Source organism: Micromonospora sp. NPDC049081, from assembly GCF_040648835.1.
GTDB classification, from domain to species: domain Bacteria; phylum Actinomycetota; class Actinomycetes; order Mycobacteriales; family Micromonosporaceae; genus Micromonospora; species Micromonospora antibiotica.
The window spans coordinates 16,295-73,239 of record NZ_JBEZEK010000016.1 but is presented as its reverse complement, the minus strand read 5'-3'; the positions used below and the strand labels follow the sequence as shown (position 1 = coordinate 73,239).

The 56,945-nt window shown below is 72.5% G+C and carries 51 protein-coding genes (1 of these 51 cut by a window edge); 19 read left to right on the top strand and 32 right to left on the bottom strand.

From position 1 onward, the window contains the following. The 4 genes from AB0B63_RS22085 to AB0B63_RS22070 form a co-directional block, all read left to right on the top strand. A protein-coding gene (locus AB0B63_RS22085; protein WP_357021623.1) for a C40 family peptidase crosses the window boundary here: on the top strand, window positions 1-1,336 show its 3' portion. 239 nt of this gene lie to the left of the window's left edge; only the last 1,336 of its 1,575 coding nucleotides appear in the window; its start codon lies beyond the left edge, outside the window; the stop codon is at window positions 1,334-1,336. Between the two features lie 130 nt (window positions 1,337-1,466). Continuing rightward, complete coding sequence (locus tag AB0B63_RS22080; protein WP_357021620.1) at window positions 1,467-3,239, top strand: hypothetical protein; 1,773 nt, start codon at window positions 1,467-1,469, stop codon at window positions 3,237-3,239. A 300-nt stretch (window positions 3,240-3,539) separates the two neighbouring features. After that, window positions 3,540-5,360 (top strand): DEAD/DEAH box helicase, encoded by a 1,821-nt coding sequence (locus AB0B63_RS22075; protein WP_357021748.1) that lies wholly within the window; start codon window positions 3,540-3,542, stop codon window positions 5,358-5,360. Window positions 5,361-5,454: 94 nt separating this feature from the next. Next, entirely contained in the window at window positions 5,455-6,075 is a 621-nt protein-coding gene (locus tag AB0B63_RS22070) for a putative glycolipid-binding domain-containing protein (protein ID WP_208565478.1), read from the top strand. A gap of 115 nt (window positions 6,076-6,190) precedes the next feature. Here AB0B63_RS22070 and AB0B63_RS22065 read toward each other — a convergent pair whose 3' ends face one another. Next, a complete protein-coding gene (locus AB0B63_RS22065; RefSeq protein WP_208565477.1) occupies window positions 6,191-7,282 on the bottom strand; it encodes a PLP-dependent cysteine synthase family protein in 1,092 nt (363 codons plus the stop codon). Between the two features lie 127 nt (window positions 7,283-7,409). Then, complete coding sequence (locus tag AB0B63_RS22060; RefSeq protein ID WP_208565476.1) at window positions 7,410-7,868, bottom strand: Lrp/AsnC family transcriptional regulator; 459 nt, start codon at window positions 7,866-7,868, stop codon at window positions 7,410-7,412. Window positions 7,869-8,136: 268 nt separating this feature from the next. Between AB0B63_RS22060 and AB0B63_RS22055 the strand changes: the two genes are divergently transcribed. Continuing rightward, window positions 8,137-8,403 carry a BldC family transcriptional regulator gene (locus AB0B63_RS22055; RefSeq protein WP_084261470.1) on the top strand — a complete coding sequence of 89 codons (267 nt, stop codon included), beginning with the start codon at window positions 8,137-8,139 and terminating at the stop codon, window positions 8,401-8,403. 279 nt (window positions 8,404-8,682) lie between these two features. On the opposite strand, the gene AB0B63_RS22050 is transcribed toward AB0B63_RS22055, so the two are convergent. Continuing rightward, complete coding sequence (locus tag AB0B63_RS22050; RefSeq protein ID WP_208565475.1) at window positions 8,683-9,309, bottom strand: UbiX family flavin prenyltransferase; 627 nt, start codon at window positions 9,307-9,309, stop codon at window positions 8,683-8,685. A gap of 246 nt (window positions 9,310-9,555) precedes the next feature. Between AB0B63_RS22050 and AB0B63_RS22045 the strand changes: the two genes are divergently transcribed. Continuing rightward, complete coding sequence (locus AB0B63_RS22045; RefSeq protein ID WP_357021613.1) at window positions 9,556-10,515, top strand: terpene synthase; 960 nt, start codon at window positions 9,556-9,558, stop codon at window positions 10,513-10,515. Window positions 10,516-10,724: 209 nt separating this feature from the next. Here AB0B63_RS22045 and mqnP read toward each other — a convergent pair whose 3' ends face one another. Both mqnP and AB0B63_RS22035 read right to left on the bottom strand, forming a co-directional pair. After that, window positions 10,725-11,636 (bottom strand): menaquinone biosynthesis prenyltransferase MqnP, encoded by a 912-nt coding sequence (gene mqnP, locus AB0B63_RS22040; RefSeq protein ID WP_208565473.1) that lies wholly within the window; start codon window positions 11,634-11,636, stop codon window positions 10,725-10,727. Next, window positions 11,636-13,096, bottom strand: a complete 1,461-nt coding sequence (locus AB0B63_RS22035; protein WP_208565472.1) for a menaquinone biosynthesis decarboxylase — start codon at window positions 13,094-13,096, stop codon at window positions 11,636-11,638. The genes mqnP and AB0B63_RS22035 overlap by 1 nt, the downstream gene beginning before the upstream one ends. A gap of 388 nt (window positions 13,097-13,484) precedes the next feature. On the opposite strand from AB0B63_RS22035, the gene AB0B63_RS22030 reads away from it, so the two are divergent. After that, window positions 13,485-14,357 carry an alpha/beta hydrolase gene (locus AB0B63_RS22030; protein WP_357021609.1) on the top strand — a complete coding sequence of 291 codons (873 nt, stop codon included), beginning with the start codon at window positions 13,485-13,487 and terminating at the stop codon, window positions 14,355-14,357. A 77-nt stretch (window positions 14,358-14,434) separates the two neighbouring features. Here the strand turns inward: AB0B63_RS22030 and AB0B63_RS22025 are convergent, their stop codons facing one another. The 3 genes from AB0B63_RS22025 to AB0B63_RS22015 all read right to left on the bottom strand — a co-directional run bounded on the left by AB0B63_RS22025 (window position 14,435) and on the right by AB0B63_RS22015 (window position 16,590). Next, window positions 14,435-15,316 (bottom strand): nucleotidyl transferase AbiEii/AbiGii toxin family protein, encoded by an 882-nt coding sequence (locus AB0B63_RS22025; RefSeq protein ID WP_357021606.1) that lies wholly within the window; start codon window positions 15,314-15,316, stop codon window positions 14,435-14,437. After that, window positions 15,313-15,909, bottom strand: a complete 597-nt coding sequence (locus AB0B63_RS22020) for a type IV toxin-antitoxin system AbiEi family antitoxin domain-containing protein (RefSeq protein ID WP_357021603.1) — start codon at window positions 15,907-15,909, stop codon at window positions 15,313-15,315. The genes AB0B63_RS22025 and AB0B63_RS22020 overlap by 4 nt, the downstream gene beginning before the upstream one ends. A 120-nt stretch (window positions 15,910-16,029) precedes the next feature. Next, window positions 16,030-16,590 (bottom strand): carboxymuconolactone decarboxylase family protein, encoded by a 561-nt coding sequence (locus tag AB0B63_RS22015; protein WP_357021599.1) that lies wholly within the window; start codon window positions 16,588-16,590, stop codon window positions 16,030-16,032. Between the two features lie 63 nt (window positions 16,591-16,653). Between AB0B63_RS22015 and AB0B63_RS22010 the strand changes: the two genes are divergently transcribed. Next, window positions 16,654-17,130 (top strand): MarR family winged helix-turn-helix transcriptional regulator, encoded by a 477-nt coding sequence (locus AB0B63_RS22010; protein WP_357021596.1) that lies wholly within the window; start codon window positions 16,654-16,656, stop codon window positions 17,128-17,130. A 50-nt stretch (window positions 17,131-17,180) separates the two neighbouring features. Here the strand turns inward: AB0B63_RS22010 and AB0B63_RS22005 are convergent, their stop codons facing one another. Continuing rightward, complete coding sequence (locus tag AB0B63_RS22005) at window positions 17,181-18,170, bottom strand: LacI family DNA-binding transcriptional regulator (RefSeq protein WP_208565462.1); 990 nt, start codon at window positions 18,168-18,170, stop codon at window positions 17,181-17,183. A 220-nt stretch (window positions 18,171-18,390) separates the two neighbouring features. Further along, on the bottom strand, window positions 18,391-19,968 hold the full coding sequence (locus AB0B63_RS22000; RefSeq protein WP_357021591.1) for a ricin-type beta-trefoil lectin domain protein: 1,578 nt from the start codon (window positions 19,966-19,968) through the stop codon (window positions 18,391-18,393). 482 nt (window positions 19,969-20,450) lie between these two features. On the opposite strand from AB0B63_RS22000, the gene AB0B63_RS21995 reads away from it, so the two are divergent. Next, complete coding sequence (locus tag AB0B63_RS21995) at window positions 20,451-20,672, top strand: hypothetical protein (RefSeq protein WP_208565461.1); 222 nt, start codon at window positions 20,451-20,453, stop codon at window positions 20,670-20,672. Here AB0B63_RS21995 and ccsB read toward each other — a convergent pair. The 6 genes from ccsB to hemL all read right to left on the bottom strand — a co-directional run bounded on the left by ccsB (window position 20,638) and on the right by hemL (window position 26,783). Then, entirely contained in the window at window positions 20,638-21,633 is a 996-nt protein-coding gene (gene ccsB / locus AB0B63_RS21990) for a c-type cytochrome biogenesis protein CcsB (protein ID WP_357021588.1), read from the bottom strand. The two genes, AB0B63_RS21995 and ccsB, sit on opposite strands and share 35 nt — an antisense overlap. After that, window positions 21,633-23,255 (bottom strand): cytochrome c biogenesis protein ResB, encoded by a 1,623-nt coding sequence (locus tag AB0B63_RS21985; protein WP_357021584.1) that lies wholly within the window; start codon window positions 23,253-23,255, stop codon window positions 21,633-21,635. The genes ccsB and AB0B63_RS21985 overlap by 1 nt, the downstream gene beginning before the upstream one ends. After that, a complete protein-coding gene (locus tag AB0B63_RS21980; protein WP_357021582.1) occupies window positions 23,255-24,157 on the bottom strand; it encodes a cytochrome c biogenesis protein CcdA in 903 nt (300 codons plus the stop codon). Before AB0B63_RS21980 ends, AB0B63_RS21985 begins: the two co-directional genes overlap by 1 nt. After that, on the bottom strand, window positions 24,157-24,732 hold the full coding sequence (locus AB0B63_RS21975; RefSeq protein WP_357021579.1) for a TlpA disulfide reductase family protein: 576 nt from the start codon (window positions 24,730-24,732) through the stop codon (window positions 24,157-24,159). Before AB0B63_RS21975 ends, AB0B63_RS21980 begins: the two co-directional genes overlap by 1 nt. 1 nt (window position 24,733) lies before the next feature. Then, window positions 24,734-25,381 carry a histidine phosphatase family protein gene (locus AB0B63_RS21970; protein ID WP_208565456.1) on the bottom strand — a complete coding sequence of 216 codons (648 nt, stop codon included), beginning with the start codon at window positions 25,379-25,381 and terminating at the stop codon, window positions 24,734-24,736. Between the two features lie 64 nt (window positions 25,382-25,445). Continuing rightward, window positions 25,446-26,783, bottom strand: a complete 1,338-nt coding sequence (hemL, locus tag AB0B63_RS21965; protein WP_208565455.1) for a glutamate-1-semialdehyde 2,1-aminomutase — start codon at window positions 26,781-26,783, stop codon at window positions 25,446-25,448. A 169-nt stretch (window positions 26,784-26,952) separates the two neighbouring features. Here hemL and AB0B63_RS21960 point away from each other — a divergent pair, with 169 nt between their 5' ends. Beyond that, window positions 26,953-27,288, top strand: coding sequence for an STAS domain-containing protein (locus tag AB0B63_RS21960; protein ID WP_208565454.1), 336 nt, complete (start codon window positions 26,953-26,955; stop codon window positions 27,286-27,288). 77 nt (window positions 27,289-27,365) lie between these two features. Here the strand turns inward: AB0B63_RS21960 and AB0B63_RS21955 are convergent, their stop codons facing one another. Together AB0B63_RS21955 and AB0B63_RS21950 are read right to left on the bottom strand one after the other, a co-directional pair. Beyond that, entirely contained in the window at window positions 27,366-28,958 is a 1,593-nt protein-coding gene (locus AB0B63_RS21955; protein WP_357021574.1) for an ABC transporter permease, read from the bottom strand. Further along, complete coding sequence (locus tag AB0B63_RS21950; RefSeq protein WP_357021571.1) at window positions 28,955-29,944, bottom strand: ABC transporter ATP-binding protein; 990 nt, start codon at window positions 29,942-29,944, stop codon at window positions 28,955-28,957. Before AB0B63_RS21950 ends, AB0B63_RS21955 begins: the two co-directional genes overlap by 4 nt. 95 nt (window positions 29,945-30,039) lie before the next feature. On the opposite strand from AB0B63_RS21950, the gene AB0B63_RS21945 reads away from it, so the two are divergent. Beyond that, window positions 30,040-30,546 carry a helix-turn-helix domain-containing protein gene (locus AB0B63_RS21945; RefSeq protein ID WP_208565451.1) on the top strand — a complete coding sequence of 169 codons (507 nt, stop codon included), beginning with the start codon at window positions 30,040-30,042 and terminating at the stop codon, window positions 30,544-30,546. 108 nt (window positions 30,547-30,654) lie between these two features. Here the strand turns inward: AB0B63_RS21945 and AB0B63_RS21940 are convergent, their stop codons facing one another. Beyond that, on the bottom strand, window positions 30,655-31,212 hold the full coding sequence (locus AB0B63_RS21940) for a response regulator (RefSeq protein WP_208565450.1): 558 nt from the start codon (window positions 31,210-31,212) through the stop codon (window positions 30,655-30,657). Next, the gene (locus AB0B63_RS21935; protein ID WP_357021567.1) at window positions 31,209-35,573 is read right to left on the bottom strand and encodes a HAMP domain-containing protein; all 4,365 of its coding nucleotides are present in this window, start codon (window positions 35,571-35,573) and stop codon (window positions 31,209-31,211) included. Before AB0B63_RS21935 ends, AB0B63_RS21940 begins: the two co-directional genes overlap by 4 nt. A gap of 322 nt (window positions 35,574-35,895) precedes the next feature. Between AB0B63_RS21935 and AB0B63_RS21930 the strand changes: the two genes are divergently transcribed. Next, complete coding sequence (locus AB0B63_RS21930) at window positions 35,896-37,962, top strand: SpoIIE family protein phosphatase (RefSeq protein WP_357021564.1); 2,067 nt, start codon at window positions 35,896-35,898, stop codon at window positions 37,960-37,962. Between the two features lie 64 nt (window positions 37,963-38,026). On the opposite strand, the gene AB0B63_RS21925 is transcribed toward AB0B63_RS21930, so the two are convergent. Then, a complete protein-coding gene (locus AB0B63_RS21925) occupies window positions 38,027-39,454 on the bottom strand; it encodes an FAD-binding oxidoreductase (RefSeq protein WP_244251568.1) in 1,428 nt (475 codons plus the stop codon). Between the two features lie 83 nt (window positions 39,455-39,537). Here AB0B63_RS21925 and AB0B63_RS21920 point away from each other — a divergent pair, with 83 nt between their 5' ends. After that, complete coding sequence (locus AB0B63_RS21920; RefSeq protein ID WP_357021561.1) at window positions 39,538-41,634, top strand: S9 family peptidase; 2,097 nt, start codon at window positions 39,538-39,540, stop codon at window positions 41,632-41,634. Window positions 41,635-41,790: 156 nt separating this feature from the next. On the opposite strand, the gene AB0B63_RS21915 is transcribed toward AB0B63_RS21920, so the two are convergent. The 4 genes from AB0B63_RS21915 to AB0B63_RS21900 form a co-directional block, all read right to left on the bottom strand. Beyond that, entirely contained in the window at window positions 41,791-43,302 is a 1,512-nt protein-coding gene (locus tag AB0B63_RS21915; protein ID WP_357021558.1) for an ABC transporter permease, read from the bottom strand. Beyond that, window positions 43,299-44,024: an ABC transporter ATP-binding protein gene (locus AB0B63_RS21910; protein ID WP_204958605.1), complete on the bottom strand. Its 726-nt coding sequence runs from the start codon at window positions 44,022-44,024 to the stop codon at window positions 43,299-43,301. The genes AB0B63_RS21915 and AB0B63_RS21910 overlap by 4 nt, the downstream gene beginning before the upstream one ends. Next, window positions 44,021-44,557, bottom strand: coding sequence for a PadR family transcriptional regulator (locus AB0B63_RS21905; protein WP_204958604.1), 537 nt, complete (start codon window positions 44,555-44,557; stop codon window positions 44,021-44,023). The genes AB0B63_RS21910 and AB0B63_RS21905 overlap by 4 nt, the downstream gene beginning before the upstream one ends. A gap of 124 nt (window positions 44,558-44,681) precedes the next feature. Next, entirely contained in the window at window positions 44,682-45,251 is a 570-nt protein-coding gene (locus tag AB0B63_RS21900; RefSeq protein ID WP_357021554.1) for a TIGR03086 family metal-binding protein, read from the bottom strand. A 31-nt stretch (window positions 45,252-45,282) separates the two neighbouring features. Between AB0B63_RS21900 and AB0B63_RS21895 the strand changes: the two genes are divergently transcribed. After that, on the top strand, window positions 45,283-46,158 hold the full coding sequence (locus AB0B63_RS21895) for a helix-turn-helix domain-containing protein (RefSeq protein ID WP_357021551.1): 876 nt from the start codon (window positions 45,283-45,285) through the stop codon (window positions 46,156-46,158). Between the two features lie 749 nt (window positions 46,159-46,907). Here the strand turns inward: AB0B63_RS21895 and AB0B63_RS21890 are convergent. From AB0B63_RS21890 to AB0B63_RS21865, 6 genes are read right to left on the bottom strand one after another with little or no spacing between them, the layout of a single operon-like run. After that, window positions 46,908-48,446, bottom strand: a complete 1,539-nt coding sequence (locus tag AB0B63_RS21890) for a SpoIIE family protein phosphatase (RefSeq protein WP_357021548.1) — start codon at window positions 48,444-48,446, stop codon at window positions 46,908-46,910. A 1-nt stretch (window position 48,447) separates the two neighbouring features. Further along, a complete protein-coding gene (locus AB0B63_RS21885) occupies window positions 48,448-49,773 on the bottom strand; it encodes a sensor histidine kinase (protein ID WP_208565830.1) in 1,326 nt (441 codons plus the stop codon). A 23-nt stretch (window positions 49,774-49,796) separates the two neighbouring features. Further along, window positions 49,797-50,813, bottom strand: a complete 1,017-nt coding sequence (locus tag AB0B63_RS21880; protein WP_357021545.1) for a SpoIIE family protein phosphatase — start codon at window positions 50,811-50,813, stop codon at window positions 49,797-49,799. Beyond that, on the bottom strand, window positions 50,810-51,226 hold the full coding sequence (locus tag AB0B63_RS21875; RefSeq protein WP_357021542.1) for an ATP-binding protein: 417 nt from the start codon (window positions 51,224-51,226) through the stop codon (window positions 50,810-50,812). Before AB0B63_RS21875 ends, AB0B63_RS21880 begins: the two co-directional genes overlap by 4 nt. Further along, window positions 51,223-51,639 (bottom strand): STAS domain-containing protein, encoded by a 417-nt coding sequence (locus AB0B63_RS21870; protein WP_208565440.1) that lies wholly within the window; start codon window positions 51,637-51,639, stop codon window positions 51,223-51,225. Before AB0B63_RS21870 ends, AB0B63_RS21875 begins: the two co-directional genes overlap by 4 nt. Then, window positions 51,639-52,499 (bottom strand): STAS domain-containing protein, encoded by an 861-nt coding sequence (locus AB0B63_RS21865; RefSeq protein WP_357021538.1) that lies wholly within the window; start codon window positions 52,497-52,499, stop codon window positions 51,639-51,641. Before AB0B63_RS21865 ends, AB0B63_RS21870 begins: the two co-directional genes overlap by 1 nt. Window positions 52,500-52,657: 158 nt before the next feature. Here AB0B63_RS21865 and AB0B63_RS21860 point away from each other — a divergent pair, with 158 nt between their 5' ends. After that, window positions 52,658-53,014 (top strand): STAS domain-containing protein, encoded by a 357-nt coding sequence (locus AB0B63_RS21860; RefSeq protein WP_067310147.1) that lies wholly within the window; start codon window positions 52,658-52,660, stop codon window positions 53,012-53,014. A 9-nt stretch (window positions 53,015-53,023) separates the two neighbouring features. Here AB0B63_RS21860 and AB0B63_RS21855 read toward each other — a convergent pair whose 3' ends face one another. Further along, window positions 53,024-54,178, bottom strand: a complete 1,155-nt coding sequence (locus tag AB0B63_RS21855) for an MFS transporter (protein WP_244251724.1) — start codon at window positions 54,176-54,178, stop codon at window positions 53,024-53,026. Between the two features lie 160 nt (window positions 54,179-54,338). Between AB0B63_RS21855 and AB0B63_RS21850 the strand changes: the two genes are divergently transcribed. The 4 genes from AB0B63_RS21850 (at window position 54,339) to AB0B63_RS21835 (ending at window position 56,382) form a co-directional block, all read left to right on the top strand. Beyond that, window positions 54,339-55,022: an FCD domain-containing protein gene (locus tag AB0B63_RS21850; RefSeq protein WP_208565437.1), complete on the top strand. Its 684-nt coding sequence runs from the start codon at window positions 54,339-54,341 to the stop codon at window positions 55,020-55,022. Window positions 55,023-55,064: 42 nt separating this feature from the next. Further along, window positions 55,065-55,535: a large conductance mechanosensitive channel protein MscL gene (gene mscL, locus AB0B63_RS21845; protein WP_208565436.1), complete on the top strand. Its 471-nt coding sequence runs from the start codon at window positions 55,065-55,067 to the stop codon at window positions 55,533-55,535. Window positions 55,536-55,614: 79 nt separating this feature from the next. Further along, window positions 55,615-55,863, top strand: a complete 249-nt coding sequence (locus AB0B63_RS21840; protein WP_208565435.1) for a hypothetical protein — start codon at window positions 55,615-55,617, stop codon at window positions 55,861-55,863. Between the two features lie 159 nt (window positions 55,864-56,022). Beyond that, window positions 56,023-56,382, top strand: a complete 360-nt coding sequence (locus AB0B63_RS21835; RefSeq protein ID WP_357021532.1) for a hypothetical protein — start codon at window positions 56,023-56,025, stop codon at window positions 56,380-56,382. Window positions 56,383-56,945: the final 563 nt, after the last annotated feature.

Below are 56,945 nucleotides of genomic sequence, written 5' to 3'. Positions count from 1 at the left end.
CCAGCCCAGCTACCCGACCCTGCCGGTCGGCGGGCTACCGACCAGCCCGCTGCTGTCCCAGATCGACACCCTGACCGCGCAGAACGGTCAGCTCGCCGACCAGCTCCTGCAGTTGCAGAAGCAACGCGACGACGCACGGGTCCAGCTCACCGGCGTCCAGGGTGAGCTGACCCGGGCCCGGGGTGCGCTGACCGTGGCGGAGCAGCAGGCCAACGCCGTCGCCGCGAACGCCTTCAAGGCCGCCGCCGCCCTGCCGCCCGGTGAACTGGCCCGCGACCTGCACGGACTGAGCGTCCTGCAGCGGGTCTCCCGGGGGCAGCAGGCCGACGACGAGACCACCGCGGCGGCCGGCGAACTGTCCCGGGCCCGGACGGCCGAGCAGGTCGCCGCCCAGGCGGTCACCGCCGCCACCGACCGGGTCCGGCGGGCGGAGGAACAGTTCGCCGCGGTGCAGAAGGCGCTGCGCGACAACGACGCCAAGATCGCCAAGCTGCGTGCGGACAACCAGGCCCAGCTCATCGCGCTGGAAAAGCAGCAGGAGGCCGCCGAGCAGAAGCTGGGTGCGGCGTACGTCGAGGGGCAGAGCAGCACCGGGCTGAACGCCAGCCCGCAGGCGCTCGCCGCCGTGCGGTACGCGCTCGCGCAGCTCGGCGACCCCTACCTGTGGGCGGCCGAAGGCCCGGACCGCTTCGACTGCTCGGGGCTGATGTGGGCCGCCTACCGGTCCGCCGGCTACTACGACCTGCCCCGGGTCGCCCGCGACCAGTACTACGCCACGCGGAGCCGGACGGTCTCCCAGGCGGCCCTGCTCCCCGGCGACCTGCTCTTCTTCGCTTCGGGCAGCAGCTGGACGACCATCCACCACGTCGCCATGTACATCGGCGGGGGGCGGATGGTGCAGGCGCCACGCAGCGGCGACGTGGTCAAGATCTCCCAGGTCCGGTGGTCCGGTCTCTACGCCGCCACCCGGGTCGTCGGCGCGGTGAACACCCCCGGCTCCCCGATCACCCAGGTCCCGACGCCGTCCCCGACGCCGAAGCCCACCACCGCGTCGCCGAAGCCCACCACGCCCTCCCCGAAGCCCACCACCGCGTCGCCGAAGCCGACCACGCCCACGCCCCGGCCGACGGCGACCACCGCACCGACGAAGCCACCGACGCCGAAGCCCACGCCCACCCCGAGCAAGAGCCCCGACCCGACGCCGAGCGTCTCCGGCACCGGCACGCCGGACAGCAGCACCAACCCGACCACGGCCGGCAGCACCGGCGCCCCGGAGAGCAGCCGGTCGGCGTCTACCTCCACCTCGGCGACCGCCTCGGCGAGCACCGGGAGCTGACCGACCGCCACCGTTGCGACCACCCTCGGCACTCCGACTGTGCCGACGGGGCGAGATGTGGCACGGTGACACGAGGCACATCCGGTCGCCGTTCACAGGGCACGGGTGCGAGGGTGCGCGGAGGGCGATCATGGCTGAGCAAGAGGTTCCGGTGCGACACGTCGACCAGGGATCCGTGCCCGACCCGGCCACCGGCAGCCCGGACCGACCCGTCGTATCCGCCGACGCCCCCGACCGGTCCGGTGCCGCGACCTCCGACACCCCAGGCCGACCCACCGAGGTCTCCGGCCGGCCCACCGGAACCGCCGACACCCCGGCCCGGCCTGGTCCGGCCGCCGACACCCCGGCCCGGCCTGGTCCGGCCGCCGACGGGTCGGCCCGCGCCACGGCCAGCGTGCACACCATGACCGTGCCGCCCGAGGGTGACGAACTGCCCTCCGGGGTGGCCACCGCGACCACCTACCGGGCGGGCAGCCCCACCGCCGCCGGCCCGTCCACCGTCCCCGCCTCGCGAACACCCGAACCGGGTGACCCGGCTCCCGGCGGTTCGGGCCCGGTCGGCCCGGCCACTCCGGGCGGTGTTCCCGGACAACGCGGCGGATCGGACGGCGGGACGGCCCGGGCCAGCGTTTCGGTCCCCGGGCTGAGTCGCATCTCCGCCGCCGAGGCCGAAGGCGCGGCAGCGGGCGCGGGGACCCGGCCGGGTGACGCGGCCCCCGGGGTGTACCGGTCGGCACCGGTCAGCCCGGAGCCGCCCGAGCCGGCGCAGCCCCCGACCCCGGCCCAGCCGCCCGCCCCGCCGACCCCGGGGCAGCCCTCCACCCCACCGACCCCGGTCCAGCCGCCCACCCCGCCGACCCCGGACCCGGAGCCCGCCCCCGAGCCGTCGCCGGCCCCACGGCCGTCGCCCGTTCCCGAGCCGTCGCCGGCCCCCACCCCCGAGCCGCCCGCGCCCGGCCCGTTCCCCGCGCCGGTCCCGCCGCTGCCCGGCCCTCCGCCGGGTCCCACCCCGGTCCCGCCCGGTCCGGTCCCACCCGTACCGGGGCCGCCGGTGCCGCCCCCGGGTCCGGTGGTGCCGCCGTCGCCGGCACCGCCCGGCCCGATGCCGGCACCCCCGTTCCCGCCGCCACCGGCCATGCCCGGCCGCGCGACCCCGACCGTCCGGGCCAGCGCCTCCGCGGTCGTCCGCACCGCCGCCGGCCCGCCCCCCGCCGGAACCGCCAACCCGCCCGCCACCGGCACCGCCAGCCCGCCCGCCGCGACACCGTCAGCCCCGGCACCCGTCGCCTTCACCGCGCCCACCTCGGCGCCGCCGTCCGTGTCCGCGCCCCCGCTCCCGCCGGCCGCTGCCGTCACCCCACCCGCATCTCCGCCCCCACCCACCTTCACCCCACCGGCGTCCGCGCCCCCGGCACCGGTGGCGAGCACCGGCTCGGGTGCCGTCGGCGCGACCACCCCGACGTTCCGGGCCCCGGTCGTGCCCGACCCGGCCGCTGACGGGGCGACGTCGGCGCTGCCGGTGGTGCCGGCACCCGCACCGCCCGAACCACCCCGCTTCGCCCCCGCCCCGGTCGGGACGACCGACGGCGTGACCCGCCCCGCCACCGGCACCTCGTACCGGGGCGGTCCGGACCTGGCGAGCATCGGCTACGGCGGCACCGACGGCCCGGGGCACTCCACGATCGCGTTCCCGGCAGCCAACCCGGTGGAGAACTCCGGCTCGCTGACCGGGCACATCCTGGCCCAGGGGTGGTCCGACACGCCGGCCCCGCGATCCCGGACCACCCGGGTGGTGATCGTGCTCGCCGCTTCGCTCGGGCTGCTGGTCGCGATCAGCGTGCTGGTCGTCCTGCTCGCCAACGACGTGATGGACGGGCTGGTCGGCAACATGCTGTCCGAGTGAGGCCGGGCCGACCGGGGCGGCACGCAGGTGCTGGTGGGCGTATCCGTCGGGCGGATAAGGCCCACCGGATCGGGGTGAGTCCGCCCACTACCGGCTCGGGGTTCACTGGCGGCACCGCCGGATCGCCGTACACTGGTCGGGATCACTGACCTGGCGCGCGTGGCGTGCCCCTGGGCGATCTTGCGGGCGATTCGGCGGCGTACCTCATGCTGCGGCGGGCCATCGCGAAGATGCGCCCCGCTCGAAAGGCCTTTCTTGACCACCTCTGTTGACTCCGGCACCATTCCGTCCGCCCACGACCTGCCGACCGGTGACGCCACCGGCAACGAACCCGCTCCGGCCGCCCCCGTCGTGGGCTTCGCCGACCTGGGACTGCCCCGGCAGCTGGTCGACACCCTCGCCCGGCAGGGCATCACCACCCCGTTCGAGATCCAGCGGGCCACCCTGCCCGACGCCCTCGCCGGCCGGGACGTGCTCGGTCGGGGCCAGACCGGCTCCGGCAAGACCCTCGCCTTCGGCCTGCCGATCATCGCCCGGCTGGCCGAACGCAACCGGGCCCGGCCGCTGCACCCGCGCGCCCTGGTCCTGGTCCCCACCCGCGAGCTGGCGATGCAGGTCAACGACGCGCTGCTGCCGCTCGGCAAGGCCGTCGGGATCTTCCTCAAGACCGCCGTCGGCGGCGTCCCGTACGACCGGCAGGTCGACGCGCTGCGCCGGGGTGTCGAGATCGTCGTGGCCACCCCCGGCCGGCTCGGCGACCTGATCAACCGGGGCGTCTGCGTCCTGGACGACGTCGAGGTGACCGTGCTGGACGAGGCCGACCAGATGGCCGACATGGGCTTCCTCCCCGAGGTCACCGAGTTGCTCGCTAAGACCCCGGCGAACGCCCAGCGGCTGCTCTTCTCGGCCACCCTGGACGGTGACGTCGACACCCTGGTCAGGCGGTTCATGACCGACCCGGTGACCCACTCCACCGCCCCGTCGACCGCGTCGGTGTCCACCATGGACCACCACCTGCTGCTGATCCCGCCGCACGACAAGTTCGCCGTGGCGGCGTCGATCGCGGCCCGCCCCGGCCGGACCATGCTCTTCGCCCGTACCCAGCTCGGGGTCGACCGGCTGGTGGAGCAGCTCGGCGCGGTCGGCGTACGGGCCGGTGGGTTGCACGGCGGCAAGACCCAGCGGATGCGTACCAAGACCCTCGCCGAGTTCAAGGAGGGGCGGATGGACGTGCTGGTCGCCACCGACGTGGCGGCCCGGGGCATCCACGTCGACGGCGTCTCCCTGGTGCTGCACATCGACCCGCCGAAGGACCCGAAGGACTACCTGCACCGGGCGGGTCGTACCGCTCGGGCCGGCGAGTCGGGCGCGGTGGCCACGCTGGTGCTGCCCAAGCAGCGGCGGACCACGCTGGCGATGATGGAGAAGGCCGGCGTGTCCCCGGCGGAGACCCGGGTCCGGGTCGGTGACGCGGTGCTGACCGAGCTGACCGGGGCCCGTGAGCCGAGCGGCGTCCCCGTCGTGGTCCGCGAGGAGCCCGAGCCCCGCCGGCACGGTGACCGCCCGCGCCGCTTCGGCGACCGGGACTCCCGCAGCTACGGCGGCAACCGTGACAGCCGGGGCTACTCCGGCAGTCGCGACAGCCGGGGTCACGGCGGCGACCAGGGCTACGGCGCCCGGCCGACCGGCGAACGCGGCTACGGCGACCGGCCCACCGGCGACCGGGGTTACAGCGCCCGGCCCAGCGGCGAGCGCGGCTACGGCGGCGACCGGGGCTACGGCACCCGCCCCACCGGCGACCGGAGTTACAGCGCCCGACCCACCGGCGAACGCGGCTACGGCGACCGGCCCACCGGCGACCGGAGTTACGGGGATCGCGCACCGGCCGACCGGGGTTACGGCGACCGCAGCGACAGGCGTTTCGGTGACCGGGGCGAGCAGCGTTTCGGCGACCGGGACACCCGGGGCGAGCAGCGTTCCGGGGAGCGCCGGTTCGGTGCCGGTGAGCCGCGTGCCACCGACCGTCGGGGCGGGTTCCGCACCGAGGGCCGGGTCCGCGACGACCGGCCGCGTGACGACCGGCAGGGCTTCGGCGGTAGGCCCCCGGCGCGTACCCACTGATCCGTGCTGTCCGACGCCGCCCCGGAGCCCGCGCTCCGGGGCGGCGTTCGCGCATGCGCTGCCGGCTGCGTCCGGCTGGCGTAACGTCCGGACCATGGCGCGATCACTGTTCTGGAGCCGGACGGACACTGCCGGGGCCGAGTACGCCGTCCTCGACGACGGCCCCCGGTTCGCCGCGCACGGCACCCAACTGGCCGTCGACCCGGTCCCCCACACCTGCCGCTACCGGCTGGTGACCGGCGCGGACGGGGGCACGGACTCGCTCGCCGTGGAGGCCGAGGGGGCCGGTTGGTCGCGGACCGTACGCCTGGAACGCGGGACGGACGGCTGGCGGGTGACGACCGGCGAGCAGGGCGACCTGGACGCGGTGCTGCGGGCGGCCGGGCAGCCACCGGCCGGCCTACCCGGCATCGAGGACACCGACCGGCTGCACGACGCCGTCGACGTCGACCTGGCCGGCTCGGCGCTGTTCAACAGCCTACCGATCCGCAGACTGGGGTTGGCCGGGGCGACGTCGAGCACCGAACACCGGATCACCGTGGCCTGGGTGCTGACGCCGAGCCTGGAGGTGGTGGTCGGCGAGCAGGTCTACACCGCGCTCGGGCCGGGTCGGGTGGGTTTCACCAGCGACACCTTCCGCACCGAGTTGGAGGTGGACGGCGAGGGGCTGGTCCGGCACTATCCCGGCCTCGCCGACCGGGCGGACCTGGGCTGATCCGCGCCCTGGTCGGCAGCCGACCGCACGGTGGCTGGAGCCCGCCGGGTTACGGCCGCTACCCGGCGGCGCGGCACGTCCACGGTGGCACTGCCGGCCAGCCACCGCGACGCCGTCAGGTCGGCCAGTCGCCGGTGGTGAGGAACCGGTCGATGGTGGCCAGGTGCGGGGCCAGGTCGAGGCCCTGTGCGGCCACCCACCCGTCATCGTAGTAGGTGTCGGTGTACCGATCCCCGGCGTCGCAGATCAGGGTGACCACCGAGCCCGTCCGACCCTGCGCGAGCAGCTCGGCGATCAACCCGAACGCCCCCCACAGGTTGGTGCCGGTCGAGCCGCCGACCCGCCGGCCGAGCACCGCCGAGCCGGCCCGCATGGCGGCCAGTGAGGCGGCGTCCGGCACCTGGGTCATCCGGTCCACCACCGAGGGGAGGAAGGACGCCTCGACGGTGGGTCGACCGATCCCTTCGATCCGGGAACCACGCCCGGTGCGTACCGACCAGTCGGCGGCCTGCCACGCCGGGTAGAACGCCGAGTTCTCCGGGTCGACCACGCAGAGCTTGGTGGGCAGCCGCTGGAAGCGGGCGTACCGGCCGATGGTGGCGCTGGTGCCGCCGGTGCCCGCACCGACCACGATCCAGGCGGGCACCGGGTGCCGTTCCAGGGAGAGCTGGGCATAGATCGACTCGGCGATGTTGTTGTTGCCCCGCCAGTCGGTGGCCCGTTCGGCGTAGGTGAACTGGTCCATGAAGTGCCCGCCGCTGTCCTCGGCGAGCCAGCGCGCCTCGACCACCACCTTGGCCGGGTCGTCGACCAGGTGGCAACGCCCGCCGTGGAACTCGATCTGGGCGATCTTCTCGGGTGAGGTGGAGGCGGGCATCACGGCGACGAACGGCAGCCCGAGCATCCGGGCGAAGTACGCCTCGGAGACCGCCGTCGAGCCGGAGGACGCCTCGATCACCGTGGTCGCCGGCCCGATCCAGCCGTTGCAGAGCCCGTAGAGGAACAGCGATCGGGCCAACCGGTGCTTGAGCGAGCCGGTGGGGTGCACCGACTCGTCCTTGAGATAAAGGTCGATCCCCCACTGCCGGGGCAGCGGGAACGGCAGCAGGTGGGTGTCGGCCGACCGGTTGGCGTCGGCCTCCACCGCGGCGATCGCCTCGGTCACCCAGACCCGGCTGGCCTCGTCGCACCGCTCCAGATGAGTCACGACGGCAACGGTACAAGCGAGGTCGGCTCGCGTTCGGGTCGACCCGGCATCCGCCGCCGACGGCGGGGACGGCCACGCTGCGCGTACGGCCGGCGGGAGGGGGACCGGTGGGTGGCGTGCCGGCCGGTCAGGAGGCCGGCGGGTCGATCGGCTGGGGCCGGTTCTCCCACTTGGTCGACAGCGCGATGCCCGTGCGGGTGGAGGCCACCCCGGGGGTACGGCTCAGCCGCACGATCAGCTGCTCCAGCTCGGCGATGGTGCCCACCCGGGCCTTGAGCAGGAAGGACTCGACGCCGGCCATGAAATAGCAGGATTCGATCTCGGGCATCTGCCGGAACGTCTCCAGCACGTCGTCGGTGTCCCCGCCGGAGTCCTCGACGATGCCGATCAACGCGGTCACCCCGAGGCCGATGGCTTCCGGCTCGACCTCGGCCCGGTAGGCCCGGATGACGCCGCTGGACTCCAGCTTGCCGACCCGCTCGTGCACGGCCGGCGCGGAGAGGCCGACCTGCCGGGCCAGCTCGGCGTACGACAGGCGGGCGTTACCGCGCAGTAGTTCGACGAGGCTCCGGTCGATCGCGTCCACGGAGGGTGAGCCTATCCGTTGGGGCGTAACGTCCGGCGACCGGCATCCGTTGGATTTGACAGCAGGTGACAGTTCGCAGACCGACGGTCAAGGGAGTCCCGCGCCGGTACCATTTACTAACTTCCCACTCCGTGCGTTTTTCGCGTTTGGCGGACAGGCCAGTTCGCTGGTGCTGTAATTGCCATACGTCCCTCATGACGGCTCTGGGCTCGCACCGGCCGGGGGCAGTGTGTTCAGCCGAGGGCTTCGTCGACGCGAGGAGGGGGCTGTGGACACTGGAGATCGCCTGCTGACACCGGGTGAGGTCGCCGCACTGTTTCGGGTGGACCCGAAGACTGTGACGCGGTGGGCGGCGGCCGGCCGGATAGGCAGCATCCGGACTCCAGGCGGGCATCGCCGGTTTCGGGAATCCGAGGTGCGGGCCCTGCTGGAAGGGGAGGGCATGTTGGACGAGGCGGATGACATGGGCAAACCACGCAATGTGGGCCCAGCCGCCTCGACCGGGCCGGGTCCGGCCAATGCCGGGATGTACTGAATGGTGCGAGACGGACGCGCGGGCCGGCCGAAAGGTCCGGCCCGCCGCCGCTTGACCGGGTAGGAACCGGCCGGGACCGATCGTTGCACCCCGGCACCCGTCCCGGTCGACGGCCGCGACCGGCTACACGGCTCGGTAGACGCCAGCGGCCGGGCACATCTCCCGGCAGCCGGGCACACGTTCCGCTCGCCCGGAACCGGCCGGGCACACGGTTCCGGCGGCCGGGCACACGGTTCCGGCGGCCGGGCACATTCCGGTCGACGGCGGCGGTCGTGGTGGTCAGCGCCCGGCGGCCAACTGGCCCGCCCAGCGCCGGAACAGGGTGTGCGGCACCCCCAGGGCGTCCAGCACCTTGCCGGCGACGAAGTCGACCAGCTGCTGAGCGGTGGCCGACGCCCCCGCACCGTAGAAGCCGGGGCTGGCCGGCAGCACCACCGCACCGGCGTCGTGCAGCGCGATCAGGTGTTCCAGGTGGCTGCGGGTCACCGGGGTCTCCCGGGGCACCAGCACCACCGGCCGCCGCTCCTTGAGGTTGACCTCGGCGGCGCGTTGCAGCAGATCCTTCGACAGGCCGATGGCGATGCCGGCGCAGGCCGCCGTGCTGGCCGGTACCACCGCCATCCCGCGTACCCGGTAGGAGCCGCTGCTCGGGCCGGCCGCGATGTCACCGGCCGGCCAGTGTCGTACGTCGTCGCCCGTCAGGTCGCGCCCCAGCCAACCGGCGAGGTCCTCGGCCCAGTGGCCGTCCCGGAACGGCCGGCCGGTCTCGTCGAGAACGGTCAACCGGGCGGCCCGGGACACGATCAGGTCCACCGGCTGCCCGGCGTCGAGCAACCCCCGGACGACGGCCGCCGCGTACGGGGTGCCGGACGCCCCCGAAACCCCCACCACCCATGGTTCGCGCATACGCCCAGCCTGCCTGGTGTACGCCGGCAGCCGCCGCCCACCCCCGCAATCGCCCGTCCGCTCCGGCGGTCACCCTCTCCGCGCGTCCCGACCCGACGACCGCATCACGGGGCGGGACCGGCTGATCCACTCACCGTCGTCATGCCCGCGGACCAGGCGTTCGTCGACCAGCCCGGACGGCGCGTCAGCGGCGGACCTGCGATGCTGCGATCGGATGATCCACATCGTACGGGGGAGACATCGGTAATGGTCGACGAGATCCTCTGGTCGTTACGGTCGGCGTGCCCGATCCCGCCCCGGCTCTCCCCGTACGCCGAGGGGGTGCAGGACTGGTTGTTGGACCGCCTGCCCCGACTGGGCCTGCCGTTGGGCACCGAGGCGTTGCACCGGCTCGACCGGGCGGGCTTCGCCCGGTACGCCGGCCGCCTCTATCCGGACGCGAGCGAACCGGACCTGCGTACCGTGGCCGCCCTGTTCACCTGGTTCTTCCTGGTCGACGACGCCTGCGACGGGCCGGACCGGCTGCCCTCGGAGCAGATCCGGGCCCTACGGCGAGGGACGCTGACGCTGCTGCACGACGGCCCCCGACGGCGACACCCGAACTTCGGTGGTCCGCTACGCCGGCTGCTGGTGGAGGCGTGGCGGGCCCCCCGCCGCCGGATGCCGGCGCGCTGGCGACTGCGGTTCGCCGACGCGGTCGGCGACCACCTGGACGGCAACTGGCGGGAGGCGGTGGCGAAGGAGAACGGGCGGGTGCCCGGGGTGGCCGAGTACATCGCGCTGCGCCGGGCCACCTCGGCGGCGTACGTGTCGTATCCGCTGATCGAGTTCGTCGGGGGCCGGGTGCTGCCCGACGCCGTGTACCACCATCCGCTGCTGCGCCGGATCGGCACCCTCGGCAACGACCTGCTCTCCTGGTACAACGACCTCGCCTCGATGGAACGGGACCGGGTCACCTCGGGTGGGCACAACCTGGTGCTGGCGCTGGCCGCCGAGCGGAACGTACCGGTGGCGCAGGCGGTGGAGCTGGTCGCCGAGCGGTGGCGAGACACGATGGCCCGCTTCCAGGCGCAACGCGCCGCGGTCCCGTCGTTCGGTCCCGCGCTGGACAAATCCGTCACCACCCACCTCGACGGCATAGCGAACGCCGTCCGCGGCACCATCGACTGGACCCTGGAAAGCGCCCGCTACCCCACCCACCCCTAACCCCCACCCACCCCGGCCCGCCCCGGCCCACCCCGGCCCACCCCGGCCCACCCCGGCCCACCCCGGCCCACCCCGGTGATCAAGAGGTTTGCGTCAACTTGAAGATCAAAGTTGACGCAAACCTCTTGATCACCTGACGCAAACCTCTTGATCACCGGGGCGAGGGGGAAGGGCAGGGGCAGGGGGCAGGGGCGAGGGGAGGGGCGGGGTCAGGCGTCGAGGTTGAGGCGGAGTACCAGGTCGAGTAGGGCGAAGGCGAACAGGGCGATGCCGACGAAACCGTTGGCGGTGAAGAAGGCCCGGTTGACCTTGCTGAGGTCGGTGGGGGTGACCACCACGTGCTGGTAGCCGAAGGCGACCGCGGTGAGCGCCAGCCCGATCCACCAGGGCCAGCCGTAGCCGACCAGCGCACCGAACCAGATGAACAGCGCGAACGTCACCACGTGCGCGACGGTGGAGGCGTGCAGGGCGAAGCGCCGGCCGTAGCGGGCGGGGACGCTGCGTACCCCGATCCGGCGGTCGACCTCGTCGTCCTGGCAGGCGTAGATCAGGTCGAAGCCGCCGATCCACAGGCCGACGGCCGCGCCGAGCAGCCAGGCGGGCCCCGAGCCGGCGAAGGTGCCGGTGACGGCGAGCCAGGCGCCGACCGGGCCGACCGCCTGGGCGATGGCCAGGATGGCGTGCGGCCAGTCGGTGAACCGCTTGCCGTAGGGGTAGACGACCAGCGGGATCACGGCGAGCGGGGCGAGCACCAGGCAGAGCGGGTTGAGCAGGGCGGCGGCGGCGAGGAAGACCACCAGGGCGACGGCCGCGCCGGTCCAGGCCGTCCGCACGCTCACCGCCCCGGTGACCAGTTCCCGCCCGGCGGTACGCGGGTTACGGGCGTCGATCCGCCGGTCGAGGATGCGGTTGGCGGCCATGGCGAACGTCCGTGCCCCGACCATCGCCACGGTGATCAGCAGCAGGTCGAGCCAGCGCACCCGACCGCCGTTGACCTGCATCGCGGTCAGCGCCGACAGGTACGCGAACGGCAGCGCGAAGACGGAGTGCTCGATCGCGACGAGCTTGAGGAAGGACTTGACCCGGCCGGGGCGGGCGGCGGGGGCGACGGCGGTGGCCATCAGATGCCGTACTCCTTCCAGCGCTTGTCGACCAGGGAGGTGACCTCCGGCGACATGGTCATCTCCTCCGGCCAGCCCCGGGTGTAGCCCTCGGTGGGCAGCTTGCGGGTGGCGTCGACGCCGACCTTGCCGCCCCAGAACTGCTGGTAGGACGAGTGGTCGAGGTGGTCGACCGGGCCTTCGGTGAGCAGCAGGTCGCGGGCGTAGTCGACGTTGCCGAAGGCGCGGAAGGCGACCTCGTTGTAGTCGTGCACGTCGCAGTCCTCGTCGACGATCACGATCAGCTTGGTCAGCGACATCAGGTGCGCGCCCCAGATCGCGTTCATGACCTTCTGCGCGTGCTTGGGGTAGCGCTTGCGGATCGATACGATCGCGCAGTTGTGGAACACCCCGGCGGCCGGCAGGTCGTAGTCGACGATGTCCGGGATCAGCAGCTTGAGCAGCGGTTGGAAGATCCGCTCGGTGGCCTTGCCGAGGCCGTGGTCCTCCTGCGGCGGCTTGGACGTGACGATCGAGTGGTAGACCGGGTTGCGCTGGGTGGTCATCGTCTCGATGTGCAGCACCGGGAACGGCTCGACCGGGGTGTAGAAGCCGGTGTGGTCGCCGAACGGGCCCTCGGGCAGGCGCTCGCCGGGTTCGAGGTAGCCCTCCAGCACGATCTGCGCGTGCGCCGGCACCTGCAACGGCACGGTCAGGCAGTCGACCATCTCGACGCGTTCGCCGCGCAGGAACCCGGCGAACAGGTATTCGTCGATGTCACCGGGGAGCGGCGCGGAGGCGGCGTAGCTGACCACCGGGTCGCAGCCGATGGCGATGGCGACCGGGAGCCGCTGGCCGAGCCGTTCGGCGACCGCGTGGTGGGCGGTGGAGTCCTTGTGGATCTGCCAGTGCATGCCGAGCGTGTTGCGGGAGTGCTGCTGGAGGCGGTAGAGGCCGAGGTTGCGCTTGCCGGTCTCGGGGTGCTTGGTGTGGGTCAGCCCGTAGTTGTGGAAGATCCCGCCGTCGCCGGGCCAGACCTGCAGGCCGGGCAGCCGGCCCAGGTCGACGTCGTCACCGGAGTAGACCACCTCCTGGCAGGGGGCGGTCTTCACCTTGCGCGGCGGCACCGACTTGAGCTGCATGACCTTGCCCAGGCCCTCGCGGATGCCGGACCAGCCGACCGGCAGCTCCGGCTTGACCAGCGCGCCGATCCGGTCGCCGATCTCGTCGAGTGACTCGACGCCGAGCGCCATCGCCATCCGCTTCTCGGTGCCGAACAGGTTGATCGCCACCGGCATCTCACCCCGGGTGGGCCGCTCGAACAGCAGCGCCGGCCCGCCGGCCCGTACCGTCCGGGTGACCACCTCGCTGATCTCCAGCGTGGGGTCCACCGGGACGGTCACCCGCCGCAGCTCGCCGGCCCGTTCCAGGGCCGCGAGAAAGTCCTTGAGATCGGTGTACGGGAAGCCACGTGCCGCCATACGGCCAGTCTCCCGCACCCCCGCCGGCACCGCCCACGCCGGGTGGGGCCCGGCGGTGTGCGCCTCCCCACCCGGACCGGCACGCCTCCCCACGCGGGCGGGCACGCCCCCTCACGGGCGGGCACGCCTCCCCACGCGGGCGGGCACGCCTCCCCACGCGGGCGGGCACGCCTCCCCACGCGGGCGGGCACGCCTCCCCACGCGGGCGGCGACCGCCCCGCTCAGAGATCGTGGAAGGAAGAGGCCCTCAGAGGGGCCAATTCCTGCCAAGATCTCGGCGAACGTCTCTCCGTGCGGGCAGGTGCGTCTCTCCGGTCGACAGCTGCTCGTTGGACGGGTGACGGTGGGTCGGCCGGTCGGGCCGTCGAGGTGCGGGACGGGAGCGGGCATGGGCGACGGACGCGTTCCGGCGGGCTTCACCGAGCAGCGGGCACAGGTCAGTGACGTGGGGATCAACTACGTCCGGGGCGGCCGGGGGCCGACCCTGGTGCTGCTGCACGGCTATCCGCAGTGCTGGCGGATGTGGCGGGCGCTGCTGCCGGAGCTGGCCACGTCGTACCAGGTGATCGCCCCCGACCTGCGCGGTTTCGGCGACAGCGACGCCCCACCCGGCGGCTACGACAAGAAGACAGTCGCCGCCGACCTGCACGGGCTGCTGACCGGCCTGGGCCTGGCCGACGACATCCGGCTGGTCGGCCACGACCTGGGCACCATGGTCGCGTACGCCTACGCCGCCGCCCACCCGGACACGGTGTCCCGGTTGGTGCTGACCGAGGCACCGATCCCGGACGAGAGCATCTACGCGTTCCCCGCGTTGAGCACGGCCGGGCCGGCGGTGTGGAACTTCGGCTTCTTCAACGTCACCAACGGCCTACCGGAGGACCTGGTCACCGGCCGGGAGGCGCGTTGGGTGGACCGCTTCACCGACTCGATCATGGTGAACAAGGGCAGCATCGGCCCGGCCAACATCGAGGAGTACGCCCGGCATCTGACCGACCCGGCGCACCTGCGGGCCAGCTTCGACTATTTCCGGGCCTTCGCGCAGGACGTCGCGGACAACACGGCGTACCGGAAGAATCCGCTGCCGATGCCGGTGCTGGCCATCGGCGCGGCGGCCAGCCTCGGCGGTCAGGTCGCCGACCAGGTACGCCGCTACGCCCGCACGGTCGACGGCCGGGTAATCAACGACAGCGGGCACTGGCTGTTCGAGGAGCGCCCCGCCGAACTGACCGCCCTGCTGCTCCCTTTCCTGCACGACTGACAGCCCCGGTCCGGCGAGAACTGCCTGCGACAGCGGGCCCTGGCACAGCGACGTGCGGGTTCTCGTCCCGCCTCGTGTCACTGATCCCCTGCGGCACGAGCCTGCGCCCAGTGCCCTGAGACGATCTTGTGTGCCTCGACGGCAGACCTCACCGCCAGCCCGATCTCCGCAGCCAAGACTTCGTACCGGACGTTCCACGATGGCGGCGGTTCGGGGAGATCATCTGGCACCGTATGGGTACCTCGGATGGAGAAGACGTGGTGCACCCGCCTGACCAGCGCTTCATCAGCTGGCACACCGTCCTCCACCAGCAGGACGAGGTCGACCAGATCTCTGACCCGGGTGGACAGCCCGGTCTCGTAGAGCCGCGTCAGGGCATGCAGCTTCTCGGCGTACTGCTGCCGCAGGTCAGCTACCCAGATCGCCCGGGTGGGGATGGCGGCGAATGCCAGGTCGTCAGGCAGTTCGCGCAGCTCGACGCCGCCAAGCTCCTCGGGTCGCGCCACCACGTCCAGCTTGAGCTTGGCGAAGAGTTGGCCGGCAAGGCGACTCTCGACCGCGAAGCGCCAGGCCGGACGGCCGTACGCGTCGTCGCGTAGCCGGACCGGCGCGGTGGCCGAGTAGCTGAACCCGTCACCGTCAGGGTCGGTGAGCAGGGCCTCGGTGAGCACCTCGTGGAGTTCCGTTCCGTCGCCCGGATCTGCTACCAGGCCCGGCCGCATCACCAGGTCGACATCACGGGTCGATCGTGCGAGCCCGGGCCGCCTCAGCTCGACCGCCATACCACCCTTGAGCACCCAGGCATCGGTGTTCTGATGGACGAGTCGCACCAGGAGCCGGGTGAAGGCAAGGCGGCGGCGGAGCCAGTTGGGGTCCCTGCCGAGCAGTCGCGCACGTTCGAGGATGCGGCTGTCGAGGGCAGCGCGGAGCGCGGAAGGCGTCGAGTATTTCCTGTTCATCGACCTGCCGCCGCCAGGGCCGTCTGCGCACCCAGCTCCGCCGTGGGGCCCAGTTCCGTGGCGGCGGCGCGCAGCCGCCGTGGGGTGGTGAGGCCCCGGCTGAGCGCCTCGGCGACAGCACCGTCGAGCCACTGTTGCTCGATCCTTGCCTGTGCGCACTCGGCAAGTGCGCGACTCGGGGTCGTCACCCGGAACCCTTCTCGATCTTCGATGTCCGCCTCGGGGGGAAGCGGTCGGTGCAGGACGATCTCCGGAGCCGAGCGTCGGAACCGCGCGGGGACCGACAGATGCACCCTGGCCGGGTCGAGATCACCAAGGTCGTGCACGGAGAGCGCGCTGGCATGACTCACCACGCCCACAGCTCCGCTCCACAGCACCCAACGGACGAGATGATCCGCCGGATGCGCCGGCCAATCCACCAGCCGGAAAACACCCCGGTCGGCCCGCACCCAGTTGCCGTGATCAACGTGGTATTTCTGCGCCTGATACGAGTATCCAGTGTCCCGAGCCTGTGCGGCGGTGACGTAGCCGTGCTGACGAGCAGCGAGCTGGAACAGCGCTCGCCGGTTCGTCCGCTGGCCGGATGGTGACACCCGATTAGGGTAACAAACTAAAGAAAAACTTTAGTTTCTGGTCAGTCAGCAACACGGAACTAAAGTTTTCTTTTAGTTTCCGCACCGAGAGGTGCATCCTTCTCGTCGACGGTCGGCCGGTCAGGCCACCGGCTCCCAGGCGTACGCGGTCAGGGGCGGGTCGAGCGGGGCGCGGGTGAGCCGGTTGGCGAAGGTCGAGATGGTGTACGCCCCCACCCCGAGCACCACGTCAAGGGCGTGCCGGGGCCGGTAACCGGCGTCGAGAAAGGCGGTCAGCTCCTCGTCCGGCACGTCACCGGCGTGATCGAGGACGGCGCGGGTGAACCGGCGCAGCGCCGCCAGCCGGGGTTCGGGCAGTTCGGTGCCGTCGCGCAGCGCGCCGATCAGGTCAGCGGAGGCACCCAGCCGGGTCAGGGTGGCGGTGTGCATCGCCACGCAGAGGTGGCACCGGTTGCGGGTGGCGACGGTCAGCACCACCACCTCCCGCTCGACCGGTGCGAGGTCGGTGGCCTCGAAGGTGGCGGAGGCGGTCAGGAACCCCTTGAGCAGTTCGGGGGATTCGGCCAGCAGGCCGACCGCGCCGGGCAGGTGGCCGAGTTTCCGCTGCACGCCGGCCATGGTCGGGCGGGCGGCGTCGGGCGCGGTGTCGAGGGTGTGGATGGTGAAGGTCGGTCGGGACATGGGGGTACCCCTCACGTACGATGGTCAACGTGGTTGTCCAAACAGTAAACCAGGTTGTCGAACATGTCGACGGGTGACCCCGAGCGGCCCGGCTTCGTGCTGCCCCTGCTGCTGCTCGCCGGCTTCCGCAGCCTGGTCGACGACCTGCACGCCGAGTTGGCCCGGCAGGGGCACCCCGAGCTGCGGCCGGCGCACGGCTTCGTGCTCCAGGCCGTCGGGGTAGACGGCACCACCGCGTCCGACCTGGGCCACCGCCTCGGCGTCTCGAAGCAGGCCGCCGGAAAGACCGTCGACCGGCTGGTCGCCCTCGGCTACCTGGAACGCGCCGACGACCCGGCCGACGCCCGCCGCAAACTGGTCCGGATGACGGAGAAGGGCGTCGACGGGCTACGCCGGTCGGCGGTGCTCTTCGACGCGCTGCGGGAACGCTGGGTGGCCCGGCTAGGCGCGGAGCGGGTGGCCGCCCTGGAGGACGACCTGCGCGCGGTCACCCCGCCGGATTCCTTCCGCCTCGACGTCCCCGGCTGGTTCGGCACCTGACCACTTCAGAGCCAGGCGCGGAAGCACCGGCCGGAGCGGCCCGGTTGGGGTCAGGCGGTTCGCGGTGTTGCCGTGCTGGCCCGTGTCACCAGCCGGTTCGGCACCAGGCTGGTACCGGGCTCGACGGGCTGGTTGCGGATCTGCCGCAGCGCGGTCTCGACGCATCTGCGGCCCACTTCGGCGAAGTCCTGATGGATCGTGGTCAGCGGTGGGATGAACGAGGCGCTGTCCGGGATGTCGTCGAAGCCGATCACGCTGATGTCGCGGGGAACGATCCGTTGCTTCTCGTGCAACGCCCGCAGCACGCCGAGGGCCATCTGGTCGTTGCCGGCGAAGACCGCGGTGCACGACGCCTCGTCCGCCAGCAGGAGGCCGGCGCGGTAGCCGGATTCGGCCGACCAGTCGCCGCGATACATCGACGGTACGGGCCGACCCGCCCCTTCGAGCACGCAGCGCCACGCCGTCGCCCGACGCCCGGCGGCGAAGGACTCCGGCGGCCCGGCGACGTGCCAGACGGTGTGGTGGCCGAGGTCGAGCAGGTGTTGGACGGCCTGCCGCGCACCGTCGGCCTGATCGGTGTCCACCACGCTGTAACGGTCGCCGGCATCGGAGTCGACGACCACGACATGCACCCCTGGCGGGAGGACGAACATCGCGGCGTCGAGCAGATGCACCTCCATCACCACGATGACGGCGTCCACCGCCAGCTCGCCCAGTCGGGTGAACGCGCCCAGCACGCCGTGCTGGGTGGGTGTCGCCACGGGCATGAGCGTGATCACGTAACCTGCACGGCTGGCGTGGGTGGCGATCGCTTCGAGCAGCCGACTGTTTCCCGTGGTGGACAGCGTGAAGATGATGACGCCGATGGTGCGGAACTCGCCGTTCTTCAACGCCCGGGCCGCGCTGTTGGGCCGGTAGCCCAACTGCTGCATCGCCGCGAGAACCTGTTGGCGGGTGGACGCGACAACCCCGGGATGGCCGGTGGAGACGCGGGATACCGTCTGCGCGGAGACCCCGGCCGCTCGGGCCACGTCCGCCATCGACACGCGCCGGTGACGCCGGGTGGTGCCTGACGATCCTGCGCGGGCCCGCGGCACACCGTCCGGCGACGCTGGGATCATCGCTACGGTGCTCCTTTCGCAGCCCGGCGGGCTGTTGAACGACACGATAGAGCAGCTGTCGGTTCTTGACGCCATCCGAGAAAGACGTCGGAGGGATCCGGAACGCCTCGTTCCGGATCCCTCCGACGTCAGGTTGGTGTCAGCCGCGGGTCCACCGCTGGTTGGCGCCTCCGTTGCAGGTCCACATGTTCACCGCTGATCCGTTCGCGGTCGCGTTGTTGGCGACGTCCAGGCACAGCCCGGACTGGGCTCCCACCACGGTGTTGTTGGTGAGGGTCCACTGCTGGCTGGCACCGCTGCCGCAGTCCCAGAGGATCACCGTGGCGCCCGGCGTCGTGCTCTGACCGGAGACGTCAAGGCACTTGCCGAGCGACTGCAGCTGGCGGGTGGAGGCGTTGTACGTCCACTGCTGGTTGGCCCCGGTGTGGCAGTCCCAGAGCGCCGGCCTGGTCCCGTTTGCGGAGTTGCTGTTCGGCACGTCGAGGCAACGACCCGACTGGGCGCCGATCAGTCTCGCCGTCGTTGTCCCCGTGGACGGGGCCGGTGTCGTCGGCACGACGCCGCCCAGGTCGATGGTGCTGTACGTGACGGAGTTGACGGTGCTGCCGTTGTAGCCGCCGCTGAGCACCACCAGGCTGTGGCCGTCGGCCAGCGGAACCATGCCGCGGCTGTACCCGCCGGCGACCTTGGAATCGACACGGGTCCAGGCGTTCGCGGCACCGCCCTGGGTGTTGACCAACACGTCGGTTGTGCTTTGCGCACTGACGACGAGGGTGCCGTTGGAGCCGCCGGTGGGAAGCCAGGTGATGTACGGGTTCCAGAAGGCGGTCTGGCCGTCGGTCGACCTCAGGACCTGGCCGGTGACTGAGCCGAACGCCTCGGGGTTGGAAGAGATCTTGTAATAGACCGCGAGGTTTCCCGCCGGCGAGCCCCCGTACTCGTACGTCATCACGTAGTTGCCGTTCGGCAGCTTCGCAACTGTCGACATGCCGGGTCGGTCGCTTCGGGTGGAGGTCGCCACGTCGTCGACGACGGGGCCCCAGTTGATGCCGTCCGTGCTGACCTGGTGCACCAGCTTCTGGCTGTGGTTGCTGTCTCGCTCGTCGGAGTAGTAGACGATGAGTCTGTTGCCGTTGACCAGGAAGAAGGGTTCCCAGACCGGTCTGCCTGCGCCGTTGACGATGTTCTTGACGAAGGTCCAGGTCTGCCCTTGGTTCGTGCTGGCGTACATGTCGATCTTGAAGCCGGAGCGGTTACTGGGGACGGAGTCGCCGGCGGCCAGGATGGTCCCGGCGGGGAAGTTGCCGATCGCGGTGGGCAGTTCGAACAGCTGTGGTTGCCAGCGCATGCCCCAGCCGTTCTGGGTGTCGGCGACTTCCGAGATCTTGGTCCAGGAGTTGCCGGTGTCGGTGCTGCGGTAGATCGGGAAGACGGGCTTGCCGTTGGTGTACTGCTCGAAGGTGGCGAGCATGGTGCCGTTGGACGACCCGCTGTGCTCCAGCCGTATCCCCCTGGGGTAGAGCGTGCCGGGGGCGGGGGTGCCGGACGGCGGGGTGTACATGGTCTGCGAGGAGCGGGTGATGGCCTCGCTCACCGTGGGGAGGAGGACCGTGCCGACCGCCGCGACCAGGGCGAGCAGCAGGAGCAGGACAAGGAGGGGGACGGGACGGGAAAGCGGGGCGGCGCCGGATCTGGCGCCTGTCTGCTTCGGGAACATGTGCGGCTCCAATAGCGGGGGAACGAGGTTCTCGTCCGGGTCCGCCGCGTCGGGAGTGACCAGGTGGCGGTACGGCGGAGTTCAGGGAACTGTCAGCCGGGCGAGTCGGTGTCCAGCGGCTGGTCGTTGTCCTCTCTCCTCGCAGACGGATGGGCCGGGGGTCACGGCGTCTCCCCCACCGGCCGTCAACGTCGACCACGTCACCCTTGTCGATGTTTACGCAAACATCGACAAGAAGCGTCGCCCACCCGGACGCCGCAGCCGAAGCCAATGTCCGATTTAAGCCCTAAATTGTTTACGCAAACATCGTTCGGCGATGATGTCATCAGCCTTATGGAGCGTCAAGGTGTCAGCCAACGGGAAGGCATCACGACCACCGACGACCGCTGGCGGTCGGTACCGCTGACCGACTTCGGGAGAGGTAGACGTTCTGCCGGCCAGGGGCATCGACACACCTGGTCCTCCGGTAGAGGATGGGACGCATGGACGACGCGTACACCGTGGGCGATCCGGACGGACTCTCCCCGCTGCTGAAGGAGATCCGCGACGCGGTGGCCCGGGAACTGCACGCCCAGCTCGCCCTGCGGGCCGAGCACCTCGACCTGGCCGACGTACCGGAGGTCGCCTACCAGGTGACCCTGGGCGTCGACCGGGTGCTCACCGGCCGACTCACTCCACCCCGGCGTACGAGTGCAGGCCGGTGAAGAAGAAGTTCACCCCGAACAGGTTCATCAGCACGGTCAGGAAGCCCAGCACCGCGATCCAGGTCGCCACGTTGCGCCGGACGCTGGGCGTGGCGCGGGCGTGCAGGTAACCGGCGTAGACCACCCAGGAGATGAACGCCCAGGTCTCCTTCGGGTCCCAGCCCCAGGCCCGGCCCCAGGCCGCCTCGGCCCAGATCGCGCCCGCGATCACCGCGAACGTGAAGATCGGGAACGAGAAGGCGTGCAGCGCGAAGGTCACCCGCTCCAGGTCGGCCGCCCCGGGCAGCCGCCGGGCCAACGTGTACGGGAAGCTGCGCCGCCCCTGCTCGTAGCCGTTGCGCAGCAGGAACGACACCGCCGGCACCACGCCCAGCAGGAAGATGCCGGAGGAGAAGACGATCGTCGACACGTGGATGATGAACCAGTACGACTGGAGCGCCGGCATCAGCGGCACCACCGGGACATAGAGCTTCAACTCGGCGAAGGCCAGCAGCAGCACCATGACCAGGGTGAGGAACAGCCCGAGCTGACGCAGGGCCGGCCGCTTCCAGAGCACCACGAGCCAGGCGGCGGTCCCGATCCAGGTGACCGTCAGCACGAACTCGTACATGTTGCCCCAGGGCATCCGGTCGGCGGCGAGGCCCCGGGTGACCAGCGCGCCGAGGTGCAGCGCGGCGGCGAGCACGGTCAGCCCGGCGGCGATCCGCCCGGCCAGCCTGGCCCGCCCCGCCGAACGGCTCGGCCGGGTCGACGGCGGCGCACTCGTGGGGGGCGTAGTCGCGGCGTCGACCTTGTCGACACCCCCGCCGCCGACACCCGCGCCGACCAGTTCCCGGGCCGGGGCGACCCGGGCCGACACCGCGCGGACGTTGCCCAGGGCGTACTCGACGGCGTGGCTGATCATCGCGACCAGGTACACCAGGATCGCGAACGTCACCAACTGGTCGGAGACTGCGGACATCACTCGACTCCCTCTCGCGCCCGCCGGTCGGGTCGCCCGTCGTCGCGTACCGCAGCGACGAGAGACGCGAACTCCTCGGCGAACCCTGGATGATCGGTGCGCGGCAGCCCACCGGCCGACACCAAACTACTACCGCCCGTCGGAGATCCACTGTCGGGGGGCGTCACCCGGAACCAGACCCGCCGACGCCGGCCGAACAACGAACCCATCAGGCCGACCAGCAGCACCACGCAGGCGCCCAGCATCAGCTTCTCGCCCGGGTCGTGCCGCACCGACAGGGTGATGTAGCGCTTGGTGCCGAGGAACTCCAACTTGCTGCCGTCGTCCAGGGTCCACGTCTCACCCGGGGCGAGCTTCTTGTTGCCGACCTGCTTGAGCTTGCCGTTGGTCACCTGCCGCTGGTCGAGCTGGTAGACCGAGCCGGGGATGCCGGCGTCCAGCCCCAGGTTGCCCCGGTAGGCGGCCAGCACCACGGCCGGGTTGCGCTCCTCCGGGAACCGCGACGACGCGAACGGCGCGGTGTCCGGGGCGGTCGGCAGGTAGAGCCCTTCGAAGGCGACCTGCTGGTTCGCGTCCCGCCGGCCGGTCGCCGGGTCGACGTTGGCGTCCGGGAAGGCGGCCACCCCCTCGCTGGTGAGGTTGGCGTCGCCGCTGGTCAGGAACGGCACCGCGCTGGTCTGGCTGCGGCCGTACCGGTCGGTGTACTTCAGGATCGGGGCGTAGCCGTGGCCCAGCAGGTAGACGTTGGCCGAGCCGAGCCGCAGCGGCGAGTTGACCGAGAAGTCGGCGGTGCGCCGGTCCGAGCCGTCCGGCCGGTCCACGGTCACCGTCGCGCGGTAGCTCTCCGGCAGACCGGTCGGCAGGAACCGGGCGTCGAACCTGTCCAGGGTGAGGCAGAACGACGGCAGGTCGGCGCTGTCCACGCGGGGGCCGAGCTTCGCCTCGGCGTACTGCTGGCGGGTGTTGCAGAAGGCGTTGTCCGCGCCCGTGACCAGCAGGCGGTTGCCGTGCCAGCCGTACCACGAGCCGAGCGCGACCCCGATCAGCACGGCGACCAGCGAGGTGTGGAACAGCAGGTTGCCGGTCTCCTTGAGGTAGCCCTTCTCGGCGGAGACCTCGTTGCCACGCACCTGCACCCGCCACCGGCGGCGGCGCAGCACCGCGGCGATGGCCTGCGGGTCGGCGGCCCCCGGCGACTCCAGCACGGTGTGCTGCGGCAGCCGGTCCATCCGCTTGGGCGCGGCCGGCGGCCGGGCCCGCAACGCCCGTACGTGCTCGCGCATCCGGGGCAGGATGCAGCCCACCAGCGAGGTGAACAGCAGCAGGTAGATGGCGGAGAACCAGACCGAACCGAACACCTCGAACGCGCCGATCCGGTCGAGCTGCGGAGCCAGCTCGGGGTGCTCGACGAAGTACCTGTCGACGTTCTCCGGGTTGACCCCGCGCTGCGGCAGCACCGAGCCGGGGATCGCCGCGACCGCGAGCAGGAACAGCAGGATCAACGCGGTACGCATGCTGGTGAGCTGCCGCCACGAGTTGCGCAGCAGGGCCAGCGCCGGGTTCGGCCGGCGGCGGGGGGCCTCGGCGGGTGGGCTGGCCGGCCGGTCGTCGACGGTCGTCATCAGATGCTCACCTCGCCGGGGCCCACTGTCGTCTGCAACCAGATCACGAAGCTCTGCCAGCCGCCGGTGACCAGCGCCAGGCCGATCAGGATCAGCAGCACCCCGCCGATCCGGGTCACCCACCGGCTGTTGCGCCGGACCGCCCGGAACACCCCGAGCAGCCGGTGGAAGCCCAACCCGAAGACCACGAACGGCAACCCCAACCCGAGGCAGTACGCCACCGCCAGCACCACGGCCCGGTCGGTCTGCCCACCGGTGGCGGCCATCCCCAGCACCGCACCCAGCGTCGGGCCGGTGCACGGCATCCAGCTCAACGCGAACACCGCGCCGAGCACCGGCGCACCGAGCAGCCCGGCGGCGGGCAGCCGGCGGATCCGCAGCTCCCGCTGCATCCCGGGGAGCACGCCCAGGTAGCTGAGCCCGAGCAGGACGATCAGCGCGCCGATGACGACCTGGAAGGTGCGTTCGTAGTCGAAGAAGATCCGACCGAATCCGGCGAAGAGGATCGCGGTGGCGGTGAAGACGACGGTGAAGCCGGCGATGAACAGCAACGTCCCGGCCAGCACCCGGCCCTTGACCGCCGCCACCGGCCGGGCCGCCGCCCGCGTCGCCACCGCCACCGTGCCGCCGGGACCGCCGTCGGGGGCCGAACCGCCGTCGGAGGCCGGGCCCTCGCCGGGTGCCGGGCCGCCGCCCGGGGCGGGGTCCGCGCCGGTCGGGGTGGTCGGCCGGGCGCGGCCCTCCAGGTCGGTGCCGGCCAGCCCGGTCACGTACGACAGGTAGCCGGGCATCAGCGGCAGCACGCACGGGGACAGGAAGCTGACCAGCCCGGCGAGCGCCGCCGCGCCGATCGCCAGCAACAGCGGGCCGGACTGGGCGAGTTCGCGGAACGTCTCGCCCATCAGCGGGAACCGGTCGACGCCGGCTCTTCGGCGGCGATCCGCTCGACGATCGGGCGCAGCCCGTCGGTGGTGACGGCGGCCCGGATCACGGTGGCGATCCGGCCCTGCCGGTCGAGCACGACGGTGGCCGGAATGGTGTTCGGCGGGATGTCCAGCGCCAGCGCCAGCCGACTGGCCGGGTCGAACAGGCTCGGGTAGGTGACCCGGCCCTCCTCGAAGGCGATCGCCTTGTCCCGGCTGTCCTGCACGTTGATGCCGAGGAAGGTCACCCCGGATGCCCTGGTGGCCTGGTAGGTGGCCTCCAGGTCGTCGGCCTCGGCGCGACAGGGCGCACACCAGGAACCCCAGAAGTTGAGCACCACCACCTGGCCCCGGGCCTGGGAGGTGTCGTACCCACCGCCGGTGAGCAGGTCACCGGCGATCTTCGGGGCGGCGGAACGTTGGTCGGGGGCGCACTCGACGATGCCGCCGTTGTTGGCGCACCGGCTCTCGTCGGTGCCGGAGGAGCAGCCGACCAGCGCCGCCCCGGCGGTGACGGCGGCGAGCAGGACGGCCAACGGCCTCCGGGAACGCATCTCAGGCCCCCTTGGCCGTCCGGGCTGTCGCGGACATGGCGATCAGGTGGGCGGCCGGCTCGGAGTAGCCGATCCCGACCACCTTCGCTCCGTCGAAATGGAAGGAGGTGAGGCTGGCCAGCCCGCACTGCCGGCGGCGCGGATCGTGCCAGAGCCGCTTGCGCTCGACGTAGCGGCGCAGCGTCCAGATGGGAAGCTGGTGGGAGACGATGACCGCCTCGCGTCCCTCGGCGGCCACCCGGGCGGCGTGCAGCCCGGCGAACATCCGCTCGGCGATGGCCCGGTAGGCCTCGCCCCAGCTCGGGGTGACCGGGTCGCGCAGCACCCACCAGTTGCGCGGGTCGCGGAACGAGCCGTCCCCGGGCGAGACCTTCTTGCCCTCGAACCAGTTGGCGCTCTCGATCAGCCGCTCGTCCACCCCGACCGGGAGCCCGAACTGCCCGGCGATCGGCTCTGCGGTCTGCTGGGCGCGTTCCAGCGGGCTGGCCACCACGTGCACGACCTCCCGCTCGGCGACGGCCTGGGCAGCGGCCTTGGCCATCTGCACGCCCAGCTCCGACAGCCGGAAGCCGGGCAGCCGGCCATAGAGGATCCGGTCCGGGTTGTGCACCTCGCCGTGCCGCAGCACGTGGACGACGGTCTTGCTCACTGCATCCCCCTCGTTCGCGACTGCGGGGCTCGCAAACCCGGCTCACTCCTCGCGCTCACTGGCTTTACCCCCCGTGGCCTGCCGCTGCCGCTGCTGTCGCCGCAGCCGGCAGGGCGGCGGCGATGTGCTCCAGGGCGGCGTCGTCGAGCGCCGCCGACACGAACCACGACTCGAACGCGCTCGGCGGCAGGTAGACACCGGCGGCGAGCATCGCGTGGAAGAACGCCTTGAACGCGGGCACCTGCTGGGTGCGGGCGCTGTCGTAGTCGACCACGTCGGCGTCGGTGAAGAAGATCGAGAACATGCTGCCCGCGTACGACAGGCGGTGCGGGACCCCGGCGGCGGCCAGCGCGTCGGCGGCGAGCTTGCCCACGACGGCGGCCGTGTCGTCGAGCCGGCGGTAGAGGGCGTCGTCGGCCAGCCGCAGGGTGGCCAGGCCGGCGGCGCAGGCCAGCGGGTTACCGGAGAGGGTGCCGGCCTGGTAGACCGGGCCGGCCGGGGCGAGCCGGGACATGATCTCCGTGCGCCCGCCGAAGGCCGCGGCGGGCAGCCCGCCCCCCATCACCTTGCCGTACGTCCACAGGTCGGCGTCGGACGGGTCGAGGCCGTGCCAGCCGGCGCGGGAGACCCGGAACCCGGTCATCACCTCGTCGACGATGAGCAGCGCGCCGTGGGCGTGGGCGATTGCGGCGAGCCGGGAGTTGAAGCCGTCACGGGGGGCGACCACGCCCATGTTGCCGGCGGCGGCCTCGGTGATGACCGCCGCGATGTGCGGCCCCTGCGCGGCGAACGCCGCCTCGACGGCGGTGAGGTCGTTGTAGGGCAGCACGATGGTGTCGCCGGCCGCCGCGCCGGTGACCCCGGGAGAGTCGGGCAGGCCGAGGGTGGCGACACCGGAGCCGGCGGCGGCGAGCAGCCCGTCGGAGTGGCCGTGGTAGCAGCCGGCGAACTTGATGATCTTGGATCGGCCGGTGAACCCCCGGGCCAGCCGGATCGCCGACATGGTCGCCTCGGTGCCCGAGTTGACCAGCCGGACCTGCTCGACCGGGGTGCGCTCGACGATCTCGGCGGCCAACTCCACCTCACCCGGGGTGGGGGTGCCGAAGCTGGTGCCGAGGGTGGCGGCCTCCCGCACCGCCTCGACCACCTCGGGGTGGGCGTGGCCCAGGATCAGCGGCCCCCACGAGCAGACCAGGTCGACGTAGCGTCGCCCGTCGGCGTCGTACAGCCAGGGACCCTCCCCCCGGACCATGAAGCGCGGGGTGCCACCGACGGCACGGAACGCGCGCACAGGGGAGTTGACCCCGCCGGGCACGATGGCCTGGGCGCGGTCGAACAGGGCCTCGGAGGCCGGTGCGTCGGCCGGGTAGCGGCCGGTCCCGGCGGAAAAGGTATCGGTCACGATGCGGCCCATTGTGTCAGCGCCGGGCGGGGAATCCGCAGCCACCCCGGGGCCGGGTTACCCGGCTCACCCCACCGGAGCCGGTGGGCGGACCTGCCGCTCGCCCGGTGATCGGCACGGCGGATCGTCTCACCGGGCCAGGTTGGTGGGATCGCGCTAGGCTGACGGCGTGGATCGTGCCGAGCTGTCCATCACGGTACACCGGACTGGCGACGAAGTGGTGTTGCGCCTGGCCGGTGAGATCGACATGCTCACCGCCGCCCAACTGTCGACCGTCGTGAACGAGGTGCTCGCCGAGCCTCCGCCGCGCATCGTGCTCGACCTGGCCGGGGTGACCTTCTGCGACTCGCAGGGGCTCGGCACGCTGGTCGTGCTCAGTCGCAAGGCCAGCCACTCCCAGTGCCTGTTGATCCTGAGCAACGTGGGCGACTTCCTGCTGCGCGTCCTCGACATCACCGGCCTGCGTTCCGCCCTGATGATCCGTAACGAGACCCCCTCCGGCTGACCGGTCGGGCCCGCCCCGGCAGGGGCCCGCCGGCCGACGCGTCGTGGCGCGGTCGGCCGGCCGGAGATGTCGTGCCGTCAGCCGACCGGGATGTCGCGGCGGCGGAAGGACGCGAAGCCGACCGCGCAGAACACCCCGGCCAGCACGGTCAGGGCCAGCAGCGGAGTGACGCTCCAGCCGGCGCGCAACACCTGCGGGGTGTGGGTGAACGGCGACAGGTCCAGCAGCCACTGGCTCAGCTCCAGCACCGCGCCGAGCTGACCGAGCAGCACCACCACCGCGAGCACCGCCCAGGCCGCCGGGGAGAGCCGGGGCAACAGGCCGTACAGCAGCACCGCCAGGCCGGCGAGCACCCAGGCCGCCGGCACCTGCGCCAGGCCGGCACCGAGCATCCGGGGCAGCTGCCCCGGCACGTCACCGATGCTGAGCCCGTAGGTCAGGCCGGCCGCCAGCCCGACCAACGCCAGCACCACCACCGGCCCCAGCAGGACGAACACCAGGTGTGAGGCGAGCCAGGTCGACCGGTGCACCCCGGTGGCCAGCACCGGCTCGGCCCGCCCGGCGGCCTCCTCCGACCGCATCCGCAACGCCGCCTGGACGCCGTAGCCGGCGGCGGCCAGCCCGGCCACCCCCAACGACACCCCCAGGTACGCCTCGGCCAGCCCCGACGCGCCACCCAGCCGGGCCATCACCTGCTCCAACGCGGCGTTGCCGGCGACCGACCGGCCGGCCGCCTCGGCCGCGCCACCGACGACCGACCCGAGCAGGAGGAAGCCCACCGACCAGCCCAGCAGTGGCCCCCGGTGCAGCCGCCAGGCCAACCCGAACGGCCCGGACAGCACCTGCCCGGCCCGCGCCGGACCCGGCCGCGACGGCAGCACGCCGGCCCCGAGGTCCCGCCGCACCGATACCGGGTACGCCACCACGGCCAGCAGCACGGTCAGCGCGACCGGCAGGGCCAGCACCCACCAGCGCTCCCCCGCGTAGGCGCGGATGCGTGCGGCCCAACCCAGCGGGGAGAGCCAACTCGGCCACCCGTGCTCGGAGGTGTCCCCGACCAGCCGGAGCGTGAACGCCACCCCGAGCACCCCGACGGCGATTCCGCGGGCCCCACCGGCGGTCTGGGTGAGCTGGGCGGCCAACCCGCCCACCGTGGCGAAGACCACCCCCACCAGCGCCGCCGACAGCCCGTACGCCAGCGAGCCGGTCGCCGGCAGCCCGGTGGCGGCCAACCCGGCGGCGGTGAGCAGGCCGAGCAGCAGGCTGGCCGCGTACGTCACCAGCAGCGCGGCGGTGAGCCCGGCGTACCGGCCGAGGACGGTCGCGCCGAGCAGTTCCCGTCGACCGGCCTCCTCCTCGGTGCGGGTGTGCCGGATGACGGTGAGCAGGGCGGCCAGCCCGACGATCACCTGGAGGAAGCCGCCCCGCTGGGCGGTCAACGCGCCGACGCTGTCGCCGTAGACCGGGCCGAGCAGGGCCACCACCGACGGGTTGCGGGCGGTGCCGGTGACGTACGCGGCCCGCTCGGCGGCGGTGGGGAACAGCGCGAAGAAGCTGCCCGCGTAGGACACCGGCAGGACGGCCAGCAGCAGCACCCAGAGCGGGAGGACGATCCGGTCCCGGCGCAGGATCAGCCGGGCCAGGTGACCGGTGCCGGTGAGGGTGCTCATCGCCGTACCCCCGTCGGCTGGTCGCTGCCCGGCGCGGTGCCGCCGGGCGCGGTGCTGCCCGACGCGGTGCTGCCCGGCGCGGCCGAGGCCGGGGTCTCGGGGGCCGGGGTCTCGTAGTGGCGTAGGAACAGCTCCTCCAGCGTCGGCGGCTGGCTGACCAGGCTGCGTACCCCGATCTCGGTGAGCCGGCGCAGCGCGGTGTCCAGCGCGACGGTGTCGACGGCGAAGCGGACCCGGTCGCCGTCGACCCGCAGGTCGTGCACGCCGGGCAGGTCGGCCAGGCCGTCGACCGGGCCGGCCAGTTCGGCGTCGATCGCGGTGCGGTGCAGGTGACGCAGCTCGGTCAGGGTGCCGGTCTCGACGTGGCGGCCGTTGCGGATGATCGTCACCCGGTCGCAGAGCGCCTCCACCTCGGCCAGGATATGGCTGGACAGCAGCACGGTACGGCCGTCGCGGCGGGCCCGGTCGATCCAGTGCTGGAACACCTCCTCCATCAGCGGGTCCAGCCCGGAGGTGGGCTCGTCGAGGATGAGCAGTTCGACGTCGGAGGCGAGCGCGGCGACCAGGCCGACCTTCTGCCGGTTGCCCTTGGAGTAGGTGCGCCCCTTCTTGCGGGGGTCCAGCTCGAACGACGCGAGCAGCTCGGCGCGGCGCTTCGGGTCGAGCCCGCCGCGCATCCGTCCGAGCAGGTCGATCACCTCGCCGCCGGAGAGCTGCGGCCAGAGGGTGACGTCGCCCGGCACGTACGCCAGGCGGCGGTGCAGCGTGACGGCGTCGCGCCACGGGTCACCGTCGAGCAGTCGGACGGCCCCCGCGTCCGCCCGCAGCAGCCCGAGCAGGACCCGGATGGCGGTCGACTTGCCGGCGCCGTTCGGGCCGAGGAAGCCGTGCACCTCACCGGCCCGGACGTTCAGGTCGAGCCCGTCGAGGGCCCGGGTGCGGCCGAAGGTCTTCACCAGGCCGGTCACCGCTATCGGAGTTTCCACAATTCGGAAGCTACACTTGTTTCACAAAGTTGTGAAGACTCTGTTCGGTGCGGCACCATCGCCTGAACCGTCCCGAGCCCGAGGAGCAGCGTCCGATGCCTGACGACCGTCGACCCGGCCACGACGACGAGGTCCACCTCTTCGTCGAACGGATGGCGATGGCCTTCGCGGACGTCGGCTTCCCCCGGATGTCCGCCCGGGTGCTGTTCGCCGTGATGAGCGCCGACGGCCCGCTGACCGCCGCCCAGATCGGCGAGCGGCTCGGCGTCAGCGCGGCAGCCGTATCCGGCGCGGTACGCCACCTGACCCAGGTCAGCATGCTGGTCCGCGAACCGGTCCCGCGCTCGCGCCGGGACCACTACCGGCTGCCCGACAACCCCTGGTACGAGGGCACCATCACCAAGACCGGCCTCTACAAGAACTTCATCGACATCGCCGACGCGGGCGTCACCGCGCTGGGCGGCACCGCCACCCCGGGCGGCGAACGGGTGGCCGAGATGCGGGACTTCTTCTATTTCATCCAGGAGGAACTCGACTCGCTCGGCGAACGCTGGCGGGCCCGGCGGGCGACCACCGGCCACGCCGACCCACCCGCCGCCTGACGCTCCGGCGTCGCCCCGTCGGTGGACTGCCCGCAGCGGCATCCGTCGGCCGACGCATGACGAGTGCGTCGCTCCGGCGGTCGACGGCGCGGCGGGGCGGTGCGTCGGTCAGGCGGTGTTGCCCCAGCGGGCCTGCTCCAGGATGTCCAGGGCACGCTGCCGGGCCTCCGGGTCGTCCTCGACCCGCAGCAGGGTGGCCGCCGCGTCCACCGCGTCGGTGAGCACCCGCCACTGGGCGTCACGCTCACGCACCACGTCGGACTGCGCCGCCAACTGCCGGGTCTTCACCCACAGCTCCACGAACACCGACACCTTCGCCCGCAACACCCACGGGTCGAACGGCTTGGTCAGGTAGTCCACCGCGCCGACCGCATAGCCGCGCAGCGCCAACTGGGCGTCCTTGTCGGCGGCGGTGAGGAAGATGATCGGCACGTGCCGGGTCCGCTCCCGGCGCTTGATGTGACTGGCCGTCTCGAAGCCGTCCATGTCGGGCATCTGGGCGTCCAGCAGGATGACCGCGAAGTCGTCCACCAGCAGTTGCTTCAGCGCCGCCTCACCGCTCTCCACGGCCACCGACTGCACCGGGAGCCCTTGGAGGATCGCCTCCAGGGCCATCAGGTTCTCCCGACGGTCGTCGACCAGCAGCGCCTTGGCAGTCTGGGTCACGAATTCTCCTTGTCTCGGCTGCCACTGATCCAGGACGCCATCCGCTCGATCAGCCCGTCCAGGTCCACCGGCTTGGTGATGTAGTCGCTACCCCCGGCCGCCAGCGCCGACTCCCGGTCGCCGGGCATCGCCTTCGCGGTGAGGAAGACGATCGGCAGGTCCGCGAAGCGGTGGTTCCGGCGGATCTGCCGGGTCGTCTCGTAACCGTCCTGGTCGGGCATCATGGCGTCCATCAGCACGATGTCCACCTCCGGATGCTCGGCCAGCACGCGAACCCCGTCCGCGCCGTTGTCCGAGTACAGCACGGTCATCCCGTGCAGTTCCAACGCGCTGGTCAACGCGAACACGTTGCGTACGTCGTCGTCGACGATCAGTACCGTCGCGCCGTCCAACTGCCGGGTGGCCGGGGCCTCCGGCGCCGGCAGCAACTCCATCGGCGGCATCAGCAGCGACGCCGGCAGGCCCGCACGCTCCGGCGACGGTGACTGCGGCGCCACCACCGCGTCCGGCGCCAGCACATCCGGTACGAAGAGGGTGAACGTCGAACCCTGCCCCGGCGCGGAGGTCACGGTGATCGTGCCGCCGATCAGCCGGGCCAGGTCCCGACTGATCGACAGGCCCAGCCCGGTGCCGCCGTACCGTCGGCTGGTGGTGCCGTCGGCCTGCTGGAACGCCTCGAAGATGATGCTCAGCTTGTCGTCGGAGATGCCGATGCCGGTGTCGATCACGGTGAAGGCGATCACCTGGCGGGCGTTGGTCAACGCCGGCACGTCGAAGACCGCGTTCTCCGCCGCCGGGGCGATCCGCAGGGTGACCGCGCCGTTGTCGGTGAACTTCACCGCGTTGGAGAGCATGTTGCGCAGGATCTGCTGCAACCGTTGGGCGTCGGTCACCAGGGCCGGCGGCAACTCCTTGGCCACCCGCACCTGGAAGTCGAGGTTCTTGTCCTCCGCCTGCGGGGCGAACGCCTGCTCCACGTAGTTGCGGATCTCGGCGAACCGGATCTCCGTCGGCTCGACGTCCATCCGACCGGCTTCGATCTTGGACAGGTCCAGGATGTCGTCGATCAGGCGCAGCAGGTCCGAGCCCGAGCCGTGGATCGTCCGGGCGAACTCGATCTGCTTCGGGGTGAGGTTGCGCTCCGAGTTCTCCACCAGCAACCGGGCCAGCAGCAGCAGCGAGTTCAGCGGGGTACGCAGCTCGTGGCTCATGTTCGCCAGGAACTCCGACTTGTACGCCGACGCCCGGGTGAGCTGCTGCGCCTTCTCCTCCAGGCCGAGCCGGGCCAGCTCGATCTCCCGGTTCTTGGTCTCGATGTTGCCCTTCTGCTCACTGAGCAGCTTCGCCTTGTCCTCCAACTCGGCGTTGGTGCGCTGCAACTCCGCCGACTGGTCCTGCAACTCCAACGCCAGCCGCTGCGACTGGGCCAGCAACTCCTCCGTACGCCGGTTGGCCTGGATGGTGTTGACCGCGACACCGATGGTGAGCACCAGCCGCTCCAGGAACGCCAGGTGCAGCTCCGAGAAGCGGGCCACGCTGGCGAACTCGATCACCCCGAGCAGCTCCCCCTCGAACAGGATCGGCAGCACCACCAGGTCGGACGGGAGCGTCTCGGCCAGCCCCGACCGCAGGGTGATCCGCCCGTCGGGCAGCGCGTTGAGCCGGATCGTCCGGCGGGAGAGCGCCGCCTGACCGACCAGCCCCTCACCGGGCCCGAACGTGACGTCGTGCCCCCGCGCCACATACCCGTACGAGGCGGTCAGCCGCAGCCGCATCACCCCGTCGGAGGTGTCCGCCAGGAAGAACGCGCCGAGCTGCGCGTCGACCAGCGGGGTCACCTCCATCATGATCATGCGGCAGACCTCGCCCAGGTCCCGCTGGCCCTGGAGCAGGCCACCGATGCGGGCCAGGTTGGAGTCGAGCCAGCCCTGCTCGGCGTTCTTCTTGGTCGTCTCCCGGAGGGTGACGATCATCTGGTTGATGTTGTCCTTCAGCTCGGCGACCTCGCCCTGCGCCTTGACCGCGATCCGCTGGGTGAGGTCGCCCCGGGTCACCGACGTGGAGACCTGGGAGATCGCCCGCAGCTGGGTGGTCAGGGTCGAGGCGAGCTGGTTCACGTTCTCGGTGAGGTCCCGCCAGGTGCCGCTCACGCCCTTGACCTGGGCCTGACCGCCCAGCTTGCCCTCGATGCCGACCTCGCGACCCACCCGGGTCACCTCGTCGGCGAACGAGCTGAGCTGGTCGACCATCGTGTTCACGGTGTTCTTCAGCTCCAGGATCTCGCCCTGCGCGTCCACCGTGATCTTCTGACCGAGGTCGCCCTTGGCGACCGCCGTGGTCACCGAGGCGATGTTGCGCACCTGGGACGTCAGGTTGGACGCCATCGAGTTCACGTTGTCGGTGAGATCCCGCCAGGTGCCCGAGACACCCTTGACCTGCGCCTGACCGCCGAGCTTGCCCTCGGTGCCCACCTCCCGGGCCACCCGGGTCACCTCGTCGGCAAACGAGCTGAGCTGGTCCACCATCGTGTTGACCGTGTTCTTCAGCTCCAGGATCTCGCCCTGCGCGTCCACGGTGATCTTCTGCGACAGGTCACCCTTGGCCACCGCCGTGGAGACCTGCGCGATGTTACGCACCTGACTGGTCAGGTTCGACGCCATCGAGTTCACGTTGTCGGTGAGGTCCCGCCAGGTGCCGGCGACCCCGCGTACCTGGGCCTGACCGCCGAGCTTGCCCTCGGTGCCCACCTCCCGGGCCACCCGGGTCACCTCGTCGGCAAACGAGCTGAGCTGGTCCACCATCGTGTTGACCGTGGACTTCAGCTCCAGGATCTCACCCCGGGCATCCACGGTGATCTTCTGACTCAGGTCGCCCTTCGCCACCGCCGTCGTCACCGAGGCGATGTTGCGCACCTGGGACGTCAGGTTGGACGCCATCGAGTTCACGTTGTCGGTCAGATCCCGCCAGGTGCCGGAGACGCCCTTCACCTGCGCCTGCCCGCCCAGCTTGCCCTCGGTGCCCACCTCCCGGGCCACCCGGGTCACCTCGTCGGCGAACGACGACAACTGGTCGACCATCGTGTTGACGGTGTTCTTCAGCTCCAGGATCTCGCCCTGCGCGTCCACCGTGATCTTCTGCGACAGGTCACCCTTGGCCACCGCCGTGGAGACCTGGGAGATGTTGCGGACCTGGCTGGTCAGGTTGCCGGCGAGCTGGTTGACGTTCTCCGTCAGGTCCCGCCAGGTGCCGGAGACGCCGCGTACCTGGGCCTGACCGCCCAACTTGCCCTCGATGCCCACCTCGCGGGCCACCCGGGTCACCTCGTCGGCGAACGACGACAGCTGGTCCACCATCGTGTTCACGGTGTCCTTCAGCTCCAGGATCTCGCCCTGCGCCGCCACGGTGATCTTCTGGCTCAGGTCACCCCGGGCCACCGCCGTCGAGACCTGCGCGATGTTACGCACCTGAGAGGTCAGGTTCGACGCCATCGAGTTGACGCTGTCGGTGAGGTCCTTCCAGGTGCCCGCGACGTTCGGCACGTCGGCCTGCCCACCGAGCTTGCCCTCGGTGCCCACCTCCCGCGCCACCCGGGTCACCTGCTCGGCGAACAGGCGCAACGTGTCGGTCAGCGAGTTCATCGTGTCGGCCAGCTCGGCGACCTCGCCGCGCGCCCCGACCGTGATCTTCTGCGACAGGTCACCCCGGGCCACCGCCGTCGCCACCTGCGAGATCGACCGCACCTGACCGGTCAGGTTCGACGCCATGGTGTTCACCGAGTCGGTGAGGTCCTTCCAGGTGCCGGCGACACCCCGCACGTCCGCCTGACCACCCAACTTGCCCTCGGTGCCCACCTCCCGGGCCACCCGGGTCACCTCGTTGGAGAACGACGAGAGCTGCCCGACCATCGTGTTGACCGTCCGGCCGATCCGCAGGTACTCACCGCGCAGCGGGCGACCGTCGATCTCCAACTCCATGTGCTGGGAGAGGTCACCGTCGGCCACCGCCATGATCACCCGGGCGATCTCGGTGGTCGGCCGGCCCAGGTCGTCGATCAACGAGTTGACCGCCCGCTGGCCCTCCGCCCAGGAGCCGTCCAGGCCCTCCTCGTCGAGGCGCTCGGTCAGCCGGCCGTCCCGGCCCACCACCCGACTGATCCGGCGCAGGTCCAGGTGCTGCCGTTCCTGGAGCGACACCACCTCGTTGAAGGCGTCCGCCACCTCACCGGCCGCACCCGCGCGCCGGGGCAGCCGCACCTTGAAGTCACCCCGGCCGACCCGCCGCAGCGCCTCCGACAGCTCACCGAGGAGCGCGTCATGCTCGGAAGCGGACACGTCCGCCGTCACCGACTGTTTCGCGGTCATCTTTCCTCGCTCAGCTCGGAGGGTCCCCGGCGTGCCGACACGCCGACTTTCCCTCATTGTGCCCGCGTCCGGACCCGGGCAGCGGACACGACGTGCCCGACATGTCCCTGCCGGTGCCACCACCGCCCCGACAGCGACACCGCAGGCGGGACGCGGTCCCGGCACCCGGCCCGACCCCGCCACCACCACAGGTCGACACGTAGCCGTTGGTCGCCGACCCGCACCCGACGACGGGGTGTCGTCAACCTGCCGATCGGTGCGACAGGTGTGACGGTGCGTGGTGCGGCTTGGCACCCGGGCGGTCGCGGTAGAGGATACGGGGGTGTCAACGGAGCCGGGGGCCGGGACAGACGCGGGACGGGACGAGCACGTCCGGCGCGTCCGACTGCCCGCCGACCGGCGCACCCCGGCCGCCGCCCGCGCCGTCGTCCGCTCCGTGCTCGCCGAGGCGGACCTCGACGAACTGCTCAACGAGGCACTGCTGCTCACCACCGAACTGTCCACCAACGCCGTCGAGCACGCCCGCACCGAACTGGACATCGAGGTCGTCGCCGACCGGATCGGCCTGACCGTCACCGTCTCCGACTTCGCCGCAGGGCCGGTCGACGAGCTGATCGTCGGCAGCCGCAACGACACCGACGAGATCGGCGAGGTCTCCGCCCGGGGGCGCGGGCTGCTGCTCGTCGACCACTTCGCCAGCCGCTGGGGCACCACCTACCTACCCACCGGCAAAGGGGTGTGGTTCCGGCTGGACCGCCACGGCGACCACAGCGACGGGCCGCTGTCCCCGTACCCGCCACCCGGGCAGGCCGAGAGCGACCTGGCGACCACCGCACCGAGCGCCGCAGCGATGAGCGAACTGACCCAGACCAGGCCCGACCCGTACGCCGACGAACCGCTGCCCGAGTTCGCCACCGACCTGCTCACCCGGGTCGCCGAGATGGTGGGCGCGGCCGGCGGGGTGATCCGGCTCGACCGGGGCGAGGGAGAGGGCCCGCAGGTGCTGGCCCGGTACGGCCGCCAGCCGCGCGCCGGCAACGAGCTGCTCCGGGTGCCGCTGGCGGTGCACCGACCGTACGGTGGGGAGTTGGAGCTGGACGCCGCACCGTCGGCGTACGCCCGGCCGTTGGCCGTACTCGCCGCCGAACGGCTCTCGCTGCACCTGGAGAACGACCGGCTGCGCCGCGCCGACGTCCGCCGCTCGGCCTGGCTGACCTTCCTCGCCGAGGCCAGCGAACTGCTCGCCCAGTCGCTCGACGTGGACCTGACCATGGCGCTGATCCCGCAACTGGTGGTGCCCCGGCTCGGCCAGTGGTGCGCGGTGCACACCACCGACGAGTGGGGCCGGCTCAAGCTGGCCGCGTGCAGCCACGCCGACGAGTCGGTCCTGCCCCAACTGCACAAGGTGCTCCAGGAATCCGGCCCGGACTCGGTCCAGGCCCGGCTGCGCGAGGCGTCGCGCACCGGGTCCCAGGTGCCGCTCGGTGGGCCGATGGAGGGCTTCGCCGTGCCGCTGGTCGCCCGCAGCCAGAAGCTCGGCACCCTGGCCGTGGGCCGGCACCAACGGCACCGGCACGACGCCGACGAGGTGGCGGTGCTGGAGGACGTGGCCCGGCGGGCCGGCCTCGCCATCGAGAACGCCCGGATCCACGCCGAACGGCGTCGGGTGGCGCAGACCCTCCAACAGTCGCTGCTGCCGCCGGTGCTCCCGGTCGTCGAGGGCGTCGGCTTCGCCGCCGAGTACGTCCCGACCGGGGACGAGGCCGAGGTCGGCGGCGACTTCTACGACGTGGTGCCGCTGCCGGACGGGCGCTGGCTGGTGGTGGTCGGCGACGTGTCCGGCAAGGGGGTGCAGGCGGCGGCGGTGACCGGGCTGGTCCGGGACGTGATCCGGGTGCTCGTCGGGGACGGCAAGCCGCTGCCCGAGGTGCTGGCCCGGCTCAACGACACGCTTGTCGAGCGCGGCGGGGGACGCTACTGCACGCTGGCCCTGGCGGCGGTCGGGCCGGGCGACGGCGACGGGCTCGACGTCTCGCTGCACCTGGCCGGGCACGACCGACCGGTGCTGTTGCACGGTCCCGGCGGGGCGAACTTCGTCGGGACCGGAGGAACCGCGCTCGGCCTGCTCGACTCGATCACCTCACCGGCGGAGGAGATCCTGCTCGCGCCGGGCGATGCGCTGATCTTCTATACCGACGGGGTGACCGAGCGGCGACGCGGCCGGGAACTCTTCGGCACCGAGCGGCTCCGGGAGGCCGCCGCGCCGCTGGCCGGCTACTCCGCCGACGTGGTCGCGGCGCGACTGCGGGCCACCGCGATCAACTTTTCGGTCGAGTCACCCCGCGACGACATCGCCATCCTGGTGCTGCGCAACGACGCCCTCTCCTGATCCACCCCCGATCCCCTCGACACCCAGAGGCCGCCAGGGCTGGTCAGAGACCGCCGGGGGTTGATCAGAGGCCGCCGGGGAGGCGGCCGGGGGCGAGCCGGCGGTGCGGGTCGAGGTGCTCCTTCGCCTCCCGCAGCCGGGGGATCACCGCCGCCTCACCCCACACGTCGACCTCACGGCGGACCGCAGCGGGAGCGGCGACCACCACGCACCGGCCCCGGCGGGCGAGCAACACCCCCCGGACGGCGGCCAGGATGCCGGCCACCCGGTCGACGGGGAACGATCCGGGCAGCGCGGCGTGCACCACACCCGCACCGGCGCAGCCGCGTACCGACAGGGGCGTGCCGGCGGCGTCGCGCAACGCGTAGACGGCGGCGTGCAGATCCTTGGTCGGGGCCTCGACCCGCAACGCGGTGTCGCCCGGGGCGAACGGGTAGCGCCCCCACCAGGCCGGGGCGAACGGGGCGACGCTCGCCGCGCCACCGAGCACGGCCAACAGGCGGTCGGCCCGCTCGGCCACCTCGGACCGGTCACCCTCCAGCAGGATCGCCAGCTCACCGGCGCTGCCCCGGGCGGGCGGCGGATCGGCCCGCCGGCCGGACATCGCGGGATGGTTGGCCCGGGCCGCCGCCTCGGCGGCGGACATCGGCCGACCGGGCGGCCCCGACGTCGCGCCCGCCGCCGGGGCGGCGACCGGGCGCGGTGGGGACCCGGTGGCCGGCAGGTCCAGCTCGACGGCCGCCGGGTCGAGGTCGGCGGCGAACACCGCCCGGACCAGGTCGTGCACCTCCAGCGGGCTCCACACCGGCCGGGACACCCAGACCTGGCTCGCCGGCAGCGCCTGCGCGTGCAGCGTCGCCGAGACGAGCACGCCCAGCCCGCCCTGCGAACCGCAGAGCAACCGGCCCAGGTCGAGACCGACGGGTGCGCTCACCCCGGACAGCTCCGCGGCGCTGCGGCCGGCACTGACCAGCTCACCGTCGGCGTCCAACCACCGCAGGCCGACGAGCTGCGCACAGGGGGTGCCGTGCCGGTGCCGCAGCGGACCGGACTCGTCGGCGGCGAGCACCCCACCGAGGGTGGCACCGGGGGACGGCGGGTCGAGGGCCAGCCGACGGCCGGCGCGTTCCAGGGTGGCCTGCACCGCCCGCAGCGGGGTGCCGGCACCCACCTCGACCACCGGGGAGGCCGCCGGCTGGTGGCCGACCCCGGCGAGCCGGCCGGTGTCGAGCATGATGTCGACCCGGGCCGGCGCGGCACCCCAGTCGATCTTCGTGCCCGCGCCCCGGGGCACCACCGAAAGGTCGTGCCGGGCGGCGAGCCGCAGCACCTCGGCCGCCGCCCGGGGCCCACCCGGGACGGCCACCCACCGGGCGAGCCGGCCAGCGACCTCGTCCGCCGCGCCCGCGAACCGGGCGAAGGAGGGACCGCAGATCCCGGCCAACCGGCGGGTGATCTCCGCTGCACCGCTCGAACCCGCTGGCGTCGACATGACAGTCATCGTACACATGTTCTAAAGAGGTGGGTGGTGGTTCGACCGCGCCGCGCAGCGCGACGGGCCGGTAACGTGGCGGCGTGACCACCGAGACCACCCCGCCCCTCGCCCGACAGGTCCGCGCGGAGCGCACCCACCACGGCGACACCGTCGTCGACGAGTACGCCTGGCTGGCCGCCAAGGACGACCCGGCGACCATCGCCCACCTCACCGCCGAGAACACCTACACGGAGCAGCGCACCGCGCACCTGGAAGCGTTACGCGGCACGCTGTTCGCCGAGACGAAGCAGCGCACCCAGGAGACCGACCTGTCGGTGCCCACCCGCAAGGGCGGCCACTGGTACTACACCCGCACCGTCGAGGGCCAGCAGTACGGCGTGCACTGCCGCCGCCCCGTCCGCGACGGCGAGACCGACCCGCCGGTCAGCGTGGACGGCGCCCCGCTCGACGGCGAGGAGGTGCTGCTCGACGGCAACCAGCTCGCCGAAGGGCACGACTTCTTCTCCCTCGGCGCGTTCGACGTCAGCCCCGACGGGCGCTGGCTGGCCTACTCGACGGACTTCTCCGGCGACGAACGCTTCACCCTTCGGATCAAGGACCTGAGCACCGGTGAACTGCTCGGCGACGAGGTGCCCGACACCTTCTACGGCACCGCCTGGTCGGCCGACGCCAGCGTGCTGTTCTACATCACCGTCGACGAGGCGTGGCGACCCAACCGGGTGTGGCGGCACACCGTCGGCACCCCGTCGGGCGAGGACGTGGTGGTGCACCTCGAGGAGGACGAGCGGTTCTGGGTGGGTGTCGAGCTGACCCGCTCCGAGCGGTTCGTGCTGATCGACAGCACCAGCAAGGTCACCAGCGAGGTACGGGTCATCCCGGCCGACAACCCGACAGGTGAGCCGGCGGTGATCGCCCCGCGCCGGCAGGGCGTCGAATACAGCGTCGAGCACCACGGGCACCGCTTCCTGATCCTGCACAACGACGGCGCGGAGGACTTCGCGCTGGCGTACACCTCGGCGGACGCGCCAGGCGACTGGGTGCCGCTGATCCCGCACAGCCCCGGCACCCGGCTGGAGTCGGTCGACGCGTTCGCCGACCACCTGGTCGTCTCGCTGCGCAGCAACGGCCTGACCGGGCTGCGGGTGCTCCCCGTCGGCGGCGGCGACGGCCACGACATCGAGTTCCCCGAGCCGATCCACAGTGTCGGCCTGGACGCCAACCCGGAATACCGCACCCGGCAGCTCCGGTTCCGCTACACCTCGCTGGTCACCCCCGACTCGGTCTACGACTACGACCTGGTCACCCGGGAGCTGACGCTGCGCCGCAGCAAGCCGGTGCTCCCCGGCCCGGACGGCCGCGCGTACGACCCGGCCGACTACGAGCAGCACCGCGAGTGGGCGCTCGCCGACGACGGCACCCGGGTGCCGATCTCGCTGGTCTGCCGCCGGGACACCCCACGCGACGGCTCCGCCCCCGCCGTGATCTACGGGTACGGCTCGTACGAGGCCAGCATGGACCCGTGGTTCTCCGTCGCCCGGCTCAGCCTGCTCGACCGGGGCGTGGTGTTCGCCGTCGCGCACATCCGGGGCGGCGGTGAACTGGGCCGCCGGTGGTACGACGAGGGCAAGCTGCTGGCCAAGAAGAACACCTTCACCGACTTCGTCGCCTGCGCCCGGCACCTGGTCAAGTCCGGGTGGACGGCGGCCGACCGGCTGGTCGCCCGGGGTGCCTCGGCCGGCGGCCTGCTGATGGGCGCGGTGGCCAACCTCGCCCCGGACGCGTTCACCGGGATCGTCGCGCAGGTGCCCTTCGTGGACGCGCTCACCTCGATCCTCGACCCGTCGCTGCCGTTGACGGTCACCGAGTGGGAGGAGTGGGGCAACCCGCTCGCCGACCCGGAGGTGTACGCGTACATGAAGTCGTACACCCCGTACGAGAACGTCGCCCCCGTGGACTATCCGGCGATCCTGGCGGTGACCAGCCTCAACGACACCCGGGTGCTCTACCACGAGCCGGCCAAGTGGATCGCCCGGCTGCGGGCGGTGGCCCCGCAGGGCGACTACCTGCTCAAGACGGAGATGGGTGCCGGCCACGGTGGCCCCAGCGGCCGGTACGACGCCTGGCGTGAGGAGGCGTTCATCAACGCCTGGATCCTCGACCGGCTGGGCCGCGCCTGACCGCCGCCACCGGTCCCCGCCGGGCCGGGGCGGGTCCCCGGGCCGGCCGGGGGCTGGCAGCGCTCGGCGGGCCGGCAACGCTCGGCGGGCCGGCAACGCTCGCCGGGCCGGCCCGGGACCGGCGGGCGGTTGCCGCTGCGCACCGGCTGATCGCGGTCAGCCGGTGCGGAGTTCCTCGACGGCGGTGCTCATCCGCAGGAAGAGCAGGCCGACACCGACCGTGACCAGCACGGCGACCAGGGCACCCGCACCGACCCAGGCGAGTTGCGCCCACGGCAGCTCGGGTGTCACCACGACCTCGGGCACCCACACGGTGCGCAGGGCCGACGGGTCGGCGCACCGGACGGCGTCGCCCGTGCACACCTGGAAGGAGTGCGCCCCGTAGGTGCGTGGGCGGCCCGCGACGCCCCAGATGAGCAGCAGGCCACTGGCGAGCGCCAATACGATGGCCGGCACCGCCGGGGCCAGCGCCTGCCAGCCGACGGACCGGCCGATGACGCTGCGGGGGACCCCGGAGGCGACCAGCGCCGCATACGTCCGGCGGCGGGCGACGATCCCCTCGACCAGGGCGACGACCAGGCCACCGGCGGCCAGCGCCACGGCCAGCTGGGCGGCCCGGTCGACCAGGTCCATCGTGTTCAGGTAGAAGTCTTCACCGCCGGCCAGGCCCTGGCCGGTGGCCCGGTTCGCCGCCATGTCGGCGATCATCGAGGCCCGGAGCCCGGCCGCACCCGCCCCCACGATCACCGCCGCCAGCAGGGCGGCCAGGGTCCGGCTGCCGGCCCACGGGTCGGCGGTCAACCGACGGGCGGCCAGCAGCACGGCCGCCCCGCGACCCCACCGGTGCAGCAGCCGCCCGGCCGTGTACGACAGCCAGCCGGTGCCGACCACCACCCCGACCAGCGCGGCCAGCGCACCGCCGGCCATCAGCGCCGGCTCCAGCAGCGCCGGTGGGTCCTGAGCACGGTCGGCGTACCACCTGTTGATCGGGGCGAGCAGGCCGAACGCGATCGGCCCGGCCAGGATCAGCAGCCCGGCCCACGGCCTCGGGGCACGTTCCCGGCGGGTCCGCCGGACCACGCCGAGCGGGGTCGCGGTGACCCGGCGCAGCAGGACGACACCGACCAGCCCGGCCAGCACCGGCAGGCCGAGCACCACCGCCGCGATCACCGGCGGCGACGGCAGCACGTCGGTGGGCAGCGGCAGCAGCCCCCGGGCGTCGGGCCGGTGCAGCAGCACCCGGCCCACCAGGTACGTCCCCAGCCCGGCCAGGGTGCCGAGCAGGCTGGCCAGCCCGGCCTCCACCGCGACCAGCCCGGTCACCTGCCCGGGGGTGGCCCCGGCCAGCCGGAACCCGGCGAGTCGCCGGTCCCGGGCCGGGGCGCCGAGCCGCACGCACTGCCCGGCCAGGGCGAGCACCGGCACGGCGAGCAGCAGCAACGCGACCGCCGTGCCGCCGCGCAGGCCCGGCTCGCGTAGCAGCGCGTTGGTGTACTGCTCGGAGTTGTTGCTGCCCCGTCCGCCGGGTGGGGTCGGGATAGCCAGCACGGTGAGGGCGGCCAGCCCGGCGAGGCTGGCCAGGGCGGCGCTGAGCGCGGTGAGCACGACCCGGACGGTGTCGGTGCGGTTGCCGGCCAGGGCGAGCCGCAGCGCGACGCCCGGCCTCACCGGGGGTCCGTGCCGGGGCCGGCCGCCGGGAGCGGGACGAGGGTTTCGTCCAGGCCGAGGCCCGTCGGGTCGACCACGCCGTCGCGGAGCATCACCTCGCGGTCGGCGTACGCGGCGATCCGGGGTTCGTGGGTGACCAGGACGATGGTGGTGCCCTGTTCCCGGGCGAGCTGGACGAGCTGGGTGAGGACCTCCTCGCCGCTGAGCGTGTCGAGGGCACCGGTCGGCTCGTCGGCGAAGATCACCCGGGGCCCGGTGACCAGGGCGCGGGCGGTGGCGCAGCGTTGCTGCTGCCCACCGGACATCGCGCCGGGGCGCACGTCGGCGAGGTGCCCGACGCCGAAGCGGTCCAGCCATTCGCCCGCCGCCCGCCCTGCTTCTCGCCGCCCCGTGCCGGCGAGGAGCAGGGGCAGGGCGACGTTCTCCGCCGCGGTCAACTCGGGGACGAGCTGACCGAACTGGAACAACACCCCGAACTCGGTACGGCGCAGCCGGGACCGCGCCGCCTCGGGCCAGGTGTCGATCCGCTCGCCGTTCCAGCGCACCGCCCCCTCGTCGGGGCGCAGGATGCCGGCGAGGCAGTGCAGCAGGGTGGACTTGCCGCAGCCGCTGGGTCCGGTCACGGCGACGATCTCGCCGTCGGCGACGTCGAGGCTGACGCCGCGCAGGGCCGGTGTCGGGCCGTACGACCGGACCACGTCGCGGGCCTGGAGTCGGCTCACGGGTGCACCTCCCGGTGCCAGTCGGCGACGCGGGCCAGGGTGGTGCGCAGCCACCTCAGGTCGGCGTCGAGGTGAGCGACGGCGTAGTCGACGGCGACGACGTCATCGAGGGTGGTCGAGGGTGCCGTCTTGACGGCGGTGAGTTCGCGCAGCCGGTCGGTGTGCGCCCGCGCCTGGGCGATCAGGTAGGACCGGGCCGCGTTCAGGTCGGCGACCAGCAACGCCACCGCGACCTTGGTGAACAGCGCGCTGGTCACGTACGGCATGGGTGGCTCGACGGCGGCGAGCCAGCCGGCGAGCGCGGCCCGGCCCTGGTCGGTGAGCGCGTAGGCGGTCCGGTCGGGGCCGGCCTCGCGTTCCTGACCGGCGGTGACCACCAGGCCGTCCCGTTGCAGGCGCCCCAGGGTGGCGTAGACCTGGCCGAAGGCGAGCGGCTTGGCCCGGGGCAGCCGGGTGTCGTGGGCGCGCTTCAGCTCGTAGCCGTGCCGGTTGCCGGCGGCCAGCAACCCGAGCAGCACGTGCGACGTGGACACCTGGCCAACTATTCATCCAGTGAATAGTCGATGTCAAGCGACTCCGTCGATCCGGCGAGGGGGTCCGGCGGGTTCGGTGGGCGGCCCGGCCCACCGGGTGCGGCGACCCGGTGGGCGGGAGCGGTCAGCTCGTCCAGGCCGGATCGCGACCGGTACGGCCGAGCAGCCGGTCCAGTTCGGTCCCGTCCGCCCCGACCGGCACCTCCGCGCCGAAGGCGCCCATCTGCCGGCCCATCGGGCCCATCTCGTCCATGAAGCCGTGCAGCGCCGCGATGCTCTCCCGCGCCGGCTGGTACGGCTGGCCGGTGGCCCGCGCCAGGTCCCAGCCGTGCACTACCAGGTCCACCACCCCCATCAGGCCGATCGTCGACCGGGGCAGCCCCATCGCCGGCGCGACGCCCTCCTCGCTGGCCGGGTCGTCCCAGGCCACGACGAGCTGCTTCACCTCAGTGGCGAACCGGTCCCGCCAGCCCGGCTCGGCCACGTGATCGGTCTTGACCGACCAGTCCGTCTCCTGCCCGGCGGCGAGGCGTTGGAAGTTGACCGCCACGTCGTACACGTGGTTGATCAGTCCGCGGACGTCGTACTCCGCGCACGGGGTCGGCAGGTCGAGTTGGTCGTCGCCGATCGCCCGGACCAACTCCACGGTCCCCGGGGCGGCGGCGGCCAGCAGCTCACTAGTCTTCGTTGGCATACGGCCAGCGTATGAAGGTGGTCTTGAACGAATGCGACAGCCACGCGCGGATGACCGGGGCATCCTCGATCCGGCCCGGCTGCGCCGGGAGCTGCGGTTCCGGCGGCACCTGCCGGCCCCCGCGCTGCGCCCGTGGGTGGAGCACTACTGGCTGGCCGACTGGGCGCTGACCGCGCCGTTCACCCAGCAGGTGGTGCCGCACCCGGCGGTCAACGTCGTCTTCCGGCAGGATGCCGGCGGCCCGGAGACCGCCGAGGTGGCCGGGGTCGGTCGGCGGCTGTTCACGGTCACCCTGACCGGCACCGGAACGGTCAGCGGTATCCAGTTCCGTCCCGGCGGCTTCCGCCCGTTCTGGCGTCGCCCGGTCGCCGAACTCACCGACCGGGACGTCCCGCTCCGCACCGACCCGATCGCCGCCCGCGCCGCCGGGTCGACCACCCCCGGTGCCGCCGCCACCCACCCCGCTGGCCCGACCACGCCCCGCGCCGCCGGGTCCGCCGTCGCGTCACCCCGCTGCGGGGGTACGGACGACGAGCGCCGACGGGCGTTGGACGCCTTCCTGCTCGCCTGGGCGCCACAGCCCGACCCGACGGCGGCCGAGGCGATCGCCCTCGCCGAGTCGATCCGCACCGACCGGAGCGTGCTGCGGGTGGACGACCTGGCCCGCCGGCACGATCTCTCCGTCCGGCGGTTACAGCGGCTCTTCCTGGACCACGTCGGCGTCGGTCCCAAGTGGGTGATCCGTCGCTACCGCCTGCTGGAGGCGATCGAACACGTCGTCACCGGGCTGCCCGACTGGGCCGCCCTCGCCGCCGACCTCGGCTACAGCGACCAGGCCCACCTGGCCCGCGACTTCGCCGCGGTCACCGGTCACACCCCCACCGGCTACGCCCGCTCCCTGCACTGATCCCCACCCACGTCCGAGCCAGCGACCCGCACCGGACGGCGTCGGCCCGACCGGCGCGGAGAGCAGGCGACCAGCTTCGCCGCCGGCCCGGCCACCGGCTCGGCCGGCCCGGCCACCGGGTCGCTCAGCCCGACCGGGGGTCGACCGACGACCCCACCGCCCGGACCAGTCCGGGACCACACTGGTGGTCAGCTCACCGTGTGGAGCGTGCTCGTCGCCATCGCCGCAGGAACTCTCCACGATCCTGGTCCCCACTTCTGGCGATCCCCGCGCCAACCAGCACCACCCCCGGCGATAACGATGAGTAACATCAGTCGCCACCCCCCATCTCCCCACTCCGCATCCTTTGCTCTGCTGCCATCGAGGCGACAGCTACTCAACGTGTCAGGTTGGAAAAGCGACGCGCCTATGGTTATTTTCAAAGTTGCAGCTCAGCGCGCTGTCGCGGATAGGGCAGCAGAGCAAAGGATGGAGAGGGGAGTAATTCGAGGTTGGCTCTTAGTTACGGTGAGCGACGTCGGGAGTCAACCCGTCTCTGAGCACCCTCAGTAACCACGACAGGGGTTGGGACTGCGGGACCTCGGTGGCTCGGTCGAGCCGGCGGACCACCGCCGGGGCCGGATCGGGAGTCGGGGCCCGCATCGGGCGGCGGGGGTGGGGTGGGGTGGGGTGGGGTGGTGGTGGCGCCCGGTGACGCACAAGGGCATCCACCGCGTGGTGGGGCAGACTCCGGAAGCAGTCGGAACCACTCAGCGGCGGCGGACCGCCACCACCGCGACGTCGTCGTGGATCTCCGGCGGGGCCAGCTCGACCAGCAGCCGCTGGCAGAAGCCGTCCAGGTCGTCGTCGACCACCGTCGCGCAGGCGGCCAACGCGGCCAGACCGTCGTCGATGGTGGTGTCCCGCCGTTCGATCAGCCCGTCGGTGTAGAGCACCAGCGTCGCGCCCGCCGGCAGGGTGAACTCCAGATCCTCCGGCCGGTCCGCGCGCACCCCCAGCAGCGGGGCCGACTGCTGCACGTACTCCACCCGGCCGTCCACCGTCACCAGCGCCGGCAGGTGCCCGGCGCTGGCCAGTCTGATCCGGCCCGTCGACGGGTGCAGCAGCAGAATGCACAGGGTCGCCAGTTCGTTGCGCAGCAGCGTACGCATCAGCACGTTGAGCCGTTCCAGGATCACCCCGGGCTGATGCCCCTCCACCGCGTACGCCCGCATCGCGTGCCGCAGCTCGGCCATCACCGTCGCCGCGTGCAGCGAGTGACCGGCGACGTCGCCGATCGCCACCAACAGGTGCCCGTCGAGCATCACCAGCTCGTAGAAGTCCCCGCCCACCTCGGTCTGCGCGCTGGCCGGCTCGTAACGCACCGCCAGGTCGAGGCCGGCCACGTCGGGCAGCCGTCGGGGCAGCAGGCTCCGCTGGAGGGTCACCGCGATCCGGTGTTCCTCGTCGTAGGAGCGCTGCGCCTCCACCGCCGAGGCGACCGCCTGGGCGAGCTGCACCAGCACCGGCGTCCGGGCGGTCTGGGTGGCGGTGGGCACCACCACGTACAGCGGGGCGCGGTCCTCCCGCAGCTTGGCGGCGGCCACGGTCACCGTGTCACCGTCCGGCCAGCGCACCAACCCCCACCCGTCGGGGGCGTCCACCCGCACGGTCGCCCCGGTCGGCACGCCGGTGTCGTCGACCACCCACGGTACGATCTCCGCCGTCGCGCCCGGACCAGCGGCGACCCCGGCCAGGCAATCCCCGTCGAAGGTCTCCGCGACCACCACCGCCGGGCTGCGGAAGATCTGCGCCGCGCCGGCCGCCGCCTCCTGCAACAGGCGGGCGAAGGTCGGCGCGGCGTGCACCGCCACGGTGGTGTCGGCCAACCCGGTGAGCCGCTCGGCGAGCAACTCGGCCCGTTGCCGCGCCTGGTAGTAGCGCAGCACCGCATGCGCGGTGGCCACCAGCTCCTCCGGCTCGATCGGCTCGGCCAGGTAGGCGTCCGCACCCCGGGTCAGTCCCTGGGTACGGTCCACCACGTCGACCGCGTGCGCGGACACGTGGATCACCGGAATGGCCGGGTGGTCCGCCTTGATCCGTTCGCAGACCTCGAAGCCGCTCAGGTCCGGCAGCCGGACGTCGAGCACCACCAGGTCGATCGGGTCCACCCCGACCCGGGCCAGCGCCTCGGTGCCGTTCTCCGCCTCCCAGACCGTGAAACCGGCCCGGGTCAGCCAGCTCACCAGCAGATAGCGCTTGGTGGGGCTGTCGTCGACCACCAGGATCGTCGCCGGGACGCCGGCCACCTCACACCCCCGCCACGGGCAGGTCCACCGTGAAGCTGCTGCCCCGACCCGGTTCGCTGGCCAACGTCAGGGTGCCGCCGAGCAGCGTCACCAACCGCCGCGCGTACGGCAGACCGAGACCGGTGCCGCTGCGCCGGCTGGTCCCCGGCACCTGGTAGAACTCCTCGAAAATCCGTTCGTGCAGCTCGGCGGGGATGCCCGGCCCGGTGTCCGAGACGCGGATCCGGACCCGGTCGTCGACCCGCTCGGCGCACATCCGCACCTCACCCCGGTCGGTGAACTTCACCGCGTTGTGCAGCAGGTTGCGCAGCACCTGGGCCAGCAGCACCTCGTCCGAGCGGAGCTCGGTGCCCGGGGGCGGCTCCTCCACCGCCAGCTCCACCTCGGAACGCAGGGTGAGCGCCCGCAGTGTCCCCCGCAGCTGCCCGAAGACCGCCCGCAGGTCGACCTGCACCCACTCCGGCTCGATCCGGCCAGCCTCCGCCTTGGCCAGGTCGAGCAGGTCGTTGACCAGGGAGAGCAGGTCGGCTGCCGAGGACCGGATCAGCTCGACCTGCTGGGCCTGCTCGGCGGTGAGCGGGTCCGACGCGGAGTCGGTCAGCAGCCGCCCCAGCCCGATGATCGCGGTCACCGGGGCCCGCAGTTCGTGGCTGACGTTGGCCAGGAAGCGACTCTTCGACTCGCTCGCCGCGCGCAGCTGGGCCGACTTCTCGTCCAGCTCGGCGTAGAGCGCCACCACGCCCCGGTTGGTCGCCTCCAGCTCCTCGGAGAGCTGGGTGTAGAGCGCCATCACGCCCCGGTTGGTCTCCTCCAGCTCGGCGTTCAGCACGGCCAACTCGTCGCGCTGGCTGCGTACCTCGTCGAGAGCGGCGATGAGCTGCCCGTTCTGGGTGGCCAACTCGTCCAGGGCGCTGGCCGGGGCGCTGGTGCCCAGCTCGGCGCGCAGCTCGGCCAGGCGCGGCGGGGTCAGCGCCGCAGCGGCGGCCGGGACACGTCGGGACATCCTCACGACGGTATATCCCGCGGCCTCCGCCAGCCCCAGGGTGTCCACCAATCGCGCCACCGCGCCGGACTGCGGCTCGTACCGGTTGCCCGGCAGCGGACGCAACGGGGCGAGGTCGACGCTGAGGAACCGCCGCCCGTCCGGCTCCGTGACGAGGGCGAAGCTGACGTCCGCGCCGGCCACGGTACGCAGCAGGTCCCGGGCCACCTCGCTGAGCGCGGTGGCGAACCGCACCTGGTCCTGGTGCTCCAGCCCGATCGCCGCCGCGACCTCCCGGCCCCGCTGGCGTACCCCGAAGATGTCCTGTTCCACCCGCAACGCCATCCGCAGGAGTGGCTCGCGGGCGGTCACGACGGAGTTCTCGCGACCAGCACGCAGGCGTCGTCCCGGCGGATTCCGGCGTCGCGCAGCAGGGTCGCCGCGACGACCACCGACGCCCGCCCGGTCAGCCCCGGATAGTCCTCGGACCGCCACCGGTCCACCACCCCGTCGCTCTGCATCACCAGGGTCGCGCCGGCCGGGAACGGGTAGTCGTACTCACGCACCGTCGGACGTTGGTGGCCGGCGATGCCGGGCAGCGACACCAGCCCCCGGCGGGTGCCGTCCGGGGCCAGCACCATCCCGGCGATGTTGCCCAGCCCGGCGTAGCGCAGCAGACCCGCCGCCGGGTCCAGCTCCGCCACCGCCAACGCGGCCCCCCGGGTGTGCGACATCGCGCGGTGCAGGTGCGTCACCACGGTGGCGGGCGGACCGGCCGGCGCGACCCGGAAGGCGGAGACGGCCGCCTCGGCGGCCACGTTGGCCAACGGCCCGTGGCCCAGCCCGTCGCAGACCAGCACCTGGTGCCGCCCCTGTTCGGTACGCATCGCGTGGCTGTCGCCGCTGACCTGCTCGCCGGTGATCGGCCGGGTCAGCCCCGCCGCCCAGGCCGGCGTGGCCCGCACCTCCTTCGCCCACACCTGCACCGCGAAGACGGTGCCCCGCCCCGGCCGGGACCAGGCGTCGTACCAGCTGGCCTGCCGGGTGATGGCACCGAGGCCGATGCCCAGGGTGCCGGTGGTGGAGTGACCATCGCGGGAGGAGACGGTCAGGTCGGCCATCCCGGGGCCGGAGTCGACCGCGATCAACTCCACGCCGGCGGCGTCGCCGGTGCGCACCGGGCGCAGCAGCAGGACACCCTCCTGGGCGTGCTTCACCAGGTTGCTGGTCAGCTCGGCGGCGACGATGGCCAGTTCGGCGACCCGGTTCTCACCGAGGCCGAGCTGCCCGCCGAGGCGTTCCGCCGCGCGTCGTACGGTGCTGGCGGCGCTGCCGCTCTCCACCCGGTACCAGTGGCCCGCGTCCGGCACCACGTCGTGGATCATCGGGACCACTTGGTGACGGTGATCCGGGTGCCCTCACCGGGGGCGGTCTGGATGTCGAAGTCGTCGACCAGTCGACGGGAGCCGCTGAGGCCGAGGCCCAGGCCACCGCCGGTGGTGTAGCCGTCGGTGAGGGCGAGACCCAGGTCGACGATGCCCGGCCCGGAGTCGGCGAAGACGATCCGCACCCCGCGCCGCCGGCCGTCCTCGACGACCGTCACCTCGGCGGTGCCGCCACCGCCGTAGATGAGTGTGTTGCGGGCCAGCTCACTCGCGGCGGTCACCAGCTTCGTCTGGTCGACGAGGGAGAGCTTGACCGCCACCGCCACGGTACGCACCAGCTGACGGACCCGGACGACGTCCTCGTCACTGCCGATCGCCTGGGTCTTCGGGCCCAGGTCGACTCCCGCGGTCATGACGATGTCGCCGCCGTCCCGGACTCCACGTCCTCGGGGTCGTCGTACCCGAGGTCGTCGTCGCGGGTCGCCGCGATCAGCTCCATGCCCCGCTCCACGTTCAGCGCGGTGCGGATGCCGTTGAGCGACAGGCCCAGCTCGACCAGGGTGATGGCGACCGCGGGACGCATCCCGACGACCACCGTCTCGGCGTCGAGCACCTTGGAGATCGAGGCGATGGTGGAGAGCATCCGGCCGACGAAGGAGTCGACGATGTCCAGCGCGGTGATGTCGATGATGACGCCGTGGCAGCCGGTCGCGACGATCCGCTCGGCCAGGTCCTCCTGGAGGGTGACCGCCGTCTGGTCGGACATGTCGATCTGGATGGAGACCAGCAGGATGTCGCCGATCTTGAGGATCGGCACCCGTTCCATCACGCCTCCCGACGCGGGTGGCGGCGGGACGCCTCCACCCCGGTGAGGCGCAGCACGTGCCGCAGCGCGTCGGCCAGGCTCGCCTTGGTGGCGATGTCGCCGAACTCGATGCCGAGCGCGACGATGGTCTGCGCGATCTGCGGGCGGATGCCGGAGATGATGCAGTCGGCGCCCATCAGCCGGGCGGCCACCACCGTCTTGAGGATGTGCTGGGCGACCTGGGTGTCGACCGCCGGCACGCCGGTGATGTCGATGATGGCGTACGGCGAGCCGGTGTCGACCAGGGTCTGGAGCAGTCGTTCCATCACCACCTGGGCGCGGGCCGAGTCGAGGGTGCCGACCAGCGGCACGGCGACCACACCGTCCCAGATCTTCACCACCGGGGTGGAGAGTTCGAGCAGCTGCTCGGCCTGGTCGGCGATCAGCCCCTCGCGGGTCTGCACGTAGGTCTCGAAGGTGAGCAGCCCCATCCGGTCGACCAGGCCGGTGAAGTCCAGGACGTCCCGCAGCGACAGCTCGACGCCGTCGGTCTCGGCCAGCTCGACCAGGACGTCCTTGAGGGCGTAGATGCTGGTCGCGGTCTCGGTGGCGGTGAAGCTCTGCCTGGCCCGGCTGCGGGACAGGTCGGCGAGCACCGCCCGCAGCTCGCCCGCCGAGGGCGCCTGGAGGTCGGCCAGGCCGGCACCGCCGGCATTGATCATGCTAGCGTGCAGCTCCTGCACCTGGAGGCGTAGCTCGGCCTGGCTGAGCCGACCGCGCAGCGAGGCGGCGACGACCTCGGTCCACCGCTGCACCACCCGCTCGCCGTGCCCGGTCAGTAGCTCGACGAGTCGGTCGCCTCCGTCTGCGGTCAACGCCATGGTTACCTCCTGTGAGCTGGGCCGGCCGGACTCTATCACCGGAGGCAGACCCGGTAGTTGCCCCGCAGCAAAGGAATGATCGGTCCCACCGGAAGCGCTCCCGTTCTGCGTGTCCCGCTGTTCGTGGGATACCGTTCCACCAATAACAGGAGGTCTGAATGTCCCTGACGGTGCACACGGAACAGCGCGGCGACGTCGTCGTCGTGTCGGTCGCGGGCGAACTCGACATGGCGACCGCACCGCAGTTGCAGGACCAGATCACCGACCTGCTCGACAAGGGGCGCAGCCGGCTGGTGTTCGACCTGGCCGAGGTGTCGTTCTGCGACTCGACCGGGTTGTCGGTCTTCGTCCGGGCCAAGAACAGCTGCGACGAGGCCGGCGGCGTGGTCCGGTTGGCCGCCCCGCAGCGCGGCGTGCTGCGCATCCTCGAGGTCAGTGGGCTGGTCGAGGTGCTGCACACCTACCCGACTGTCGATGAGGCCGTCGCGGGCGATCCCACCCCCGCCTCGTCCTGACCGGTTTCCTCACCGCTCGTCCTCGATGAACCGGGGACGAGCGATCACCATGCCCGCGGTCGTCTGCACCGCCAGCGCGGCGAGCAGGAATCCCATCGGCGCGGTCCACCCACCGGTCGCCTCGTAGAGCACCCCGACGAGCAGCGGCCCGAGCGCGGCGATCACGTATCCGGTGCTCTGCGCGAAGGCGGACAGCGCCACCGTGCCGTCGGCGGTGCGGGCCCGCAGGCCGATGGTGGTCAGGATCAGCGGGAACGCGCCCTGACCGAAGGCGAGCAGCAGCACCCACAGCAGCGCCCCGTCCCGGGGTGCGAGCGCCAACCCCAGGTAGGCCGCCGCGGAGAACGCGGTCAGCCCGAACACCAGCGGGCGCAGCGTCCGGAGCCGGCCGGCCAGCGTCGGCATCAGCAGGGCGACCGGCACCCCGAGCGCGGTGACCCCGGCGAGCAGCAGTCCGGCGCTCTCCGGTCGGAAGCCGGCGTCCCGGAAGAGCTGGGCCAGCCAGCCCATCACCGCGTACCCGCTCAGTGACTGCGCGCCGAAGTAGACCGCCATCGCCCAGCCGAGCCGGGTGCGGGCCGGCTGGACCCGGGTGCGGACGGCCGGGCCCGCCGTCGGGGGCGCGGTCCGTCGGGCGGCGCGCGCCCGCAACGCCAGCGGCACCCACGGGAGTACGGCCACCGCCGCCAACGCCGCCCACACGCCCAGCCCGGCCCGCCAGGAGCCGAAGGCGTGCGCCACCGGCACGGCGGAGGCGGCGGCCACCGTCGTACCCGCCGTCAGGGCCATCGTGTACGCCCCGGTGACCAGCCCCGTGCGGTGTGGGAAGTGCTGCTTGACCAGCATCGGCAGCAGGATGTTCGCCACTGCGATGCCGGCCAGGGCGAGCGCGCTGGTGAGCACGAAGATCGCCGCCGAGTCGGTGACCACCCGGAGCACCTGACCGACGGTGAGGGCGAGCATCGCCACCACCAGCACCCGGGCTGCGGGCCAGCGGCGGATCAGCCACGGGGTGAGCGCGCCGAGACCGGCGAAGGCGATGGTGGGCAGGGTGGTGACGAACCCGGCCATCGTGCCGGAGAGACCGAGCCCGGTGCGTACCTCGTCGAGCAGCGCGCCGAGGCTGGTCACCGCGGCCCGCAGGTTGAGCGCGACCAGCAGCATCCCGACCAGCACCAGCGCGCCGCCGGTGGCCGGCGACGGGGCGCGGTGTGCCGGCCGGTGGGCGGGCGGTTCGATCGGCGCCTCGACGGCGGGTGCGGTTGGCGGGGTCATGACCTCGAACCTACAATCATGGGATGAATTTCGGCAGTTGGTGTAACCGGTGACACCGTCCGTCGATTCCCCACCCGTGCCCCCGCGCGGTCAGCGGGTGCACCAGACGATCGAGCAGCTCCGGGGCCGGATCCTCGGCGGCGAATGGCCGGTCGGTGGACGCATCCCCACCGAGCCGCAACTGGTGACGGCGCTCGGGGTGGGGCGCAACACCGTCCGCGAGGCCGTCCGGGCACTGGTGCACGCCGGGGTGCTGGAGTGCCGGCAGGGCTCCGGGACGTACGTGGTGTCGACCGACGAGCTGGCCCCGGTGGTGGCCCGCCGGCTCACCGACGACCGGATGGCCGAGGTGGTCGAGGTCCGCCGGGCGTTCGAGGTCGAGGCGGCCCGGTTGGCCGCGCTGCGGCGTACCCCGGAGGATCTGGTGGCGCTCGACGGCGCGCTCGCCACCCGGGAGGCCGCCTGGCGGTCGGGCCGGGTCGCCGAGTTCGTGGAGGCGGACGTCGCCCTGCACACGGCGGTGGTCGCCGCCGCCCACAACGCCATGCTGGCCGAGCTGTACGCCTCGGTCGGCGCGGCCCTGCGCAGCACCGTCGCGCACGCGATCGGTGACACCCTGCAACCCCAGCGGTACGTCGACCACGGCCGACTGGTGGCGGCCATCCGGGACGGCGACCCCGGGCGGGCGGCGATCGAGGCCGGTGCTTTTCTGGAGCCGCCGACCGGGGCATAGGTTGTCCCCGACGGAGAATCGGACGGCACAGGAGTGCAGCAGATGCTCAAGGGCTTCAAAGACTTCATCATGCGTGGCAACGTCGTCGACCTGGCGGTCGGTGTCGTCATCGGTGCCGCGTTCACGGGCGTGGTCACCCAACTGACCAAGTCGTTCCTCGAACCACTGGTCCGGGTCATCATCGTGCTGATCACCGGCAAGAAGGACGGCCTCAAGGGCTCGACGCCGGAGTTCCGCGGCATCCCGTTCGACTGGATCGCCTTCGTCAACGCGGCGATCACCTTCGCGCTGACCGCGGCGGCGCTCTACTTCCTGGTCGTCTACCCGATGAACCGGCTCGCCGAGCGGCGCAAGCGGGGCGAGGAGCCGCCGCCCGCCGCCCCCAGCGAGGAGGTCAAGCTGCTCACCGAGATCCGCGACGCGCTGCTGGCCGGCGGCCACACCGCTCCGGGGCAGCGCGGCGCGCTCGACGACGTGCTCGGACGCCGGACGGAGCCGCCCGCCCCGCGCTGACCGACCGGTGCACATCGGCCCCTGCGGAATTCCCGCGGGGGCCGACTTTTTTCGTACACATGTTCGATAGAGTCCGGCCATGGAGCAGCGTAGGCACTGGTGGAACGGCAAATGGGGACGACTGGCCCGGCGGGACGTGTTCCTCCGGGTCGACGCCGACCGGTGGCACGTCGAGCAGCGGGCCGGCGGCGCGGAGGGCGTCTCCCAGTTCTACGAGCACGGCAGTGCCGACGAGGCCGAGGAGACCGTCCGGGCCCTGCTGGAGGGCACGGACGCCTGGCGGGAGCTGTCCCCGCGTCCGCCCGGCGCCTGGGGCCCGGCGGTCTAGCGGCGGGGTCCTGCCGTCCAGCGGCGGGACGTCCGGCGGCTTAGCGACGGGACATCCGGCGGTTTAGCGGCGGGGTGCACCCAGCGGTCTAGCGGCGGGACGTCCGGCGGTTTAGCGGCGGGCGGCGCAGGGAACCGGCCGGTGATGGAGCAGCAGGGCATGGCAGAGCGGGCGGTCATCTCCCGGGTCACCACCGGCATGCGGGTGGTCGACACCGTCGGGGTCGAGATCGGCACCGTCGACCTCGTCCAGCGGGGCGATCCCAACGCGGTGACCGTGCAGGCGTCGACCGCCGACCCGGGCGGCAGCCTGGACGAGCTGATCGAGTCGGCAGCCGTCGAGGAGCCGGACGTCCCGGCCGACCTCGCGGCCCGCCTGCTGCGTACCGGCTATCTCAAGGTCTCCACCGAACTGGCCCGCACCGGCGCGGTGTACGTGCTGGCCGACCAGATCGCCACGGTCACCGACGACCAGGTACGCCTGCACGTCCCTGTGGGTGAGCTGCCCCCGGAGGAGTGACCCACCCGCCCCACACCCGCCAGGCGACGCCGACGGCGGCCCGGCCGGTCGCCGTGGCACCGACGCGCCGGCGTCATCCGCTCCGGTGCGCGGAGCCCTCCACCTCGACAGCGGTCCCACCGGGGGTCGGTGGCGGTGGCGGTGGGAGCCCGGTCGAGGCGGGCACCCGAAGCTGCACCTCGATATCGGTGCCACCGGGGCACCAGTACCTGTTGCGCTCCCTTTCGATCTGACGGCGTCAACGAATCACCGGCCTGAGGCAAGGCACGGCAGCGAAGCCGGGACCGTTCGCCCGTTCGCCCGGGCGAACGGGCGAACGGGCGAACGGGCGAACGGGCGAACGGGCGAACGGGCGAACGGGCGAACGGGCGAACGGGCGAACGGGCGAACGGATGGCCAGGTGGTGAGCCGGCGAACGGGTGAGCGGGCAGCCAGGTGGCGAGCCGGTGAGCCGGCAGCCAGGTGATGAGCCGGTGAGCCGGCAGCCAGGTGATGAGCCGGTGAGCCGGCAGCCAGGTGATGAGCCGGTGAGCCGGCAGCCAGGTGATGAGCCGGTGAGCCGG

Bases quoted from the DNA above. Each gene is read 5' to 3' on its own strand.
- AB0B63_RS22080 (WP_357021620.1), top strand. From the start codon at position 1,467: ATGGCTGAGCAAGAGGTTCCGGTGCGACACGTCGACCAGGGATCCGTG.
- AB0B63_RS22070 (WP_208565478.1), top strand. From the start codon at position 5,455: ATGGCGCGATCACTGTTCTGGAGCCGGACGGACACTGCCGGGGCCGAG.
- AB0B63_RS22050 (WP_208565475.1), bottom strand. From the start codon at position 9,309: ATGCGCGAACCATGGGTGGTGGGGGTTTCGGGGGCGTCCGGCACCCCG.
- AB0B63_RS22045 (WP_357021613.1), top strand. From the start codon at position 9,556: ATGGTCGACGAGATCCTCTGGTCGTTACGGTCGGCGTGCCCGATCCCG.
- mqnP (WP_208565473.1), bottom strand. From the start codon at position 11,636: ATGGCCACCGCCGTCGCCCCCGCCGCCCGCCCCGGCCGGGTCAAGTCC.
- AB0B63_RS22035 (WP_208565472.1), bottom strand. From the start codon at position 13,096: ATGGCGGCACGTGGCTTCCCGTACACCGATCTCAAGGACTTTCTCGCG.
- AB0B63_RS22030 (WP_357021609.1), top strand. From the start codon at position 13,485: ATGGGCGACGGACGCGTTCCGGCGGGCTTCACCGAGCAGCGGGCACAG.
- AB0B63_RS22025 (WP_357021606.1), bottom strand. From the start codon at position 15,316: ATGAACAGGAAATACTCGACGCCTTCCGCGCTCCGCGCTGCCCTCGAC.
- AB0B63_RS22015 (WP_357021599.1), bottom strand. From the start codon at position 16,590: ATGTCCCGACCGACCTTCACCATCCACACCCTCGACACCGCGCCCGAC.
- AB0B63_RS22010 (WP_357021596.1), top strand. From the start codon at position 16,654: ATGTCGACGGGTGACCCCGAGCGGCCCGGCTTCGTGCTGCCCCTGCTG.
- AB0B63_RS22005 (WP_208565462.1), bottom strand. From the start codon at position 18,170: ATGGCGGACGTGGCCCGAGCGGCCGGGGTCTCCGCGCAGACGGTATCC.
- AB0B63_RS22000 (WP_357021591.1), bottom strand. From the start codon at position 19,968: ATGTTCCCGAAGCAGACAGGCGCCAGATCCGGCGCCGCCCCGCTTTCC.
- AB0B63_RS21995 (WP_208565461.1), top strand. From the start codon at position 20,451: ATGGACGACGCGTACACCGTGGGCGATCCGGACGGACTCTCCCCGCTG.
- ccsB (WP_357021588.1), bottom strand. From the start codon at position 21,633: ATGTCCGCAGTCTCCGACCAGTTGGTGACGTTCGCGATCCTGGTGTAC.
- AB0B63_RS21985 (WP_357021584.1), bottom strand. From the start codon at position 23,255: ATGACGACCGTCGACGACCGGCCGGCCAGCCCACCCGCCGAGGCCCCC.
- AB0B63_RS21980 (WP_357021582.1), bottom strand. From the start codon at position 24,157: ATGGGCGAGACGTTCCGCGAACTCGCCCAGTCCGGCCCGCTGTTGCTG.
- AB0B63_RS21975 (WP_357021579.1), bottom strand. From the start codon at position 24,732: ATGCGTTCCCGGAGGCCGTTGGCCGTCCTGCTCGCCGCCGTCACCGCC.
- AB0B63_RS21955 (WP_357021574.1), bottom strand. From the start codon at position 28,958: ATGAGCACCCTCACCGGCACCGGTCACCTGGCCCGGCTGATCCTGCGC.
- AB0B63_RS21945 (WP_208565451.1), top strand. From the start codon at position 30,040: ATGCCTGACGACCGTCGACCCGGCCACGACGACGAGGTCCACCTCTTC.
- AB0B63_RS21935 (WP_357021567.1), bottom strand. From the start codon at position 35,573: ATGACCGCGAAACAGTCGGTGACGGCGGACGTGTCCGCTTCCGAGCAT.
- AB0B63_RS21925 (WP_244251568.1), bottom strand. From the start codon at position 39,454: ATGTCGACGCCAGCGGGTTCGAGCGGTGCAGCGGAGATCACCCGCCGG.
- AB0B63_RS21900 (WP_357021554.1), bottom strand. From the start codon at position 45,251: ATGCCAACGAAGACTAGTGAGCTGCTGGCCGCCGCCGCCCCGGGGACC.
- AB0B63_RS21895 (WP_357021551.1), top strand. From the start codon at position 45,283: ATGCGACAGCCACGCGCGGATGACCGGGGCATCCTCGATCCGGCCCGG.
- AB0B63_RS21885 (WP_208565830.1), bottom strand. From the start codon at position 49,773: ATGGCGTTGCGGGTGGAACAGGACATCTTCGGGGTACGCCAGCGGGGC.
- AB0B63_RS21880 (WP_357021545.1), bottom strand. From the start codon at position 50,813: ATGATCCACGACGTGGTGCCGGACGCGGGCCACTGGTACCGGGTGGAG.
- AB0B63_RS21875 (WP_357021542.1), bottom strand. From the start codon at position 51,226: ATGACCGCGGGAGTCGACCTGGGCCCGAAGACCCAGGCGATCGGCAGT.
- AB0B63_RS21870 (WP_208565440.1), bottom strand. From the start codon at position 51,639: ATGGAACGGGTGCCGATCCTCAAGATCGGCGACATCCTGCTGGTCTCC.
- AB0B63_RS21865 (WP_357021538.1), bottom strand. From the start codon at position 52,499: ATGGCGTTGACCGCAGACGGAGGCGACCGACTCGTCGAGCTACTGACC.
- AB0B63_RS21860 (WP_067310147.1), top strand. From the start codon at position 52,658: ATGTCCCTGACGGTGCACACGGAACAGCGCGGCGACGTCGTCGTCGTG.
- AB0B63_RS21855 (WP_244251724.1), bottom strand. From the start codon at position 54,178: ATGCTGCTGGTCGCGCTCAACCTGCGGGCCGCGGTGACCAGCCTCGGC.
- mscL (WP_208565436.1), top strand. From the start codon at position 55,065: ATGCTCAAGGGCTTCAAAGACTTCATCATGCGTGGCAACGTCGTCGAC.
- AB0B63_RS21840 (WP_208565435.1), top strand. From the start codon at position 55,615: ATGGAGCAGCGTAGGCACTGGTGGAACGGCAAATGGGGACGACTGGCC.
- AB0B63_RS21835 (WP_357021532.1), top strand. From the start codon at position 56,023: ATGGCAGAGCGGGCGGTCATCTCCCGGGTCACCACCGGCATGCGGGTG.